The sequence below is a fragment of the Hymenobacter arizonensis genome (genome assembly GCF_900115775.1).
In the GTDB taxonomy this organism is placed as follows: domain Bacteria; phylum Bacteroidota; class Bacteroidia; order Cytophagales; family Hymenobacteraceae; genus Hymenobacter; species Hymenobacter arizonensis.
The window spans coordinates 172,385-230,055 of the sequence record NZ_FOXS01000003.1; the positions used below are offsets into that span (position 1 = coordinate 172,385).

42 protein-coding genes (2 of these 42 running past the window's edge) are annotated in these 57,671 nt (G+C 60.1%); 14 read left to right on the forward strand and 28 right to left on the reverse strand.

The window, feature by feature from the left end:
• From BMZ66_RS12440 to BMZ66_RS12485, 9 genes are all read right to left on the reverse strand, one after another.
• Positions 1-1,710, reverse strand: the 5' portion of a protein-coding gene (locus BMZ66_RS12440; protein ID WP_092673506.1) for a DUF499 family protein. The gene continues 1,677 nt to the left of window position 1, outside the view; only the first 1,710 of its 3,387 coding nucleotides appear in the window; its start codon is at positions 1,708-1,710; its stop codon lies off the left edge, out of view.
• 125 nt (positions 1,711-1,835) lie between these two features.
• Complete coding sequence (locus BMZ66_RS12445) at positions 1,836-4,613, reverse strand: DUF1156 domain-containing protein (RefSeq protein WP_092673509.1); 2,778 nt, start codon at positions 4,611-4,613, stop codon at positions 1,836-1,838.
• A gap of 101 nt (positions 4,614-4,714) precedes the next feature.
• Positions 4,715-8,344, reverse strand: a complete 3,630-nt coding sequence (locus BMZ66_RS12450) for a helicase-related protein (RefSeq protein ID WP_092673512.1) — start codon at positions 8,342-8,344, stop codon at positions 4,715-4,717.
• A 324-nt stretch (positions 8,345-8,668) separates the two neighbouring features.
• A complete protein-coding gene (locus tag BMZ66_RS12455) occupies positions 8,669-9,124 on the reverse strand; it encodes a helix-turn-helix transcriptional regulator (RefSeq protein ID WP_092673515.1) in 456 nt (151 codons plus the stop codon).
• A gap of 55 nt (positions 9,125-9,179) precedes the next feature.
• Positions 9,180-9,533, reverse strand: a complete 354-nt coding sequence (locus tag BMZ66_RS12460) for a hypothetical protein (RefSeq protein WP_092673518.1) — start codon at positions 9,531-9,533, stop codon at positions 9,180-9,182.
• Between the two features lie 844 nt (positions 9,534-10,377).
• Positions 10,378-11,421: a GIY-YIG nuclease family protein gene (locus tag BMZ66_RS12470; protein ID WP_092673525.1), complete on the reverse strand. Its 1,044-nt coding sequence runs from the start codon at positions 11,419-11,421 to the stop codon at positions 10,378-10,380.
• 5 nt (positions 11,422-11,426) lie between these two features.
• The gene (locus BMZ66_RS12475) at positions 11,427-11,780 is read right to left on the reverse strand and encodes a GIY-YIG nuclease family protein (protein WP_092673528.1); all 354 of its coding nucleotides are present in this window, start codon (positions 11,778-11,780) and stop codon (positions 11,427-11,429) included.
• Complete coding sequence (locus BMZ66_RS12480; RefSeq protein ID WP_143080183.1) at positions 11,777-12,145, reverse strand: hypothetical protein; 369 nt, start codon at positions 12,143-12,145, stop codon at positions 11,777-11,779. Before BMZ66_RS12480 ends, BMZ66_RS12475 begins: the two co-directional genes overlap by 4 nt.
• Before the next feature lie 10 nt (positions 12,146-12,155).
• Positions 12,156-12,650: a hypothetical protein gene (locus BMZ66_RS12485; RefSeq protein ID WP_092673534.1), complete on the reverse strand. Its 495-nt coding sequence runs from the start codon at positions 12,648-12,650 to the stop codon at positions 12,156-12,158.
• Positions 12,651-12,851: 201 nt separating this feature from the next.
• On the opposite strand from BMZ66_RS12485, the gene BMZ66_RS12490 reads away from it, so the two are divergent.
• From BMZ66_RS12490 to BMZ66_RS12510, 4 genes are all read left to right on the forward strand, one after another.
• Complete coding sequence (locus BMZ66_RS12490) at positions 12,852-15,413, forward strand: T9SS type B sorting domain-containing protein (protein ID WP_092673537.1); 2,562 nt, start codon at positions 12,852-12,854, stop codon at positions 15,411-15,413.
• A 203-nt stretch (positions 15,414-15,616) separates the two neighbouring features.
• Positions 15,617-19,057, forward strand: coding sequence for an NHL repeat-containing protein (locus BMZ66_RS12495; protein ID WP_092673540.1), 3,441 nt, complete (start codon positions 15,617-15,619; stop codon positions 19,055-19,057).
• Between the two features lie 537 nt (positions 19,058-19,594).
• Positions 19,595-21,577, forward strand: a complete 1,983-nt coding sequence (locus BMZ66_RS12500) for a DUF4394 domain-containing protein (RefSeq protein WP_092673543.1) — start codon at positions 19,595-19,597, stop codon at positions 21,575-21,577.
• A gap of 332 nt (positions 21,578-21,909) precedes the next feature.
• Positions 21,910-22,500, forward strand: a complete 591-nt coding sequence (locus BMZ66_RS12510; protein WP_262507575.1) for a DUF7825 domain-containing protein — start codon at positions 21,910-21,912, stop codon at positions 22,498-22,500.
• Positions 22,501-22,923: 423 nt separating this feature from the next.
• Here BMZ66_RS12510 and BMZ66_RS25545 read toward each other — a convergent pair whose 3' ends face one another.
• From BMZ66_RS25545 to BMZ66_RS12525, 4 genes are all read right to left on the reverse strand, one after another.
• A complete protein-coding gene (locus BMZ66_RS25545; protein WP_177204709.1) occupies positions 22,924-23,073 on the reverse strand; it encodes a hypothetical protein in 150 nt (49 codons plus the stop codon).
• A 99-nt stretch (positions 23,074-23,172) separates the two neighbouring features.
• Positions 23,173-24,897, reverse strand: a complete 1,725-nt coding sequence (locus tag BMZ66_RS12515; protein ID WP_092673553.1) for a hypothetical protein — start codon at positions 24,895-24,897, stop codon at positions 23,173-23,175.
• Positions 24,898-24,966: 69 nt separating this feature from the next.
• Complete coding sequence (locus BMZ66_RS12520; RefSeq protein ID WP_092673556.1) at positions 24,967-27,081, reverse strand: amidohydrolase family protein; 2,115 nt, start codon at positions 27,079-27,081, stop codon at positions 24,967-24,969.
• A gap of 70 nt (positions 27,082-27,151) precedes the next feature.
• On the reverse strand, positions 27,152-28,735 hold the full coding sequence (locus BMZ66_RS12525; protein WP_143080184.1) for a hypothetical protein: 1,584 nt from the start codon (positions 28,733-28,735) through the stop codon (positions 27,152-27,154).
• A 964-nt stretch (positions 28,736-29,699) separates the two neighbouring features.
• On the opposite strand from BMZ66_RS12525, the gene BMZ66_RS12530 reads away from it, so the two are divergent.
• Both BMZ66_RS12530 and BMZ66_RS12535 read left to right on the forward strand, forming a co-directional pair.
• A complete protein-coding gene (locus BMZ66_RS12530; protein ID WP_092673562.1) occupies positions 29,700-30,812 on the forward strand; it encodes an NHL repeat-containing protein in 1,113 nt (370 codons plus the stop codon).
• 184 nt (positions 30,813-30,996) lie between these two features.
• Positions 30,997-32,109 carry a hypothetical protein gene (locus BMZ66_RS12535; RefSeq protein ID WP_092673565.1) on the forward strand — a complete coding sequence of 371 codons (1,113 nt, stop codon included), beginning with the start codon at positions 30,997-30,999 and terminating at the stop codon, positions 32,107-32,109.
• Positions 32,110-32,442: 333 nt separating this feature from the next.
• Here BMZ66_RS12535 and BMZ66_RS26255 read toward each other — a convergent pair whose 3' ends face one another.
• Together BMZ66_RS26255 and BMZ66_RS12545 are read right to left on the reverse strand one after the other, a co-directional pair.
• The gene (locus tag BMZ66_RS26255; protein WP_092673568.1) at positions 32,443-32,886 is read right to left on the reverse strand and encodes an ArsR/SmtB family transcription factor; all 444 of its coding nucleotides are present in this window, start codon (positions 32,884-32,886) and stop codon (positions 32,443-32,445) included.
• A gap of 28 nt (positions 32,887-32,914) precedes the next feature.
• Complete coding sequence (locus BMZ66_RS12545; RefSeq protein ID WP_092673571.1) at positions 32,915-33,175, reverse strand: helix-turn-helix domain-containing protein; 261 nt, start codon at positions 33,173-33,175, stop codon at positions 32,915-32,917.
• A gap of 116 nt (positions 33,176-33,291) precedes the next feature.
• On the opposite strand from BMZ66_RS12545, the gene BMZ66_RS12550 reads away from it, so the two are divergent.
• From BMZ66_RS12550 to BMZ66_RS25550, 3 genes are all read left to right on the forward strand, one after another.
• Positions 33,292-33,636 (forward strand): hypothetical protein, encoded by a 345-nt coding sequence (locus tag BMZ66_RS12550; RefSeq protein WP_143080185.1) that lies wholly within the window; start codon positions 33,292-33,294, stop codon positions 33,634-33,636.
• Between the two features lie 62 nt (positions 33,637-33,698).
• A complete protein-coding gene (locus BMZ66_RS12555; RefSeq protein ID WP_092673577.1) occupies positions 33,699-34,913 on the forward strand; it encodes a hypothetical protein in 1,215 nt (404 codons plus the stop codon).
• A gap of 121 nt (positions 34,914-35,034) precedes the next feature.
• Positions 35,035-36,510, forward strand: a complete 1,476-nt coding sequence (locus BMZ66_RS25550; protein ID WP_177204711.1) for an ADP-ribosylglycohydrolase family protein — start codon at positions 35,035-35,037, stop codon at positions 36,508-36,510.
• A gap of 119 nt (positions 36,511-36,629) precedes the next feature.
• On the opposite strand, the gene dnaB is transcribed toward BMZ66_RS25550, so the two are convergent.
• The 4 genes from dnaB to BMZ66_RS12575 all read right to left on the reverse strand — a co-directional run bounded on the left by dnaB (position 36,630) and on the right by BMZ66_RS12575 (position 40,754).
• Positions 36,630-38,012, reverse strand: a complete 1,383-nt coding sequence (dnaB, locus tag BMZ66_RS12565) for a replicative DNA helicase (RefSeq protein ID WP_092673580.1) — start codon at positions 38,010-38,012, stop codon at positions 36,630-36,632.
• Complete coding sequence (locus tag BMZ66_RS25130; RefSeq protein ID WP_143080186.1) at positions 38,009-38,971, reverse strand: LvrA C-terminal domain-related protein; 963 nt, start codon at positions 38,969-38,971, stop codon at positions 38,009-38,011. Before BMZ66_RS25130 ends, dnaB begins: the two co-directional genes overlap by 4 nt.
• The gene (locus tag BMZ66_RS12570; RefSeq protein WP_092673583.1) at positions 38,958-39,281 is read right to left on the reverse strand and encodes a helix-turn-helix domain-containing protein; all 324 of its coding nucleotides are present in this window, start codon (positions 39,279-39,281) and stop codon (positions 38,958-38,960) included. Before BMZ66_RS12570 ends, BMZ66_RS25130 begins: the two co-directional genes overlap by 14 nt.
• A gap of 240 nt (positions 39,282-39,521) precedes the next feature.
• Positions 39,522-40,754 carry a site-specific integrase gene (locus BMZ66_RS12575; RefSeq protein WP_092673586.1) on the reverse strand — a complete coding sequence of 411 codons (1,233 nt, stop codon included), beginning with the start codon at positions 40,752-40,754 and terminating at the stop codon, positions 39,522-39,524.
• Between the two features lie 495 nt (positions 40,755-41,249).
• Between BMZ66_RS12575 and BMZ66_RS12580 the strand changes: the two genes are divergently transcribed.
• Complete coding sequence (locus tag BMZ66_RS12580) at positions 41,250-41,870, forward strand: DNA-3-methyladenine glycosylase I (RefSeq protein WP_092673589.1); 621 nt, start codon at positions 41,250-41,252, stop codon at positions 41,868-41,870.
• Between the two features lie 17 nt (positions 41,871-41,887).
• On the opposite strand, the gene BMZ66_RS12585 is transcribed toward BMZ66_RS12580, so the two are convergent.
• The 6 genes from BMZ66_RS12585 to BMZ66_RS12610 form a co-directional block, all read right to left on the reverse strand.
• The gene (locus tag BMZ66_RS12585; protein WP_092673592.1) at positions 41,888-43,000 is read right to left on the reverse strand and encodes an efflux RND transporter periplasmic adaptor subunit; all 1,113 of its coding nucleotides are present in this window, start codon (positions 42,998-43,000) and stop codon (positions 41,888-41,890) included.
• Between the two features lie 36 nt (positions 43,001-43,036).
• Entirely contained in the window at positions 43,037-44,278 is a 1,242-nt protein-coding gene (locus BMZ66_RS12590) for an ABC transporter permease (RefSeq protein WP_092673595.1), read from the reverse strand.
• Between the two features lie 25 nt (positions 44,279-44,303).
• Positions 44,304-44,684 (reverse strand): four helix bundle protein, encoded by a 381-nt coding sequence (locus BMZ66_RS12595; RefSeq protein WP_092673598.1) that lies wholly within the window; start codon positions 44,682-44,684, stop codon positions 44,304-44,306.
• A 25-nt stretch (positions 44,685-44,709) separates the two neighbouring features.
• Positions 44,710-45,951, reverse strand: a complete 1,242-nt coding sequence (locus BMZ66_RS12600; protein ID WP_092673601.1) for an ABC transporter permease — start codon at positions 45,949-45,951, stop codon at positions 44,710-44,712.
• Positions 45,952-46,130: 179 nt separating this feature from the next.
• A complete protein-coding gene (locus tag BMZ66_RS12605) occupies positions 46,131-46,625 on the reverse strand; it encodes a hypothetical protein (protein WP_092673604.1) in 495 nt (164 codons plus the stop codon).
• An 11-nt stretch (positions 46,626-46,636) separates the two neighbouring features.
• Positions 46,637-47,305, reverse strand: coding sequence for an ABC transporter ATP-binding protein (locus BMZ66_RS12610; RefSeq protein WP_092673608.1), 669 nt, complete (start codon positions 47,303-47,305; stop codon positions 46,637-46,639).
• A gap of 537 nt (positions 47,306-47,842) precedes the next feature.
• Here BMZ66_RS12610 and BMZ66_RS12615 point away from each other — a divergent pair.
• From BMZ66_RS12615 to BMZ66_RS12625, 3 genes are all read left to right on the forward strand, one after another.
• A complete protein-coding gene (locus tag BMZ66_RS12615; RefSeq protein WP_092673611.1) occupies positions 47,843-49,381 on the forward strand; it encodes a rhamnogalacturonidase in 1,539 nt (512 codons plus the stop codon).
• Between the two features lie 21 nt (positions 49,382-49,402).
• Positions 49,403-50,785 carry a TolB-like translocation protein gene (locus BMZ66_RS12620; RefSeq protein ID WP_214606994.1) on the forward strand — a complete coding sequence of 461 codons (1,383 nt, stop codon included), beginning with the start codon at positions 49,403-49,405 and terminating at the stop codon, positions 50,783-50,785.
• A gap of 253 nt (positions 50,786-51,038) precedes the next feature.
• Positions 51,039-52,094 (forward strand): PKD domain-containing protein, encoded by a 1,056-nt coding sequence (locus tag BMZ66_RS12625; RefSeq protein ID WP_092673614.1) that lies wholly within the window; start codon positions 51,039-51,041, stop codon positions 52,092-52,094.
• A gap of 23 nt (positions 52,095-52,117) precedes the next feature.
• Here the strand turns inward: BMZ66_RS12625 and BMZ66_RS12630 are convergent, their stop codons facing one another.
• Positions 52,118-52,603, reverse strand: a complete 486-nt coding sequence (locus tag BMZ66_RS12630) for a DUF6756 family protein (RefSeq protein ID WP_092673617.1) — start codon at positions 52,601-52,603, stop codon at positions 52,118-52,120.
• A gap of 59 nt (positions 52,604-52,662) precedes the next feature.
• On the reverse strand, positions 52,663-54,027 hold the full coding sequence (locus BMZ66_RS12635) for a glycoside hydrolase family 88/105 protein (protein WP_092673620.1): 1,365 nt from the start codon (positions 54,025-54,027) through the stop codon (positions 52,663-52,665).
• 816 nt (positions 54,028-54,843) lie between these two features.
• Here BMZ66_RS12635 and BMZ66_RS26355 point away from each other — a divergent pair.
• A complete protein-coding gene (locus BMZ66_RS26355) occupies positions 54,844-56,298 on the forward strand; it encodes an OmpA family protein (RefSeq protein ID WP_092673626.1) in 1,455 nt (484 codons plus the stop codon).
• A gap of 140 nt (positions 56,299-56,438) precedes the next feature.
• Here the strand turns inward: BMZ66_RS26355 and BMZ66_RS12650 are convergent, their stop codons facing one another.
• Positions 56,439-57,671: the 3' portion of a cation:proton antiporter gene (locus BMZ66_RS12650; protein WP_177204712.1), read on the reverse strand. Its footprint extends 51 nt past the window's final position; only the last 1,233 of its 1,284 coding nucleotides appear in the window; the start codon falls outside the window, past its right edge; it ends in the stop codon at positions 56,439-56,441.

The following is a 57,671-nucleotide window of genomic DNA, read 5'->3' on the forward strand; positions in this document are numbered from 1 at the left end:
GCCGGCATCATCCATTGGAATATGCCCTGGTAAAATCAGAGGACTAGAATCTTCACTGGCCCAGAGCAAATGAATGATTTTAGCCATCAGCCGCAGAATGCCTCTAGTCTTTTGAAACCTGGGAATGCTGGCCCAGTTGTCATGCAGTAGCGTAAATAGCTCTGGATGAATAGGGTAGTAGTCAGCCAATTGCTGACGGTATTCCACCTGTTGCGTGTCGGCTGGAAACTCGCCTCGGTTTTGTTGGTACAGGTCATAGAAGCCTCGTGCCACCACGTCGCGCTGTGCAAACTGTGACGTCTGTGTTAGCGGTGCAAACAATCGGCGTGTCACAATCTTAAACGATTCCTCTGGTGTGGCTGCGGACCATGGCGACTCAATTCTGCTCACAATGTTGCTCAGTTCAGCCTTAGCCCGCCTTCCCACTTCGCCGCCCAGTTCGATGTCCGACTCGGGTAAGCTTACCACTACCAGTGCCTCGGGTACGGCTGTGGCCGCTTCGCACAAGGCCTGCGCGAAGGACATATGTGCACCGTAGCTACCTCCGGGTAGTACACCCGGCGTTTCAGGTAACTGTCTTACATATGATACCCACTCATCTACCAACACTAAACATGGAGCAGTTTGTCGAAACAACTCGTCTAAAGCATCACCTGGATTAGTGCCAGCCTTGTCGCTTTCTTCCACCAGAGAATAGCCGTGTTTCCCACCCAGCTGCCAAGCTATTTCACCCCAGAGTGTATGCACTACTGTGCCATCGTTTTTACGGTGAGCCACACCTGGTGAAATTCTGTTGCCCACCACAACGGCCTTATTTACACGGGTCGGTGGCATTAGGCCATCTGCCTCAGTGCGAAAGAATTCTTCCAAGTCATGCACTACACTCAGATTTTCACCACTGCATAAGTGGTAAAGCGCTAGCAACGAATGCGTTTTACCGCCCCCAAAGTTGGTTTGTAAGTTGAGTACTGGGTCACCGCCTTTGCCATTGAGACGCCGTAGGGCATTTAGTAACAGTCCTTTGATGCCGCCTGTGAGTAGTGTGCGCTGGAAAAAGTCTATTGGCTTACTATACTCAGCTGCTTTGCTCCCACCTTGGTATACTTGCCACAAGTCGGCCGCAAACTCAGCTTGCTGAAACTTGCCAGAGGCAACGTCTGGATGAGGGGCCAATACTTCTTTCCACGACGGTAGGCCGCCTGCGGCGGCATCGCTCACCGGGGCTGCTGCCTCCAGGCGCCGCACTTTCTTCCGTGCCGATTCCTCGAATCGAATCCGCATCAGCTCGCTCTTTTGCATTTCAGCTTCTGCAGCTTCCTCGCCAGCTGCCACAGCTAGGAGCAGCTGCTCGGCGGCATCCAGGGCCCGGTAGGCTTCATCGGTCGTAAAGCCGTTGCTGCCGGTCTGGTGGGCTGCCCGGTTGCGGGCATCCAGCAGCAGCGACGAATAAGCCCGCTCGCTGTGGCCCAGCGTTTTCTTAAACACAGTCGCCCAATGCGCCTGCATCAGCGTCAGCAGCAAGCCGGTGTCCCATTCGGTTGCCGGCTTGGGGTTGGTGCGGGCGTGGTGGGTAGTTGGGAGGGCCGAGACCGCCGCCACTTCCCAATGGCTTCCCAGCGCCACGGCTAATTCCCGCGCTACAAACGGCCCCAGGCCTTGCCGCAGCGCCTCTAGGCCTTTATTAACTCTATCTAGTCCAGTCAGTGCCATATTCGGGTAGAAACTTCAATTATCAGTGTAAGGAATCAGCCAGGGTTCCGCTCAACGTACTTCGCGAGTAAAGGGCAACCGGGGCCGGGTATGTAGCTGTCAGGTCAGGTGTTCTAAAGTCGAAGCTACAAGTCCAGCCGTCCCTGCTCGCCAGCTTCCGCTTTTGGTAGCTGTTGCGACTGCGCCAATATCCCGTTCCAGGCCAGTACCAGGGAGTTGTAGGCCAAAGCCTCTTGGCTCCAGCCCTTGCGCTCGCACAGCGTAAACAGGCCGTAGGCCAGCTCGCGCGCCGCGCTGGCCCGCCCATCCAGCAAGCGGTAGAGACGGGCTGCACCTTCTTCTCCCTTAGCTTGCAGGCGTTTTATCAGGTGCTGCGTTATTTCCCACACCACCGTGCGCGAATCGTGCGTGGGGTCCCAGTCAGCCGCAAGCTCCTCGCGAGCTAGAAGCTTCACCCGGCCGCCACCACTGCGCACAATTCCGGTCTGCGTTAGCGCATTCACGGCCGTATTCTTGGAGCCCGCGAGTTGATTGGCTTTGCCAAAATCGCCGCTTTCAAACTGATGGTCGGCGTACCAAGCCAGTGCCCAACGCGTTTCAGCGTCGAAGTCACCTTCCTGCTCAACCAGCACCTCAGCCAGCGCCTGGTTCACCAGTGCCAGGGCAGTTTTCATGCGCATCGGTTTGCCGCTCTGTTCCAGCACTTGGGCATAGCGCGAGAAAATGGCAATACCGGGCCCAATAGCGGCTTGCGCCAAGTCCACCGGGGCTAGGTTGCTGGCCTGTAAAATTTCAATAGCGGCTGGCAGCTCGCGCCGCAGCCGTTGGGCAAACTCACGACGGGTGGCCGTAGGCGCATCTTCGGGGCGCGGACGGCAGGCCAATACGATGTAGCTGGTCAAGGCGTTGGTGCCCATCGCCACCATCCGCCATTTTTGGCTGGCCTTCACCGGCCAAGTAGCCGTTATCTGAAATCCCGACGTAACTAGTCCTGCCAGTAAAGTTTCCCAGCCAGTGGTGAGAGTTACAGCTTCCTCCGCAAACAGGTCGTCTCCAATCTTTGGTGAATTGTCGGCATCCGCATCTTCGCTTTGCTTGAAGGCATAGTACACTGTAAGTGGAAAGCGGGGGTCCATGCCTTTGCGAAAAGCGCCAAAGGCCGCTCGGAAACCTGTCTCGAAATGCTCTTTAGCTGCTGCCTTCCCGCCGTAGCGAGCCTCTGCTGCAACAAGTTCTTCCATCTTGGGTACAAGTACCGTGCGTAAGAGGTCAGGGTATTGTTCCTGCAAACCATGGCGTAACCACACGTAAAAGAAATCCGATAAGTCGGAATATCCAATATTGTCGTAATACGGTGGGTCAGTGCTGATTAAATAAGTCGGCTGGGCAAATTCGTGCGTAGCTGCATTCTGTTGTTTAGCATTCTGCGCAGTACTGATGTCTGATAGAACCGTCTCTATTGACTCAGCTGTGATATCAATGGCGTTAAGCCAAGAGATGGCCTTTGGCTCTAAGATGTTTGCTTCTGTATAATCCCAAACCATAGGGATAGCCTGGCGAGTGAACAAGTGCATTTGTTGTTCACCGCTGGACTTCCAACTCGAAAGTGAGCAGTTAAAGTCTGCAAGCCTATTTATAGTTACTGTAAATGCAAAGTGTAATGCTTTACAATATTCTGAGGGAGCCCCGCTATTTTTTAATTCTGTAATTACGGAGGTTATTGCCTCATTGAGGGTGTTTAAAGAAAGAAGCTGTCGTTTTGTAAATAACTGAGCATATGTAGTCAGTCCATAAAGCGGAGGACTAAACCAACGTGGGCTGTCAGGCAAATCAACATCTGGCTCCCATGAGTTTGGTACGCTAGCAGCAATTTGCTCCTGCTCCTTATTTGGACTTAAATATTGTTTGCCGTTACCGGAACCAACGTCTGTTACCAGTGCCAAGAGTTGGCTCTGAAAACCATTGTTATCTAAACCGAATTGGCGAATGTCTTTGAGTGGCATAAACTGCCCACAAGCAATGCAGGTAGCGCCCCTCCGTGCTATTGTGCTTTTTACCGCCGGTTCACCATATTTCACTACGTACCCTGTAATTGTATTCCCATTAGCACTTCGCTCAATAATAGGTTCAGAGTAGGGACGAGGACTCCGCTTGGTGCTCAGTACGAACGAACGGACCAAAGGCATTTGGCAGCTGCAGACCGGGTTAGGGCAACGCACAGTGCGTGCCCACAACCAAGTAATAACATTATATTCTTTGTTGCCTACTCGTGCTTTAGGATAGTGCTGGCCAATTCGTCGCTTCACCTCCTCATTTATTCGGCGGCCATAGTAGCGTAGGTCTTCTGCCATTCCTCGGGCACGGTGCCATTGCTTAGGAGCCCCAGGGCGTTGGGCACTGTCTGGATTCAGTGGGGGCTGGTTGGCCCAACGGGGCAGTATTTCAAGCGCCACTTTATTTATCAGCACTGCCACCGGATTCAGGTCAGTGGCTAGGGCGGGCAGTCCAAGCCGCATGGCTTCCAACGGAATGGAGCCGCCGCCCGCAAAGGGGTCCAGCACGGTAGGTAAGTCATTTCCACACTGCCGTTTGATTTCAGCATTGGCCTCCCGAAATGCCTCTTGGTGCAAGTGTATTTTCTTCTGGCACAGTCGCCGAATTATTCCAAATAGCCGGTCCCGTTCTTCCTGGCAGGCTTCCGGAGTTGGAAATTCATCGGGCCGCGCCGATGGGTCATCTACGATTGAAGCAAATAGTACCGCCCGCGCCGCTGGCAGTGGCAGCCGTGCCCACCAGTGGTGCAGCCCTTTCGGGTGCGCCCCAATGCCCGGCATCTTGTCATAAGCCGATTCGTCGTTAATGATGTCAAGCGGTATCGATGTTTCAATTAGTTTCTTGGTCACGGTAGGGGAGTCGCTCAGCGTAATTTCTTAAATGATGGGTTTCCTTGCTTCTGGAAAGGAGGCCGGCCCTGTGGGGCTTGTGTGGTTATTAAGGGGTCACGTCACGTTTCTGCTTCCGCCCCCAATTCCACCGTTTCCGTGTAGGTGCTCCGTCCCAGCAATTCTGCCAAGTTGTAATTCACAGAAGTCACCGAGAAGTCCGGCTCGAAGCGGAAAGCTTCCTGCACGTAATGCACTTTCACTTGTCGTCCGCGCACCAGTGCCAGCACCAGCCACGACTGCGCTGGCACGTTCAGAGCATGTATGATTTCATTCTTGGTCACTGTCACCGTCAAGGCCTCAGCATGGCGGCCCTTCACTTCCAAAAAGCGCAGCAGGCCCGTTTGCCCGTCGCGACTCTCAATGTCATAACCCACCTTATCGGCACTCCGGTCGCGGGGCTCGTTGCCCAGAGCCCGTTCTATTTTCATCACCGCCTTCATGGCAGCCTGTTCCACGGCCGCCCGGGCCTCCGCGCTCGGGAAGCTTATTGGGCCGGTCTGCTGTTTAGTCCCGGCATCCTCAGTGCCTGCCATAGCGTTGGTTCCACCTGGTTTGTCACCGGTAGCTTCCACATCGGCCAGCCAGCTGGCCGGCAGCACCAAGGCTCCGCCTACCACCACGGGCGGCCGCGAAGAGAGCTGCAATTCCTCATCCAATTCGAGCAGTCGCTTTTGTAAGCGCCCGTGCAAGTCGTCGGCCCGTTTTCGGGCTTCACCGGAGTTGAGGCGGGCGTTAGGTTTGCCAGCTTCCTCTTGTTGACTTAGGTCCCGGGCGCGGGCATCCCAATGGCGAATTTCTGCCGTTAGGCGTTCTTGCACAGCATTACGCGTTTTCTCCACTAGGTAGCGGCGGTGGGTTCGCAGGCGCTCCAGCTGCTCGCGGGCAAGGGAGGTAAGGGCAAAAGACCGTACCCGCTCTTCGCCGCCCGCTCCGCGCAGGCTGGCCGGCAGCGTTTCCCAGCGCGGCCGCAGTTGGACTACTTCCTCAGCTGTGGCCGGGCGGTAGTCCAGGTAAGGGGCGTAGCCTGCCGGGCGGGGCTCCCCATCGGCTCCCAGCTCCAAAAACCGCAGTTCCCGGCTCACCGTCCGCAGCTGCCCGCCGCCCAGCGAATGGGCATCTTGCACAGTGGTTTCCAAGTAAAAAAGTAGGCGTGCTTCGGCATCGGGCCGCTCATCCAGCAGCACCGCGCCTTGCTGCATCGTATCAAGCTCGCGCTCCAACAGTAGGTCAATTACTGCATCAAGCAACGGGTGCCCGGGGCACACGAACGCCGCCAATGGCTTGCCCTGCACCGCCACCAGGTCTTTGTAAAAGGTGATTCGCTCGTAGGAATCCAACACGGGCTCACGCCCGCTACCCAGCTGTTGGCCCCGGTGGCGAATGGCTACCGGCACCCGCAGCACCTGGTAGCGACCCCGCTCTTTTTCTACTACCGTACCACCCAGTCGCCGCAGGGCCGCCAGGAAGAAGTCAGCCACAAAATGCGGCTGCAGCTTGCGGGCTTCCGCCCGCGCCATTTCCTCCCGGATGTGCTGCACGTTGGCTTTCGAAAGGGCTGTGGTATGCAGTGCTCTTTCTTGCAGCAGGCTTTCCAGGTGGGGGCGGTCCAGGGCAGTATCCAGCACCCGGTCCAGATAGGCTTTGCGTTCAGGGTCACTGCCGAAGCGTACAGCTTCCACCAGCAATTCGCGCAGACTCTTATTCTCAAATGTCACGCTACCCAGCACGTCGTACACCTTACCGTCTAGGGCTTCGCGTTCCAGCTCAATCTTGTCCAGCAGGCGTTTCCATACGTCGCCTTCTCTAGTCTGATGGGCCACCAGGCTCCAGAGCCGGCAAACTTCGGTTTGGCCAATGCGGTGAATACGACCAAAGCGCTGTTCCAGGCGGTTAGGGTTCCACGGCAGGTCGTAGTTCACCATCAAATGCGCCCGCTGCAGGTTGATTCCCTCGCCGGCAGCATCAGTGGCCACCAGCACGGCCACCCGTGCGTTTTGCGTAAACAGCTCCTGCACCCGCCGTCGCTCGTCGCGGGCCATGCCCCCGGCTATGCTCACCACCGCCGACGGATTACCTAGAAATGCCCCGATGCGCTGAACTAAGTAGTTTAGCGTGTCGCGGTGTTCCGTAAAAATCACCAGCTTACGCCGGTGGCCCTGGTCATCAAACAGAAACGGCTCATCGGTGAGTATGCGCGACAGCTCCTCCCACTTACGGTCGGTGCCCGAGCGCCGTACTTCCAGCGCCAGCTTTTCCAGCCCCGCCAGACTGGCCAGTTCTGCCTCCAGTTCCCGAATGGTATTAGCAGTCGTCGCCCGGTCCACAAACTCATTCTCCAGCTCCTCCTGTTCGGCTCCGGGCGTGTCATCGAGCATATCCTCCAAATCCTCGTCCGAGTCCAGCGCCCGCGCCCAGGTCACCGGTTCAGTCGGCGTTATCCCCCCAGCCCGCGCAGTCGTCCGGTAATCGTCCAGCCGCTGCGTCAGTTTTTCGCGCCGCCGCCGCAGCGACTCATAGATGGCCAACGGTGAAGAAGCCAGCCGGCGCTGCAGAATAGTCAAGGCAAATCCCACTGACCCGCGCCGACCTGATTCCAGCTCATCGGCCCGGTTGAACTGGTCGCGCACGTAATCAGTCACCTGCCCATACAGCCGGTTTTCAGCATCCGACAGCTCGTAAGCCACCGTTTCGGCAATGCGCTGCGGAAACAGCGGCCGGCCATCAAAGCGCACCAACTGCTCTTTCAACAAGCGTCGCATCATGTCCGATACGTCTACATCCGGGGTGCCGTCGCGGAACCGGCCCTCAAAACGGTCCTGGTCCAACAGGGCCATAAACAGCTGAAAATCCTCGTCCTTGCCGTTATGTGGCGTCGCCGTCATCAGCAGAAAGTGTCTCGTGAGCCGTCCCAGCAGCTGCCCCAGCTGATAGCGCCGGGTATATTTCACTTTGCCTCCGAAAAAGGACGCCGACATTTTGTGTGCCTCGTCCACGATTATCATGTCCCAGCGCGTGGCCTCCAGCTGTGCCTGCAACCCCTCGTCGCGGCTCAGCTTATCCAGTCGTGCCACCACAAAGTTGGTTTCCGCAAACCAGTTGCCCGTGCGCGCCGAGTTCACCTTGTCGTTGGTAAGAATCTCGAATGGCAGTTGAAACTTCAAGTACAGCTCCTCCTGCCACTGCTCAGCCAGCACCCCCGGGCACACTACTAGGCACCGATGCACGTCGCCCCGGATAGCCAGCTCCTTAATCAGCAGCCCTGCCATGATGGTTTTGCCTGCGCCGGGGTCATCGGCAAGCAGAAACTTCAACGGCTGCCGCGGCAGCATGCTGTCGTAAACGGCAGTGATTTGGTGCGGCAGCGCTTCTATCAACGATGTATGCACCGCCATCATGGGGTCAAACACATACGCTAGCCGAATGCGGTAGGCCTCCGACACCAGTTTGAACACCCCAGCATCTGCTCCAAACCCCCAGCGCCCGCCCTCGGCTGACGCTGGTTCTACTACCGCCAGTTCCGCTGCTTCCTCTGCATATAGTATCCGATTACCTACCCCACCCAACCCGTCGCGGTATACGAGTTCCAATGCTGCCGTCCCGTGCCACTGCACTTGCAGAATCATTACGGACTGCCCTGGCAAAATGCCATTTATAGTAGCACCGACGTGCAATTGAGCAAGTTCCGCCATGAAAGAAGAGTATTCGAAGTAACAGTTACCGCTGGCTTGAGCAAAAGCCAGGTAAGCTGCAAGCTACGCTGTTTCAAGCAAATTTTCTTTGCCTGTTTGTATCAAATAACAGCCAATAGAAGCTCATCCCAAGCTCAGCTAATGACAACCAAATTCTTGGCCTCCCAAAACTTGCATCTTTAGTTGAGGAAAAAAGTCTTCGGCTCCTAATCGCTCATCTGATTCAAAGGCTGAACGGTGATGTTTTACCCAACCAGTTACTGAGTAAGCTGCAACATCAGCTGCTCCGTCAGCCTCTTGCTGAAGTTTTACCCCAGCTTTCCCCTATACCAAAAAGCAAACAAGCCCAGCTGCGGCAGCGGGGCTTGGATTTGAATAAGTAGAGAAGAAGAGTAGCGCGAAAACCGCCAACTTTGCCAATTTTGACGGGGGTATAGGCGGAGCTTCAAACTGCAGTTTTACTCCGACACCTAATGCTCGAAATACTTTGAATAGGGTACCAAGCCGAATGTTGCTGGAATCACGTTCCAACTTGGCAATTTGATTTTTCAGAACGCCAAGGCGTTCGCCCAATTCTTCTTGGGTCAAGTCATGCAGCTTGCGGTATTCGCGCAGCTTGGCACTGACAATTTTGCGCTGGAGTAAGTCCTCGTACTCGTTGCGCTGCGGAGTGCCGGGGGCACCGATTAGGGAATCTGTGGTATCCTGGAGCGTGCTACCGAGGTCAGCGAGCTCTGGCTCTCCGTCAAGTGGTCTGCCTTGAACGGGTTTTTTGGCCATTGTTGAAATGGGTTCGTTTTAGATTTTTAGATGGGAAAAGGGTAAGTAGGGGGGCTCAAGCGCCCCCCTGACTTTTGTACCGCTGGTAAAACCGTAGCGCCCGGCCAATCTCGATTTCCGGGATAGAGCCGCTGCCTCTTGCAAAAACGTGCGTGCAGACGAACGATGAACCAGCTTGCTGTGCATCCCAATATGCTAGTAGGCACCAATTGCGCCCATTCGCCGAGATGATAAGCGCCCACAGATGAGGTTCTGTAGGGACCATTTGAAAGTTTGTGCCTGGAATGTGAACTTTCTCAACGAGAGCAAGCTCACTTAAAATCTCAGCCTTGTCTACCGGTGGCAACATTTCGATAAACTGGTGAACGAGCGTCAATACTTTGACCTCTGGAGGTGTTCGGGTGTTCATAAAGTAGGGGGTGTTTAAAAATTTGCTTTGTCATTGTGCATAGGATTTATGGATTGGGTGATTGATGGATGCGTTAGAAATTAGCTCAGCTAACCATAACGACCTTCTTGCAACTTCTTACTTTTCATAGGTTGAAATCCGTATGAGGGTTAAATACATACTAGCATCTTTTGCTGTGCTAGACCTCAGCAAGCCTATGCCCGATGGCTTCAACCACCGGGCTATTATGTGGCTACTACAAACATAACGAAAGTATTCTAAAAAGGATACATTTTAAGTGTGGTCTAAGGCGAAAGTTATGTAAATCAGGCCTGTAATTTTTAGAATGCTTGCTGATACGCTAATCTCTCGTTTTGAACGGAGGTCTATTCCGCGCCATAAACAGCCTCAATGAGGGTTCATGTGCTAAAGCTGCTCAATGGCTAAAATGGCAGACCTTTGCAGCATATTCCCATTCCACGATGCAGAATAAACCACTTTCACTACATCTGGTCACGCTCGCCGCCAGCTTATTGCTCGCATCCTGTCAAAAGGAAGCTGTAACCCTAGCGCCTTCAGCCCAAATCCTCCCTGAGCACCTCACCCTCGGCAACCCCAGCGGCGCCACGGCGGACGCCGCCCAGCCCACCAATTACCTGCTCATCAGGTCTCAGTATGCCCTTAGCTACCACTGCGATCGTGGCATCCTCAATTAAGTTAGCTGGCACCTCAGTACCGGCTGGCGCGACAGCGCCGCCCGCCAGGCCGGTCTCCTTCCCGATGCCACCCTGCTTGCCGGTTAGTACCAGGTACAGGCCACCGGTTGCACCGGCCCGAGCGCAAACCGCAACAGCACCTTAACCGATTATTCGGCTACAAAATTTGACGAGGTTGGCATGACCAAGTCGAGTTGCTGGAAAGAAGAACTAATCATTTCCTTCTTCTCAATCCATTCGCTTTCAACCATTGCATCTTTAGGTAAAAGCTTGAAAATGGGGCCCAGTAATGCGTAGCACTCCATGTGGCCGCCAAATGCCACCTTTGGACGATAGCGAAATTTTACAAGCTGCCGGTGTACGTGCTTTTCGAAGGAGTAAATAAATGTCGCATCATCGCTCGCCAAGCGTGCCACCACTCGCCATGCATAGGGCATGCGGGTGCTGTGAAAGCGTTTACGAAGGTCGAAGGTGATACCCACCTTAAAGAACCGCTCCTGCTCATTGCGTATTTCAATGACGTACAGCAGAGCAGTGCGCCCCTTTTGCACTTCCATCCACCCTGAGCGGCTGGCAGCACGGTGGACGCGGGCGGAGCACTTTTGGCAGCCTTGTCCGCGCAGGTGGGCATTTGGAAGTTTTAGAAAGTCACCGTGTATGGGGCAGATTATGGTAATGGGTTCGGAGAGCTTACACAGCTGCACCTTGCTGTAATCGTACCGGGCTCCAAAAAGCGCCTTCGCTTGGGTTAAAAAGTATTCTAGACCCTTCAACTTTTTGCTAGATGTTACTTTAACCCCGCATTTAGCGCAGCCGTGCCCTTTTAGATGATTGATCGGATATTGTTGAAAGGGTCCGTGTATTGGGCAGGTAATCGTAATTAAATGTTTAGTTTGCCGGTAGTGGGCCTGCTCGTAGCGATACTTATCGAGGTGGACCTCTTTCGCTTTAGCAATGAAGTAGGCCGTGTCATGTGTATTGGCTTTTGAGACACGGACCCAGGAGCAGCGGGCACAACCACTCCCGGTCAAGTGAGAATTGGGCGTTTGTTGAAAAGGACCATGTTCTGGGCAATGAATGGTGACGTTTGTGATGGCACTACGGTACTCCACGGCGTGATACTGGAACCTATCATTTCCGTGTACCACTTTTGCTTTCGCGATGAACTCCGCGGTGTTTGAGAACTTTCCCATAACCGCTAGATGTCTGTGGCAAGCTTGAGAAAGAACGTCTCCCGCGGCAGGGCTTTCAGAATCGGCGCGGCATCGGTGTAGCACTCCGTGTGGCCCGCAAAGGCAGACGAAGGCGTGTAGGAAAGATGGGCAAAGCCGCGGTGCAAACGCTGCTCAAGATCAAACACCGAACCTGCGTCCCACGAACTGTACCGGGCCAAAGTGCGCCATCGGTAGAGGGTTGTGATGCGCGACCAGCGGGCAGAGATGTTGTATGTCACGCCCACCTTATAGAACGCCTCACCCGCCGTGTACACGCGCACCACATACAGCACGGCCTTCCGCCCGCGCTGCTGCGCAATCCAAGCCGCCCGGTTCATGACAAGCCAGCGTTAGCATCCAGCTCGCCAGGGTTGGGGATAGGCCCATCCTTCTGGGCCTCTGCCCGCTTTGCCGCCTGCACCAAGACCTTATCTCTAGCCCTAGACTCCCGACTCTCCCGCCAGTCCAAGCAAAGCAGCTCCTTTTCCGCCTTGAGCTGCTGCAGCCGCTCCCGCAACGCTTCCCGACACGCAGCCGCCGCATGGGAAGAAACGTCCTTGCCAACCCCAATCGTCACACTCCTCGTCAGGGTGTGTAAGGAAAGACCAACCACCCCTTCCAGCTCCAGATCCGCCAGCAACCCCTGCTGCCGCTGCACCACCCGCCGGGCATACTTCACCCGCTTCAGTTGCTTCTTGTACATACGAGAGCCCTTAACCGCGAACCAAGTCCGCATAGGTGAGCGATAAACCCGGACTAAACCCCGCGGCTACCCGCCGGTCCACCACCCCCGCCAGCCCGGGCGGGGCGGAGAGTTGCCGCCGCAGCACGGTAGCCCCCGCGCGGGTGAGCCGGTTAAGCCCCAGCAGCACCCGGGTCCGCTCCGCCCGGCCGATGTGGGGCTGCTGCAACAGGCGGAGCAGAAGCTGCTTTTGCGCCCCCGTCGCGTAGCAGACGGGGCTAGGTTCCGAAAAACAAACCTCTCGCGCCTCCGCCCGCCGGGCGAGCTCCCGCCGGGTGTTGACCAGCCAGCGCGCGAGCCGGTCCGCATCTTCGCATTCGTGAATGGCATGGTTGGCCCGCAGCTGCTCGGCCGCGCTGAGCAAGGGGTTGCCAAAGGTGAGGGCCGTGAGCTGCGCGCGCAGGGCCGCTACGTGGGCAGCGTCCGCGCCAACGGCCGCTTGCCCAGAGGGGTAGGTGGAGTACATTTGTGTTACGTAATGAATTGATGAACATTTCCTCAGTTCGGGAGGGGTCGGCCGCGCCAACGGCCGGCCCCTCTTTTTTGCCCCGAGGCGTTCCCATTTGGAACGGGACAAACGTAAACCACAAAAGGAATTAATCCGAGCAATTATAAAGTATAACCGCAATAATATCAGCCTATTAACAAATACTCTACCCCGTTCTCTATGCTCCGAAACCTCTACCTATTCCTCCTTTTCCTCCCCCTCTTTACCCAAGCCCAAAACACCTGCCCGGACCTGTTCCCCCTCGACGCCCCTGCGCCGGCCACGCGCAGCCTGTACGCCAACCGTACCAGCGTAAGCGAGCGCTTCGCCATCGTCGGGGCCAACTGGGACGTGACGGCCTCCACCGTCGGCCGGGCGCACATCTACGAGTACACGGGCGGGGTGTGGGTGTTCCGGCAAACCCTGATCGGCGACCGCGTGGCGGATTCCTTCGGCAGCCACGTCTTTATCGACGAGAACACGGTCCTGGTGTCGGCCAGTAACTACACCCGCCCCGGCTCGGCGGCCATCGGCGCCGTGTACGCCTACACCCGCCAGGGCAGCGTCTGGGTGCAATCGGCTCTCATTCCCAACCCCAACGCGAGCTACACGGGCGGTTTCGGCTGGTCCCTGGCCAAGAGCGGCCCGGACCTGGTCGTGGGCTGCGGGTACAGCGGCACGCAGAACTACGCCGCCTACGTCTACCGCCAAACGAACACCCAATTCGCCCTCGTGGCCACCTTAACGCCCCCGGCGGGCACGAACATCGGCTACGACTTTGGCTACAGCGTGGCCATCGACGGCGACAACCTGGTGATTGGCGCCTTGGATGCCTTTAGCTTCGGCCAGTCGGCGGCGTATTTCTACCACCGCTCGGCCGCCGGGGCCTGGAGCCAGGCCCAGGTCGAGGTCTACCCCAACGGGAGCCGGGCCGGATTTAGCATCGCCCTGCACGGGCAGCGGGCCGCCGTGGGCTCGGATTCCAACCTGGGGGTGCGGCTCTACGAGCGCACGGCCGGCCGCTGGCAGCTGCGGCAAACGATGTTCAACCCGGACGCCACGCCGGGGCGCTACGGCTACACCGTGGCCATGAACGAGCACGTGCTGCTGGTGAGCAATCCGTTTGACCGCCAATTGACGGGCGTGGTGTACCGCTACGGGCGCCAGAACAACGCGTGGCAGCTCGAGCGGCGCTACTTCGCGCCCCAGCCGCTGATCGCCGACGGGCTGGGCACCTGGGTTGCAGTCGACGCCCACTCGAACAATTTCATACTTAGCGCCCCGGGCCGCACCTCCGGCGGCGCACTCAACGCCGGGCAGGCGTTCGTACAGTGGGCGCCGGCCATCTTACCGGCCGGGCCCTTCTGTGCGAGCGACCCCGCCCTGGCGCTGCAAGCCACGGCCACGGGCGGCACGTGGTCGGGACCCGGGGTTAGCAACAGTGGGGTATTCACCCCGGCTCTGGCCGGGCTCGGCACGCACCGGATTGCCTATGCCCTGAGCGCTGGCCCCACGTGCACGTACCGCGACACGCTAACCATCACGGTCCAGGCCGCCCCGCGCATCACGCGACTGGCCCTGCCGCCGCTCAGCTGCGCCCGCGACACGGCCTTTAACTTGACGGCCACCCTGCCCGGCGGCCTGTGGTCGGGAACGGGCATTGCCAACCCCCAAACCGGCACGTTTCAGTCGGCCACCGCCGGCCCCGGTCGCCACGTCCTCACCTATTCCCTAAACACTGCTTGCGGCTCGCAGGACACGCTGAGCGTGGTGGTACGGCCCGCTCCCGTGCGCATCCTCACCGCGCGCGTGCCCCTGAGCTGCGCCCGCGATACGACCATGGCTCTGGTGGCCAGCCAACCCGGCGGGGCATGGTCCGGAGCGGGCATTGCCGGGGTCACCAGCACGTTTCAATCCGCCCTGGCCGGTCCGGGCCGGCACCTGCTGACCTACCGCGTGCCGGGCCCCTGCGGCGGGCAAGACACGCTGAGCCTAGTCGTGCGGCCCGTGCCGGTGCGCGTGCTCAGCCGGCCCAGCACCTTTTGCCGCACGGATACCGTGTTTAGCTTACAAGCCACCCCGGCCGGCGGACGCTGGCGCGGGCCGGGGGTGACGGACCAGGGCCGGTTTACGCCCCCGGGCCCCGGCCGCTACGTGCTGCGCTACGAGCGGGGCACCGGCGCCTGTCGCGCGGCCGACTCGGTGGCGATGACGATCACGCCGCTGCCGCAACCAGTGGTGAACGCCCTCCCCACCCAGCGCTGCGGGGAGCCGACCGGGGTGCTGCGGCTAAGCAGCCAGACTCCGAGCAATACGACCTACGAGTGGCAGCACCGCGCCACCACCGCCCAGCCGTGGCAAGTGGTCTCCACCCAGCCCACGCATCAGCCTGCCCAGCCCGGCTGGTACCAGCTAAAGCTGAGTCAGGGAACGTGCAGAGCCTATTCGGCCCCGACGGAATTCCGCGCCGAACCCATGCAGGTTCAGCAAATCCCCAACGTGTTTACCCCGAACGGGGACCGGGTTAATGACGTGTTCGAGTTACGGCTCCAGTACCCGCGCACCAGCCAGCTGCAGGTGTTTGACCGCTGGGGGAAAAGTGTATACGCCTCGACTACCTACGGTGCGTTCTGGACGGGCGAGCAAGCCGCGGCGGGCGTGTACTATTACCTGTGGCGCTATTCCACGGACTGCGAGCCGGTGGAGCGCACGGTCAAGGGCTGGGTGGAGCTGCTGCGGTAAAAAGAGAAGGAGGGCATAGGGGCAGGGCTTTGCTTCCCGAAATGGCCCAGGAGCGTGCGCCCCGTTAACGGGGTGCACGCTCCTGTGAAGCGCCCGGTCAAACGCGCTAGCAATAGGTCCAGCCCTAAACGTTTCCTATATAGAAGCTCTACCTTTACTCGGGGCCGTCCGCGCGCCGAACTTATCTCACCCCATCTATTGCTATGCTTCGTCTTTTTACGCTTCTACTCTGCTTCTTATTCCCCCTGCTCACCCGCGCCCAAACGCCCACTTGGCAGGCGGCCCTGGCCAATAACTCCACCACGATCCGTGGGTCGGCCACCGTCCTGGCCACGGCCGTCGGCCCGGCCGGGCAGGTGTACGTGGCCGGCTATTTGAGCGGACAGGTGGGGTTTGGTCCCATCGTGGTCCGGGCCGACGCCACCCAGGACGCGTTCGTGGCGCGCTGGGAACCGAGCACCGGCGCCTGGGCCTGGGCCCTGGGGGCGGGCGGCACCAGCATTGACCAGGCCACGGGCTTGGTGGTGAGCGGCAACCGCATCTACCTCACCGGCAACGTGAACAACTACGCCGTGGCCGGCGACGCCAACGGGGGCAATAACGTGCAGTTCGGCTCCCGCCCCCTGCCCGGCACGGGCCCGAGCGCCAACGGCGACGTGTTCGTCGCGCGCCTCACCGACACGGGGAACCCCACGGATTGGGACTGGGTCCGGCAAGCCGGCGGGATCAACGAGGACCGGGCCCGCGGCCTGGCCCTGAGCGGCGACCGCCTGTACGTGGCCGGGGCCGTGCAAAATGCCGCCGTGGCCGGCGACGCCAACGGCCGCAGCGACGTGCAGTTTGGCTCCCACCCCTTGCCCGGCACCGGCCCAAGCTTGAACTATGACCTCTTCGTGGCCCGAATCACCGACGCCGCATCCCCCACGGACTGGGATTGGGCCCTGGCCGGGGGCGGCACCGACGCCGACGAGATTAATGCGGTGGCCGTGAGCGGGAGCACCGTGTACCTGGCCGGCTACACCACCAACAGGGCCCAGGCCGGCGACGCCAACGGCACGGCCGATGTGCAGCTGGGCAGCTTGCCGCTGCCGGGCTCCGGGGTCGCGTTCAACCCCGATGTGCTGGTGGCCCGCCTCAACGATACGGGTCCCGCCCCAACCTGGGCGTGGGCCGTGCCCGCCGGGGGCGTGGACGACGACGAGGCCACGGCCCTGGCCGTGAGCGGCGGCAACCTCTACGTGGTGGGGGCGAGCGTGGGGTACACCCGGGTGAACGATCCGAACGGGGGGTACGACGTGCAGTTTGGCAGCCACCCGCTGCCCGGCCTCAGCACCAGCCCCAGCGCTGACGTGTTCGCCGCCTGCCTGCGCGACCCGGGAAATGCGCCGCCCGCCGACTGGGCCTGGGTCCGGCAGGCGGGCGGCTTCTACGACGAGCAGGCCAATGGCGTGGCCGTGCGCGGCACGGCCGTGTACGTGGTTGGCTACACCCGCAACTACGCCTTTCTCAACCGCCCCGATGGGGCGAGCGGCGTGCGCTTTGGCGCGACAACATTTCCCGGTAGCGGCAGTGCGGCCAACAACGACTCGTTCGTGGCCCGGCTCACGGACCAGGGCACGACGGCTTCGGACTGGGACTGGGCTTTGTCCGACAGCGGGGTCTTGTCCGGGCAGGCCAACGCGGTGACGGCCACGGCCACGGACCTCTACGTGGGCGGCGCAGGCAGCGCGTATACCACCTACGGCGCGGCCGACGGGTCCCCGATAGCCAGCAATTATTTGACCTTGACCATTGCTAGCGTGACCGATAACGGCAGCAGTGGGGCGTGGCAGCGCGTGCGCACCGCGCGAACCGAAAACGGCTCGGCCAGCGTGACGGCCACCGCCGTGGGCAGCGGCGGCCAGGTCTACGTGGCGGGGTACTTCAGCGGCCAGGTGCGCTTTGGCCCCTGGGAATTGACAACCCAGGGCGGCGAGGACGTGTTCGTGGCGCGCTGGGAGCCGGGGGGCGCGGGCGCCTGGGCCTGGGTGGTGCGGGGCGGCGGCCGATCCGATGACCAAGCCCTGGCCCTGGCCGTGCGCGGTCCGGTCTTGTACGTGGGCGGGAAGGTTAATAACAACGCCGCGCCGGGAGCGGCAGGGGGCACGGCCGACGTGCGCTTCGGGGCCCACCCGTTGCCGGGCATCGGCTCGGGCAACGGCACGGACGCCTTCGTGGCCCGGCTCACCGATGCGGGGACCGCCGCGGCGCCAAGTTGGGACTGGGCCCTGCAGGGCGGGGGCACTTCGCTGGACCAGACCTCGGCGCTGGCCGTGAGCGGCAACAGCGTGTACGTGGCCGGCACTGCCGTCAACGCGGCGGTGGCCGGCGACGCCAACGGCCGCGAGAACGTCCAGTTCGGGGCGCACCCGCTGCCGGGCATCGGCCCCTCCGCCTTGCGCGACGTCTTCCTGGCCCGCATCACGGATGCGGGCACGGCCCCGAGTTGGGACTGGGCCGTGCAGGGCGGGGGCACGTCCGAGGACTTGGTCGCGGCCCTGGCCCTGCGCGGCACCGCCGTCTACGCGGTGGGCTCGGTAACCAACACCCCCGCGGCCGGCGACGCCAACGGCCGCGACGACGTGCAATTTGGCTCTCACCCCCTGCCCGGCATCGGGGGCTTCAACGGAACGGACGTGTTCGTGGCGCGCCTTACCGACCCCGGAACCACGGCCCCCACGGACTGGGATTGGGCGTTGCAGGCCGGGGGCACCGCCAGCGACCAGGCCCATGCCGTGGCCATCAACGGCAATCAACTCTACGTGGCCGGGCAGGTAAGCAACCGCGCCGCGGCCGGCGACGCCAACGGCGGCAATGACGTGCAGTTTGGCACGCGCCCGCTGCCGGGCACGGGCCGGAGCACGGAACCGGATGCCTTCGTGGCCCGCCTCACGGACGCCGGCTCGGCGGCCCCCGCCGATTGGGACTGGGCGCTGGCCGGCGGCGGGTCGTACGCGGACGTGGCCCTGGGCCTGGCCGTGGGCAACGGGGGCGTGTACGTGACCGGGTACACCGTCAACCAGGCCGTGGCGGGGGACGCGAACGGCGCAGCCGACGTGCAGTTTGGCGCCCTGCCCAGCCCCGGGCGGGGCGCGAACTTCAACGGCGACGTGTTCCTGGCCCGGGCCACCGACCCGGCCGCCGGCGCCGCGCCCGCCTGGGAGTGGCTGCTGACCGGCGGGGGCGAGCGGGCCGACCAAGCCAACGCCGTGGCCCTGAGCGGCAACCGCCTCTACGTCGGGGCATTGGCGTGGCCCGCCGCCACCTTCGGGACCACCACCCTGCCCGCCGCCAGCGGGGTGCAAGTAGCCGTGTTGGGGGTGGTCACCGACAATACTGTTCTGGCAACGCGTCCAAGCGTCGAGTCGGGCAAAGGGGCTGTTTTGACGCTCTACCCGAACCCGACGGCGGGCGGGTCCGTGACCGTGGCCGGGGCCGCTCCCCGCATGGCCGGGCAGGTGCTCGATGCCCTGGGCCGGGTGGTGGCCGGGTTTGTGACGGATGCCGCCGGCTCGGCCGTGCTCGCGCTGCCGCGGAGCCTGGCCCGCGGCATCTACGTGGTGCGGGCCGGGGAGCAGCGCCCGGCCCGCTTGGTGGTGGAGTAAGCCGGTAGCAGGCCACTTGACGGGCCGCGCCAACGGCGCGGCCCTGCGAGCCGACCCACCGCTTAGTACTTGGTAGAGCGGAAGCGTTTGCCCGGCCGGGGGCGCGGGCCATGAATTCGGCGGCGCGCCGCGGCCCTTCGAAACCTTCGCTGAGTTCCTGCGCGGCCGTATGGGCCAGGTACATAAGATAAAGCAGAGCACGGGCCCGGGAACGGTCGTTGCATCAGTGGCGCTGCTCTCGTGAAGGACAACCTTGTTTTAAATTTTTCGGCTGCTCCACCGCCCCTGCAGGCAACGCAAAACCCGGGCGCTATCCACTCACACCTCCCCATGGATAAATAATGCCGAAGATATGAGTGATGTACTTCGAGGCATGCCTTACGGTCCAGCCATTCCGGTTCCTGGTCACCCCGGCTGCCTTACCTTCACCCAAACGGGTCAAGCCAGGCCGGCGGCCAGTTATGGCACCATGCGTTATTCATTAGGTCAATACCCATAACTGCTTAATCCTTTTCGTTTCATGCTCTCTTAACTTATATGCCCGCAACCACTACCCCCTTTAACAAACCTATTCGCACCCTAACCCTGGCCGCCCTGCTGGCTGGCGCTAGCACGCTTCCCGCGGCGGCCCAAACCGGGTACGCCTTGTTGGGCGGCCAGGCCTTCACCTACCGCCTGGCCACGTTCCGGCCCACGGTGCCCGGCGCCTTCTCGGCCACCGTGACCATCACGGGCCTGGGCAGCGGGCAGGACCTGGTGGGCCTCGACGTGCGGCCCGCCACCGGGCAGTTGTACGCCCTGGGCTACGTGCCCAGCAGCCAGCAAGGGCAGCTCTACACGCTCAACCCGGCGACGGGCGCTCTCACGGCGGTGGGCAGCGCCCAAACCCTGGCCTTGGGCACCAGCCGCAGCCTCTTTGGCTTCGACTTCAACCCCGTGGCCGACCGGTTGCGCGTGACGGCCGGCAACGGCGCCAACCTTCGCCTGGACCCAAATACCGGCGGCCTGGCGGGTACTGACGGCCCCCTGGCCTACGCCAGCACCGACGCCAATGCCGGACGCACGCCCCGCGTCACGGCTTCGGCCTACACCAATTCTTACGTGGGCAACCCGGTTACGACGCTCTACAACCTCGACCAAGCGGCCAACCGCCTCGTGCTCCAGAACCCGCCCAACGCCGGCACGCTCAACACGGTTGGCACCCTGGGCGTGAACGCCGGCGGCGGGGCGGCCCTCGACATTTACTTTAACCCCACGACCGGGCTTAACGTGGCCTACCTGTCCATTTCCACGTTTTCGCTCGCGACGTTCACCTTCGCCTCCGCCCTGTACACGGTGAACCTGGCCACGGGCGCGACCACTGCCCTGGGGGCGTTGGGTAACAACACGGCCGAGGAAGTTGTCGACATTGCCCTCACCACCCCGGCGCCCGCGCCCGTGACGGGCCAGCTGGCCTACGCGCTGGCGGGCGCCAACCTGATCGAGTTTGACACGGCCCTGCCCGGCACCATCCGCCGCGCGGTGGGCATTACGGGCGTGGACGCGGCGCAAACGCTCGCGGGCCTGGACGTGCGCCCGCTCAACAACGTGCTCTACGCGCTCGGCTACAATGCCGCGGCCGCGGCCGGAGTGGCCAACGCGCAGGTGTATTCGCTCAACGCCGTGACGGGCGTGGCCACCGCCGCGGGGCCCGCCGTGCGCCTGACCTTGGGCACGGGCAGCCTCGGGATGGACTTCAACCCGCTGACCGACCGCATCCGGGTGGTGGGCGCCAACCGCAACAACTACCGCCTCGACCCCGCCACCGGGGCCTTAGTCGCCACCGATGCGACGACGTTCTACGCCAGCAGCGCCACCCCGCCGAGCGTGGGGGCCATCGCCCACAGCAACAGCTTTCCGGGCTCGGCCGCCGGTACCACGCTCTACGCCTACGACGAGGCGCGCAACGTGCTCAACACGCAGGGCATCTCGTTTTCGCCCCTCGTCGACGGGCTCCAGACCACGGTCGGCGCCTCGGGCCTGAGCGTGAACGCCACCGCGCCGACCGTGGACCTGGACATCTACAGCACCGGGACGGGCGTGAACCTGGCCTATCTGGTGGCCAACACCGGCACCTCGGCGGCGACCGCGCTCTACACCGTGAACCTGGGCACCGGCGCGGCCACGCTGGTGGGCCCCATTGGCGCCGGCTTGGCGGCCCGCGACATCGCCCTGGCCGCCGCCACGGGCGTGGTCACCGGCACCCGCCGCGAGCAAGCGCGGGCCGGGGAGGTGGGCCTCTGGCCCAACCCGTTTGCGGACGCGACGCAGCTGCGCTTCGAGCTGCCCCGCGCCGCGCAGGTCGAATTGCTTGTCACCGACGCCCTGGGCCGGCTCGTCGCCCTGGTGAACCCGGGCCGGCTGGGCGCCGGCCCCCACACCCTGCACTGGAACGGCGCCGGCCAGCGCCCCGGACTGTATTTTTTCTGCCTGCGCGTTGATGGTCAGCCCGCCGGTACGCGCCGGGGCCTGCTGCAATAATGCGGAAGGGCCAGTTGAAGCTCCTGATCACGTAAGCGCCCCTAGTTCGGCCTTTTTTGCAAACTGGTAGTAGGGGCGTGGTTTACCTTCAGGGTTTCTTTTCGGCTTTTCCCAAGCTTCCCCTGGTAGCGGCCTGGTCTTTTTCATGACCGTTTTTACCTGCTCCTGCATGCCCCAAACTTTGTCCGGGTGGCGCAGGGGATACCCGGCAAGCCCACGGGCCCGCACCAATACGCCGTGTTGCAATTTCCCAGCAAGTACACGAGCCAGACGCCCCCGTCACCGCTGCTCTACTCCCAGCACGCCCGCTTCCGGGCCATGGGCCACGCCGGGTGGGTGCTACCCCACGACTACCGCTTCGTGGCCAGCGTAATCCCCACAACCCGTCGCCCTTGCACTGGCACGTGGTGCGCCCCGCCGCCTGGGCCGACGGGCTGGAGTCCACCGAGCGGGACGTGGTGCAAGCGGCCCTGCAGGAGCTGCTCGGCCCCGGCCCCGGGTTTCGGGAGCCTACCACCCTGTTGCTAGCCCTGGGTTTGATGCACAAGGTGCCGGCGTGCCGGGCCCTGGCCTTGGAAGTCTTCCTTTTGGCCTGCACCACGGGGCGGCTCGACCCCGCCGCGTTGGGCACGATCCTCGGGCGCTTTCTGGCCCACGAATTCGTGCCGGTGCAGCGCCTGGCTGACAACCTGCAGCAAGCCCGCGCCATCGACGCGACCACGGACGACGCCCTATTGCAAGTATTAAACAACCTGCTACCGGAGTTACCCGCGGCGCCCTTGCGCAACACCAAGAAGCTAGTGGAGCTGTACGCCGAGCTGACCAGTCGTAGCGGCCGGGAGCCGGCGGAGGCGATCAAAACCAATCTGCGCAGTTGGCAAGGCACCTCTGCGCTCAAGCAGGTCGTGGGGGAGTTGGTATAGCAAAAATTTGGGAGCATAATAACCAAGCCCCTAGAAGAGGCCTGGTTGAGTTCGGAATCAATACCCAAGCGCCGGCCCCATCGCCGACCAGTTCCAGGAACACTAGTAGTCCTCCGAGAAATGAGTCCGATCAACGAGTGCGCGTGGTCATTCACGAGTTGATTAGGTATGGTGCGCACGAAGGATTTGCGCGGGCCGCAGCGGGCAAGCTCGAGCGAGTTCTGAACTCCGAGGCCTTCCGGCAAGAGGTGGAAGCCAACGAGTATCGGCACGCTCAGTACCTGCGCCCTGCCCAGATTTATGCCCGAATTATGGCCGCTCACGAAGTGCAGGAGGGCAAGACGGGTAGTGGACCTGCGGCTGCGCACGATTACGCTGGCCGAGGACGGCGCGTTCTGGATGAAGGCCTGCGAACCCGGTTCATTACAGGGAACCATCGGCTTGGACGGCGCGGGTACTGGCGTAGCCGCGGTGTGCCCGCAGTGACTGAGTGTCTACGCGGCGAAGCGGGATACGGCGGCCCTGGCCGCCCACTTCGCGCACGAGTACATGCACATGTTGGGATTTGCCCATCCCGTTTGGAAGCAGAAGTCGGTTCCGTATAAGATTCACACCCTGGTCGAAACCCTGGCCCAGCCCCGGGCTAACGTGCCCGGGCGGTAGGCCGCTGTCTTACTCCGCCTCCCGAAATTTTCGAGTCCAGAAGCGGTGGGGATAAAAAACGTCGCAGTTCTTTTCCGCCAATCGGGGGCTGCCAAAGTCCCCGTGAATCTGAGGGCCTAGCTCGAGCCGCGAACCGGAACCGAAGGCTTTGATCGTTACCCGGCCCCGAATAGAGGCGGGTAGGAACGTGCTGTCGGCCGCCGCCAACACAAAATTATGCCAGCGACCCAGGGTGCGCTCGTTGAGCGTGAGTGGGTCGGTAAAGAGCCGGTCGATCATCACTGGTAGGGAGCCATCGAGGGGAAGCCGCAGCAGGGAGGGAATGGTGTAATCGCCGATCATGTTCTCGGTGATCTCCCGGTAGGGGTGCAAGGTTAGGTTATAAAAGCGGGTCTGGGCGTGCTGCTGCAGGTAAGGAGCCACGGCGTAGCGAAAATCCTGTAGCGAGCACGCCGCAGCCATGAACACGATGTGGTCGCATTGCAACCGTCGCTCCCGGGGCTGCAGCAACGATTCCTGCAAAATGTTTTTCATGACGATGCACCCCATGCTGTGGCCCATAAGGGTCACGGTGGCGCCGGCCCGCGCGGCGGCCGGTTCCTGCCGGGTTCGCCACTTGCGGTAGGCTTCCAGACTGTCGACAAACTGCAATACCACGCCGGGCTGGGATAAATAGCGGGTGTTTCGCTCCCGACGACTCGCCTGGGCGACGAGTCGCTTCGAGGGCTGGGCGGCAAGCGGCACCGCGGAGAATTCATCAGCTACCGGCCGGTGGAACATGGTCTGCGTCCGCCGCAGCATGGACCGCCAGGCGGGCCGACCCACGGCTTCGCCCAGCGCTAGGGTAGCCAGGCGCGATGGAAGCCATAGCACGGGCTGCACCACGTGGTAGTAGAAAGCGCCCTTGCTGCGGTTCTCCCCCATGGAAATTTGCAAGGTAGAGTCAGTCCTGCCGCGGTGGTTTAGGTAATCCTGCCGCAAGCGCTCGCTAATCAGGTTGACCGAATGAACCTGCTTGTTGCGCTGCGTGCCGCCAAATTTGTAAAAGTTTGACGGCCGGTTCAGCCCAATAGAGAACAGGGCCGGCTCGGTAGCGTACTGCAGGGCGTTAAGTGGAAATTTTACGGCGGCCCGGCCCAGGTCGGTGGCTAGGTGTAAGGGCGCTAAAATGCCCAGTCCGTACAGGGCGTAGAGCGGACGACGCAGGGGTTGTACCTGCCCTTGGTTGGTGATCAGGTGTTCACCGTAGGTGGAAAAAAAGCCCGCATTCCAGTTGAGGTACAAAAATGCCGTATCGGCGTTCGGCCGCCAGAGCTTAAGCGTGTTATCTTGCTCGACGCGCACGGCGCGGTTCAAGCCGGCTTTAAACGTGGCCAGGCCCCCGTGGGATAAGACAATGATGTGCCGCGGCTGGCGCTGACGCAATTCAGCGAACATCTCCCGGAGGTAGGCCCCTTCGGTGGTTTCCTTGCTCTCGTATTTCCCAGCGAATCGCCTTTTGCTTTCCCGGGTAAGCCCTTTGAGCTTGGGGAGAATTCGCCCGTCGCCGCTGATTTGCAGCACCCGGTGGGTGAGGATATTAAGGTCAACAGGCGTTTGGGTTCCCGGCTGCAGGGGGCGAGTCACGTCGGTGCAGCGGCAGCTGAGCACCAGCAGGCTGCCCAGTAACGCTAGGCTTATCCGAATCAAAGTAGCCGGAAACAAGGGCGCGGCAAAGGGGCAGGTAGCAGGCACGGGGAGAGTAAAAAAAGTGGAAAATAGGACCCGGGCAAGGAACGGATTTCGGATCCGGACCTTGCTATTTTAGCGAACGGGGTAGTGTTTGGTGATAAAAGCGGTGCCATTTTCCGAAAACAACTGCCGCAGGGCTTGCTGCTTGGAGTAAGGCCGGCCCGAGGGGGTGTTGGCCAGGGCAGCACCGAGGCCGAAGCGGTAGAGCTCGTCGTACAAATCGAAGTGGTCGAACACGAATTGCTCGAGTTCGGGCAGCCGGTCGGAAGTGTGGAAGTAGTCGATGGGGTTGACGATGCCGTCAAAGTCGGTGCCGATGGCGATGTGACGCCAGACGTCGCTCTGGGGCGAGGCCGAGCGCACCAGGTGGGCGAGGTTGCGTACGAATGGGGCCGCCGCCAAAAAGCGGTTAATAAAGCCATTCTGGTCAACGCCCTTGGGCAGGGGCACTCGTTCCGAGGCCAAGCGCGCGCGCAGGGCCTGGTGCACACTGTCTGCTTGAGCTTGCGCCTGAGGCAAGCGGGTACCTAAGCCGCGCTGTTCAACGGTTAAACCAATGATGCCCCCGGAACGGCAGATAATGTCGATTTCATCGTCGGCTAAATTGATACTCGAGGGCTGAAAGAAGCCGGCCCGGCGCTGGCCGATTGTGGGGATTTCTGCAACTCGCAGGTAGGAAAGCGTATCCTGGCGATTGGGTTGGTGCTTGAAAAAATCCCGGTAGTAGTGGGGTTTCCCGTCAATGATAAAGCCTGCTCGCGCTATGCGCAGAAAAGGGGAGCGCTCAAATTTCCAGGGAACGCGCATCCACCCAGGATTGACGCGTTGAGAATTTGAATCAAGGCGAGTGCCCGTTTCATCTGCGTACCATTCTTCAAGCTCTTTATAATACTTCGCTGGGTTCTTGAACTCGGCGTAATCGTCGGCCAACGGCCGCAGGGCCGTGGCCAGGGCGAAGCGCAGGCTCTTGCCGCTCATGGCCGCGTGGGAAACCATAATGGGGATGGTATCGCCCGCGACTCGTCGCTGGGCGACGAGGGCGTAGTATTCGAGGCGGGTTTTAAGGCCGGAGTGGCGCATGTCCAGCAAGATGCGTCGGCCGCCGTGGCGGCTCAGCAGAGAATCGATGACCAGTTTGCCCAGTCCTCGGGGATCATTGTAAATGCTGCCCGTTAAGCCGTTATCGTACGGCACGGCTAGGGGCAGGGGATCATCTTGGGAAAAGCCAGAGATGCCGGTAGTGCCGGTCGCGGGCATGGCGTTCGCTCCGGCGCGGACTTTGCGCGAGCCAAATAAGCTGTGCAGAACGACCCCCAGGCCGCCTTCGATGTCCGTGCCCTTGCCGTGGCCGGCGAGCTTGTTCCAAATCAAGTGCGAAAGCGTCACAAACAGCACGGGGTGCTCCCAACGCTTTAAGGTTGCAATGTTTTGCCGGAGCCCCTCCGCGTCCGCCAGGGTAGTGTTGTGCAGCAGCAGGCGATTTTCCAGGCGCGGGCCATTGCCAAAGAGAGCGTGCCCTCCTTCGATGCTGAAGACGACGCCCGTCTGGCCGGGCTGCAGCTGCTGAATGTCCTTGGCTGCAGTAACGAGCACGATTTTCGGGCCCTGCTCAGGATGCTGGGGATCGGTGCGGGCTTGCCGCTGGGTAAAGGCGTATTCGGCCTGAAGCTCGTCGAAGGCCGTTAGGTACTTGTTTTGGACCAGCCGGGCATGAGGCTTCGGCATGCTAATGCCAAAGTTGCTCGCGGCCTTTTTAAAGACACGGTTCCCCCAGTGCTTATCGTCGACCAGGCCCCGCTCGTACGCGTACAGCGAGGTGCACACCAGGCGATAGGTTCCCAGCGCGCCCCAGTTGGACTGCCGATAACCCGAGAAATCGGAGAAGTCGCCTTCCTTTTTAAAACGGAGCTCGCCCGGGGTGTTGCGCATGGACCAGGCCAGGGTATCGGGGCTTTGCCGGGCGGCCTGCAGCAAGGCGGCCGCGGCGGCTTGCTCGGGAGTCGTTGCAGGAATTTCCACCTTGGTCACGAAAGGTTTCATCGTGATGTGGTTGTGGAAGTCCACGTAGCCTTGACGCGAGGGGTCAACCGGGTAGTGGGTGCGAATGCCCGGAATGCTGCGGGTGCAGCTGACTAATGCCAGGCCCAGGAACAAAGTGTACGCGGGGGTGGTGGTAGAGAAAGCCATGGCAGAAAAAGGCAAAGAGGTAGAATGGCAACGAGTTGTGGAGCGCTAGTCCCCGGTAGATGTCACGACTTTAAAAAGCGTAACCCAGGCGGAAACCCGCCGGCATCCATCGCCGCTGCAGCAAAATCTTATCGCCGTAGGAGTAGCGCAGCAGTTCCACCAGGAACTCGGCGTTGCCCACGGGCAAGGCGATGGCCAGGGTCCCCTGCACGTCTTCCCGCCGATAAATGCGCGGGATGTCCTGGGCCGGGGTGCCCGTGCTCAGGGCCCGCGTATACGTCAGGGGCTCGAGCAGCAAGGGCAGCCCCAAAGGTTTTACGCGCACGGTCGGCCCGATCTGGATAAGGGGAAAAGCGCTATTGTGATAGGCGCGGGCAATGTTTTGCCAGGCAACCTTACCCATTAAGCCGTAGCCCATGCCGGTTCGCTCCCCGGCTCCGTTGCGATCCCAGGCAAGTTCGCCGCCCAAAAAAGGCGAGAAGTTGCCGGCCGTTCCCCGGGCTCCGTAGGCGCCTTGAAAAATCCACCAAATCTTGGTGCTCGTGCGGCCGAGCCGGGCGGTGGTGATGGTTTGCATGCTAGGTACCTGCGGATTGGTGCGGTTCTCCCAGGCATGAATTCGCTTGCGCATGCTCTGAGCGTAGACAGGTACCCCCGTTGACTGCCCAAAATCCCAGCCGACCCCCAAACTCAAGAACTTGCGGTGGTAGCCTTCGGAGTACACGAACCGGGGCAGCTCCAGGCGAAAAAATTGGGGTACGGCCGCGCTTACCGGCTGGCCGTTTTTATGCCGGATGTTGGGATAATATTCCAGTTGGTAACTGGCCTCGGCAATGGGCAGGCGCTCGCCATCGCCTAAGTCTGTGCGCACCACGAATGGATTCACCCGAAAACTGAATCCTTCGGATAGCGGCACCCGGAAGCCCACGCCGTAGTCAATTTCCGCGCCCGGCTGGCCGGCTAAGCGACGTACTCCCAGCACCGGTCCTAAGGCAAAAGCCCGAAACTGTAGCAAATCAATCGAGGCTCCGAGGCCAATACCCAGCGGATAGCTGCCCGAAACGGCGACTTGTATGCCCGGGCGGCGTTCCTGGTAGATCTGCGTGTTCGGCGCTTGGCCGGCAGTGGTGCTAGCGAGAGCCAGTGAGGCTAGGTCGATAGCCGGGTCGACGGAGAAATGGCGCGCCTGAAATTTCTCCCACATCATCTCCGGGTTAACCACGGCGGGGGTCTGTCGGGCTCTTTTTGCTTTCAGTTCGAAGTACGTGGTAACCACGAAATCCTCGACCGCGTCCTGGGCAGCTCGGCCCAAGGGAGACAAGCAGTCGGATGAGTACTGGTAAGGGTTTAAGTTGTTACTGTCCGTGCAGTCAATGATTTGCCGCTTGCTTGCGTCCCGCTGATAAGCTCCTGGGGAATACCATTTCTTTTCTGGATGCAGCAGGGGCCCCAATTGCCGGTCCTTCTTGCCGTTCTTATGCCCTTTTTGCGTATCGTCTACGCCTGGCTTCGGAAGGTTGCCCAACAGGTATTCCCCGTCAAATTCATCAGGAAATTGGTGCTGATATGGCGCAAAAGTGCGGCCAATCCGGCCGGTAACCAGCGTCCAGGGCTTGAGGTATTGAATGTGGCGGGCGTCGGCTGTGCGCTGCACGTGAGCCCGGGAGTATGAATCAACAAGGCTATGAATTAGAGCGTAAAAATCATCGCTAACCAACTGACTATGCTGGACGATGCGCTCGGATTGGGTGCTGTTGGTAACTAGTTTTTTGAAGACGGCTGTCAGCGTATTGCGACACCGATCCAGAGCGCTGAGCAACAAGTGTGGCGGCGCTTTGACTACGGGATGCACTGTTGTATCCCGAGATAAGTCTTCAGGCGTGGCCATGAAATGAAAGGCCTGGCCGTTGTCGCTGAACTGCCGGTTTAACACAAAATCCATGTCCCCGGAGCGGACTTCGGGCAAATTCCCCAGTACCTGCCATTGGTACCTTTTCACCTCCTTGGGCGGGTCCATGGCGTGCCAGGCGATTAAGGAGTCGACGATAGAAACCCCCGAGAGCGCTGATTGGCAGTAGGGTGGCTTTAAATACTTGCTGTGGCCCCGCAGGATGTTCAAGTAGGCCTGGGCTTCGATGATGTCGTGTGCTTTGGAGTCAAAGGCCCCAGCGGCATGTGGCCAAAGCCAGGCGCACCCCAAAAGAAAGGGTAAACAATGCTTCATGCGGTAGATAATAACTTGAGAAGAAATGACCGGAAAGGTATAAATATTATTGATAAAAACAAATTAAAAATGTGCTTTATTTAATTCCTTAATAAAAGCCTTACAAAGGCCGCTCAGCTATCGGTGCCAAGACGTGGGCGGGGCGCAGAGCCTTGGTTGGCTGGTGTCGCTGGGAGGTTGCATAAGGGTAGGGAACTGCCGATACGTGACATTTCGACCCTTTTTTGAATTCGTCGGTCACGGGCTATAGCAGGAAACAGGGTTGGACGCCTGTCTAGGAGACTAAGCTCGTGGCCTTGAGAGGCACGTGCCTAGGCCCGCAACCACCACGACTATTTGGCCGACCGGCACTCGTACCTAGGTCATTCACCTAGATGCCGTTTCTTTGTCCGCCATGATCCGATACAGGACGGCCCCCGCGCCCGCCGAGACGAACATCTTCGCTTACTGCCGATATATAGTCCTCTGGGGCCTGCTCCTCGCCCGGCCCTGGGCAGCGAGTGGCCAGCCCGCAAATTCCGGCACGGTGTCGACCCTGGCCGGCGCCCCCAAGCAAGCCGGCAGCATCGACGGCGTGGGCCCGACAGCCCGGTTTAAGTCCCCCCACGGGGTGGTCGTGGGGGCCGACGGCGCGGTCTACGTTGCCGACACCGAAAACCACGCCATTCGGCGGATCACTGCCGCAGGCGTGGTTACCACCCTGGCCGGCGCGCTCGGGCAGAAGGGCCAGGCGGACGGGCTGGGCGCCACGGCCCGCTTTGCGCATCCCGAGGGCCTGGCCCTGGACGCGCAGGGCAACGTGTACGTCGCCGATGCCGGCAACCACACCCTGCGCAAGGTGACCCCCGCCGGGCTCGTCAGCACCGTGGCGGGCCAAGCCGGTCGGGCCGGACGGGTGGACGGGGCGGCCCCGCAGGCACTGTTCAACGCCCCCCACGGCCTCGCGGTCGGGGCCGACGGCACGGTGTACGTGGCCGATACGTACAACCACACCATTCGACGGATTTCGCCCAGTGGGACGGTAACGACCCTGGCCGGTTCTCCCGGCCAAAAGGGCGCCGGCGAGGGGCCCGGGGCGCAGGCCCGCTTTTTCCACCCGTCCGGCGTGGCCGTGGACGCGGACGGCGCGCTCTACGTGGCCGACAACGGCAACCAGACCGTGCGCAAAATCACGCCGGCGGGGGAGGTGAGCACCCTGGCCGGGGCGGCGCGAAAAAAGGGCTCCGCCGATGGGCTGGGACCGGCCGCGCGCTTTCGGACCCCGAGCGGCGTCGCCGTGGACGGGCAGGGGCACCTGTACGTGGCGGACTACGTGAACTCGACCATTCGGCACCTAACCCCCGACGGGCAGGTGAGCACCCTGGCCGGGCACCCGCTCGGGTGGGGCAGCCAGGACGGAACCGGCGACGCGGCTCGGTTCGCGTTTCCGTTTGGGGTGGCCGTCGACGCCCGCGGGCGGCTGTACGTGGCCGACACCCAAAACATGCTCATTCGCTGCGTTGAGTAAAGAGGTAATCCCTCGTTTCGTAAATCGGATTTGCATCCCGGTCTAGCCCCATAAGGAGCCGAGGCGTACCAGGCGCGCTAGACAATTAATCCGCGGCAGCATTTGCCCCGGACCGTACGGGGACTACCCCAGCTCGGTATCCGCAGCGGCCAAAGGCCACGGGCGTAACTTCGCCCCTTTCGCTATGGTGGCCTCTTATCTTCTCCCGCGCTGCATCCTGGCCGCTAGCCTGCTCTGGGCGGGCACGGCGGCTGCCCCCCCGGCGCCGGCGGCGCTGCCTCGCCCCGGGCAGGAGCAGTACCGCCGGTACCGCGGGCAGGTAGCCGGCCGGCCGGTGCTCGTCGAGCTCTCGTTTCGACGCCTGAGCGGCCTGCCCAAGGGGCACCAGCTCGACTTGTTTGGCCGCAGCTACGACTGGGTCACGGGCGAAGAGCAAACGCTGCGTCCGGTGGGCCTCTTCTTGCCCGCTAGCCCCCTTACGCTCGGAGTAGAAGCAGACCCGGGCCAGTGGCCCCGGTGGCGGGCCACGCAGCCGCTCGGACCGGTGCTGAGCGGCACCTGCAAGGCGAGCCCCCAGGCCCCGTCGCAGCCTTTTGCCCTGCGCGAGGACTACACCGGGGCCGTGCGCTACGAACTCTTGACCGAGACCACCGCCGGCGGCCGCGGCCTGAGCGCGCACGGCGAGCCGGCCCGCGCCTACGTGGAAGTCACCTACCTGCACCTGCTCGGCCCCGACACGCTCCGCCCCGCCCTGGCGCGGCTGCAATGCCCGGGGCCCGCGCGTCGTCGACGCGCGCGGCATCCCCTGGGCCAGGTGGCCAGCCGGCAGGACTTTGCCACGGTCTACAACCAGTCGCTGGCCGTCACGCTCAACGAGCAGGACCTGCTGGCCTACGGCACGTACACGGTCGAGGGCGTCGTCGACTTGCGCCACGCGCAGCACAGCTGGGACAACGTCGTGTACGATCTGCGTACGGGCCAGCCAATTGACTTGCTGGCGTTGCTGCGGCCCGGCGGGCCGGCCACCGTGCAGCGCCTGATCACGCGCGAGCTCCGACGCGGGGACCCCGCTTTCGCGGCCGAGTTAGGCCTGGACGCGGAGCTGCTGCCGCTGCCCGACGAAGGCTTTGCGCTAACGCCCACGGGCTGGCAAGCCACCTACCAGACCGCGCCCGAAGACGAGCCCAACTATGCGTATACCGTCACCCTGACCTGGGCCCAGCTGCGCCCGTTGTTGCGCGCGGGCACGCCGCTCAACCGGCTGCTGGTGGCCCGGGGCCAGCGGCCCGTAGAGTAGCAGCCGGCATCTATAGTATTTCCACGGTCGGGCCGGATGGCGCAAATTCAGCGGGGGGCGGTTGCGTGTTGCAAAACATTGCATGCAAAAGACGCTAATAAGTGCCCCCACGTAGGTGGAAGTTGCAAAGTCGCACCCCAAAACGACGTTACAATCGCACTGGTATTGGGCGCCGAGACGCTAACTAGCATAACGGGTAGATTACAGACTGATAGTCAAGATATAATATAAGAAATTTAGTAAAGATTGGCCCTGTTGCTGTACGCACAGCACAAGGCGCTTTTTTCTGGTAGTTTCGAGTGGGTTGCGGGGAGCAGCTGTACGCGTCCTTTCTCATATTTTAACCCCCAACGGGCCGCAGCCACAGCCCGTTTTACTCCGGCAGAGCGGGCAGAAAGCCAGTTCCGCCAAAAAGCCACCCACTTGGCGCACCAGTTCGCCCATGACCACCGTGTCGAGCCAGTACGTTAAGGTGAGCCCCTGGGCCTGTGCGCGCAACAGCCCAAGTTTGCGCAGCGCCACTAGGTGCTGAGACACGGTGGTTCGGGCCAGAGGCAGAGCCGCGCAGATCTCGCCGGCGAATCGGCGCCGCCGATCGGCGAGCAGCTGTAAAATTGCTAGGCGGGCCGGATGAGTCAGGGCCTGGGCTAGATGGGCCGTCCGTTGCTGGGGGAGGGGAAAGGCTGCAGATTTAGCGTGGGTCATAATAAAAGAGTGCTTGCCGTAAATATACGTCAAGCTTTGCCGTATACATACGGCATGGGCAGAATATGCCATGAAGCACTATTTGTCGACCTCTCGAGCCTTACCCAAGGTCAACTCTACCCTGAATGTTTTGAGCTTCTGCCGCGGGAAAGTCTACCAGCTCCTTAAGAGAAATCCCCAGCGCTTGGGCCAGAGCGGCGAGCACTTCCAGCGTGGCGCTTTGGCTGCCCGCCTCCACGCGCTGCACAGTGGGCCAACTGATGTCGGCTTCATCGGCTAGGGCTTGTTGGCTCAGCCCGCGCAGCTTGCGCAGCGCCCGCAGGTGCTCGCCAAATGCATGCAGGAGGGCCGAGTTTTTCACTGCCCCGAAGGACCGCCGGCCGAAGAGCTTTTATCATATCGTATGCGATATGTTTGCGAGAACGATGGTAACTTTGTGAGGAGCCGCAGCAAGGGCTGGGTTTTACCTTTTTCGCTATGTTTAAACCTGTTTACTGCGTTCTTGTCGTGCTGGTCTTCCTTGCCTTCTGCGGCTGTCAATCCATAATCAAGCACCGCTTGGCCGGCACCTATTACCGCTACAACCCGGGTAGCACGGCGACGCTAGCGGTGCAGAAGTTGCACCTGACGGAAACCAAATTCATCATGACCGTGCCCTTGAACGGAGACATGGCCATGGACTACTCCGTCGAAAACGGCATCATTTACGTTGGCGGCCAGCCCAGCCAAATCTGCTTCACCGTGGACGGCATGGGCGTCATCAGCAACAAAGGGGCAGTGGGCATCGAAGGCACCTACATCAAACAAGTAGACGAGAATTAGCCTGGCGTCACAGGGGATTCTTTGTCACTTTCATTTTCCTATCGGACCACAACCCTTTCTTCATGCAAGAGCCCGTTTTCCTACCCATCGCTCAAGTTCATACTCCCCAGGGTTCTGTCAGGTACGTTGCGCAGGCCCGTTCGCACCAGGGCTTCCTGGTCCAGCGGCGCTACCGGGGCGTGGGCGAACCACACTATAGTACTTCTACCTCCTCCCCATGGAACTTTTGGGTGAGCTACGAATATGTAAAGGCCTGCTTGGAGCCCCTGCTTAACCTCGGCGCAGTGCAGGCCGCGGGATTATCCGCTACCGCCATCCGAGCATGGATAGCCGACCATCCGGGCGAAGTGTTTACTCATCCCGTCTATGCGTCCTTGTGCCTGCGGTGGGGCGAAAACACGTACGGCTACCGGGTAGAGGAACTCGAGGAGCCCGAACTCACGCCCGAGGCGGTGCCATTTACGCCCCACACGTGCTGGGAGTCAGGCACGACCTATTACCAGTGGGCAGCTGCACCCAACGCCGACCAGGACTTATTAGAGCAGATTCGTTTACCGGCCTACTTGCAGAACCATGTGCGTGAGATAGGCCAGGAGGGCGGCTGGTTCGGGTGGTATAGCACCGACTACCGGGCCTTGCATCATGCTCTGGCGGCCCAGGGCCGGCGCCTCGTTCTGGCCCAGCCCCGCATGTGTTACGGCGTCTTTACGCAAGATTGCGGAACGCTAACGGTGCTCATGACTGCGGATGGGGCCGAAGAAGCCTATGCGTATTATGCGGCGTTACCCGAAGCCCCAGAAACGTATCGTGGCCCAACCAGCGAGGGCAACTGTGTAGGCTACGGTTATTTTGTGCAATGGCCCGGTCAAGCTGCTGGAGAGTGGGGTCTTACTTGTGACAAGCGTGTGCTAGAGCCCAATGGCGAGCAACAGTATCTAAACTACACCGCCAATGGTGGATTGGTCATCAATCGGATGCGCGCCAATGATTTGCACGAGCAAGAATTTCCTCAACATGTGCCCTTGGTGACGCTGGCGGCGGTGCTGGCTACCACGGGCCTGGTTCGGTGGCGCCTAGCCGAAGCCTTGGGCTGGACGCTCGAGGAGTTAAGCGAACGAGAAAAGGACCCGGGCAGGGTAACCATCGCCGAGGTTGAGCGCGTGGGCGAGCTCACGCAACGGCCGGTCGAACAATTGCTGCGGGAGTTGCGCGAAGAAATGCGCGCGCGCACTAAGCTGGCCCAGGTGGCCCAGCAAAGATCGCAGCCGATGCCGTAAGGGCTTTTGCATTAGTACCAACCGTGTTACGAGAACCTATACCTTCCCCTAATTTTGGCGGAAGTGAGCTCTTGTGCGCATATAGAGCAATTTTACGTTGCCTTCACTTTTTCCCCTGTTAATGTCCACTATTCCCAAGCTTGAATCAGAGTTTCGCTCGGCCCTGTTGGGCTTAGCCGTGGGCGACGCCCTGGGCGTGCCCGTAGAGTTTACCTCCCGGGCCACCCGCCAGCGCGACCCCGTTACGGGCATGCGCGCCTTTGGTACCCACCACCAGCCGGCCGGCACCTGGTCCGACGATGCTTCTTTAACCTTTTGCTTGGCCGAGGCGCTGGCCGCCGGGTATTCGGTGCAGGGCTTGGCGGCGAACTGCGTGCGCTGGTACGATGAACAGTTATGGACGCCCCACGGCCGGGTATTCGACATTGGCATTACCACCCGCGAGGCGATTTACCGCCTTAAGAAGCAGGATAAAGATGCATCCCCACTGGTCGGCGGGCGCGATGAGATGAGTAACGGCAACGGCGCGCTCATGCGCCTGCTGCCCTTGGCCTTCTACCAGGAGCAAGCCCCCTTGGCTACTCGCTTCCAACTCATTGCGGATGCCTCGGCCGTCACGCACGGCCACGTGCGCTCGGCCGTTGCCTGCTTCTTGTACCTGGAAATGGCGGGATATCTGCGGCAGGGGTTGAACCCAGCGGATGCCTACAACCACCTGTGTCAAACGGCCCCGGCTCAGCTAGCCGAGCTTCACATTACCGATGCGGAAAAGAAGCAGTTTAAGCGCGTGCTGAATGGGGAATTAGTCACTTTGCCCGAATCGGCTATTGCCAGCAGCGGCTACGTAGTGCACACGCTCGAAGCGGCGCTCTGGTGCTTGCTGCAGCACGAGACTTATGCGGCCACTGTGCTCGCCGCTGTGAACCTGGGCGAGGACACGGACACCACTGGGGCCGTGGTCGGAGGCTTGGCCGGGTTGTGCTACGGCGAGGAAGCGATTCCCGCAGCCTGGCTGCAGGTCTTGGCCCGACGTGTGGACATCGAAGACCTGGCTCAGCGAGCAGCGATTAGCTGTATACACCTGCCCCGCCCCCTGCCGAATAGCTACTGGGCCACGCCCCACGTGCTCGGCTGCGAATACCCTGGTGACCTCAATCAGGAAAAAGCCCGGGTCAAGCTTACGGCTTTGCTGCAGGCCGGCATCACCGACTTTGTTGACCTGACGGAAGCCCACGAGTTGGCGCCGTATGAAGACCTTCTGCAAACGGTAGCTGCCGAGCAGGGGGTACAGGTGCGCTACCGCCGTTTCCCTATTAAAGATGTGAGTGTTCCGGAGCCCACCACGCTCGAGGCGGTGTTGGCGGCCTTGACCACCAGCGTGGCCGCCGGCAGAAAGGCCGCTGTGCACTGCTGGGGAGGCGTCGGCAGGACGGGAACAGTCATTGGGTGTTATCTAGTGCGGGCCGAGCGGTTGACTGGGGTGGAGGCCCTGGCCCGCATTGCACAAGAGTGGCAGGGGGTAGAAAAAAGCCACCGGGTACCCCGTTCCCCGGAGACAACCGCGCAGTACCGGATGGTGGAAACGTTTGATAAGTAATGAAGCTAAAAGGTCAGAAGGTTTGAAACGAAGGTGAGCAATGCCTCAAGTCCTCCCACAAGGATTATTGCATTGCTCACTTTATAATTTATCGTTTATACCAAGGTTAAAACCAACTGCTAGGCATAGGTGGAACTGAACTTTTGAGTCCTCACTGGTTCAATATCTTTGAACTTGCCTGTTGTCATGTCTGATTGCACAATGACTGTGGTCAAAGGACCGTTGCGATGCTTGGCGATGATTAACTCGGTAATTCCCTTAACTGAATTGCCAGCCGCGTCTTTTTCAATCTTATAGTATTCAGGTCGATAAGGGAATATTACGACGTCGGCATCTTGTTCAATCGCACCTGATTCACGCATGTCTGACAAGATGGGCTTTTTGTCGCCTCCTCTAGTCTCTGGAGCGCGCGAGAGTTGACAGAGGGCAACGACAGGAATATTCAGCTCTTTAGCGATGATTTTAAGTCCCCGGCTGATGGTGCTTATTTCTTGCTCTCGATTGCCGGATTTTAAACCATTCATGAGTTGCAGGTAGTCGACTACAAGCAATTTAATGCCGTGTTCTTGCTTGGCCTTCGTCGCCTTGGCTTTTAATTCTCCAATGCTGAGAGAGGGACTGTCATCAATGATGAGTGGAATATGACGCAGAGCTCCCGCATCAACGCGAAGTTGTTCTGCCTGAGCTGGAGTCATATCAATTCCGCGACAGAGTTGCGACGAACTGTGACCGGTCTCGGTCCCAATAAGCTTTGTTGCTAATTCAATGTCGCTCATTTCCAATGAAACAAACAAGCAAGGATTCTCATTGCCTGCAGCCATTCGGGCTACAGCTAAAGCCAGACTGCTCTTCCCCATGGAGGGCCGGGCGGCTATAATGATAAGATTCGAGGGCTGAAAACCACCGGTGATTTTATCCAAAGCGTTGATGCCTGTCGGCACACCCGTTACGCCACCAGGGGTTTGCGTTGCTTTCACAATCCGGTCAATGGTTCTATCAAAAAGACTTCCTATAGTTTGAGCGCTGCGGATTTGTAAGCAATCGTGTAAACGGTTTAGCATCACTTGGCCCTCGCTGATCAACTCGTGCGGGTCAGCAGTTGGCTCAGTGGACTTGCTATAGAGCTCATAGGCCATAGCGGCCATTTGACGCTTGGTAAATAGCTCTAAGAGGGTCAAACAATGCGTAGTCAGATGGGCCGCAGTGGGTGGGGCAGTTACTTCCAGATTGCCTAAGTAGTGATGGCCACCAACACGCTTGAGTAGCCCACGCTTTTCTAACCAAGCAGATACAGTAAGAGTATCAACACCATGTCCTTCGGCATGGAGCGTGGTAATCGAACGGTACACGAATCGGTTTGCGCTGGAATGAAATACTTCGTCATTCCCTCGCAGCAAGGTAATGACATGTCCTACTGCTTCACTTGTTTGAAGCATGATGCCCAGTACCGCTGCTTCCAGCTTGTGATTGGTGGGCAGGAGGGGGGATTGGTTGGATTTCATTTGATATGGGTATTAGCTTGTTGCTCAAGTAGGGTTACAAGTGAGTAACTAGTTGTATCAGGCGATGGTGGGGCACAAACGCCTCGAAGAGTCGGTGCGAGGGGCTGGGTCGGTAAATCCTCGTCAAGCCAACTGCGGCCAGTGAGATAGGTAAGTGGGTATTTCCGATATTGTACCTCCGGGGTAGCGGCTACATAACCATCGACGTGAGCTAAGATGGCCGAGCGGTCAAAAGCTGAGAGTTTCGCCCATTTCCTCTGGCAGTTGTATCGGTCATTCTTTTTGCCATACTTATTCCAGAATTCTTCGAAAGAAGCGGCACCATCAGGTTCCGTTGCTACGGATGGCAGGAGAGCAGATTTGATAATTTCATTCCCCGTTTCAGCCGAAAGAGTTTTATTGATTTTTACCCTGCCATTTAAATGAGTATTTATCTTGGCAGAATCTGCTATAGGCTTAGGCAAATGTTGCCACTGCTCTGTAGCAACGTTTACAGTAGGTTCGGGCAAATCCTGCACAAGCCCTTTTTCAGTTTCTGCTGCGTTGTTGCATCTGCCAGAAGGAAGCAAGGGGATGAGCTTACGCTTGGGTTGCGCGTTTTGCCGGGTTATCCGGAGCAATAGTCCCGCTCGTTCCAACTCCTGAAGGGCACTCCCAACGGCTCGCTTGGAAATTCTACATCGGTCCACAAAATGGTGGTCATTCGCCCAAACTTCGCCGCTTACCCGTTCCAGATTAATAGTCTCCGACAGAACTAAGCGGGCTGACCAACCAATAGGCAGAACCATGACTTCTTTAGGAATAAAGAAGTCCCGCGGAGCCGCATTGCGTCGCTTTGGAGATGGGTGAGGAGAAGCTGCGACCGCCATTTTTTCAACGCGCCGATGCTTGCCGACAGGAGCTGTTTCACTCCCAGTAAGTGCCGCTATTATAGCTGCTGTATAGTTAGCGGCGGGCATGACGGCTGGCTTTAGGTGTGCGCTGATAACTCTCGTTTTGGAGAGCTGCCATGATGTCGGCCTTGAAGAAGTAGGAGCGAGCGCCTAGCTTGTGAACGCGGAGCCGCCCAGCTCTGACATATTCATGCACGGTTTGCCTCGTGCAGTTCAAAAATTTCGCCGTCTCTACAACGGTATAAGGATGGGAGTTATCCTCGGCAGGCGCGCTGGATTGCAGCGCCTCACGGACCTCGTCATGCACGACCTTGCGGAACCCATCGAGTAGTTCCTTGTAGGTCACCCCGCATATTCGTATTTCTTGTTCTGGCATGCGTGTGTTGCTTCCCTTAAGTGGGAGAGCGATGCAAACATGCGGTATCCGACAGGTGAAAGGGGCAAGGAATCACAAGTAATCTGCCTTTCTGTAACGTTTGGGCGTTTTTGCAGTGTTTAAGGCCTTGCTACATTTCCCAATAATTTCAGTGTAGGCTCGCCGGATAGTTTGCTCTGCCTGCCTTCTCATGTCGCTTCTTGATTCGTTTCCGGTCGCTTTATGCACTGACACACGTTCTCAGACTTCCTGATCTGCATACGCTCGGGCAAACTCTTTCTCCACGGTCTGCTCCGTAATGTTGACATACCGCTTAAAAGACTTCCAGTCACGATGCCCGGTGACTTTCATTACTACCTCTGGCCGCAGCCCTCGCTCGAGCGAGAGGGTAACGAAGGTCCGCCGACCTGTGTGGACGCCTAGCCGCTCCCACTTGGCGTGGGTAGTGCTGTGGCGCGTGCCAGCGCGGTACTTGATTACTTCAATCGGGGTGGTGATGCCAGCGAGCTGACCGAGCTCCTTTAGGTAATCATTTAATCGCTGGTTGGTAATGGGGTGCACGTCCCCGGCCAGGTACTTCTCGACGATGCGCTGGGCTACCGGTCGCAAGGGCACGGTCACGGCCTCGCGGGTTTTCTGGGTGGTGATGCGCAGGGTGGCACCCCTAAAATGCTCGGGGCGAATGGCCACCAAGTCAGAGTAGCGCAGGCCGGTGTAGCAGGAAAGCAGAAACAAGTTGCGGGCGTTGTCCAGGTAGGGCCGGCCGGCGAGCTCCAATTCTTCCAGGGCCCGCACCTCCTCGGCCGTGAGGGTCATTATTTCGGGCTCCTGCCGTTTCCAGCGCAGTTGCTCGTAGCCGCGGCTGGCGTGAAAGCCGCGGTCCGAAGCGTACTTCATAAACCGCTTGAGCGTGGCCACCTGCTTGGCGATGGTGTTGTCGGTAAGCTTTGCCTTATCGAGCAAAAACAAAGTGAACTTGTCGCCGAAGGCCGGGGTGATGGAGTCGAAGCTGACGCTTGTCTTGGCTTGAGCGGCAAAGGCGCGCAGGTGCCGGGCGGTGGTCTCGTAGACCATGGCGCTGCGGGCCTTGCCGTGGCCTCGGGCCAGGGCCACCCACTCTTCGTAATAGTCCCAGAAGGTCATCTTCTTCGCAGCCCCAGCAGCCGGCTTCTCTTCCACGGTGGGCTGGCTGAGCTTACGCAGCGCTTTGGTCGTGGGCGTGTCCCCAGTGGCCCGGCGCTCGGCGTAGGAATCGAGCAGCTTTTCCTCGAGCAAGTCGAGCGCGTCATTGAGCAGTCCGTTGGCCGGATAGCCACGCAGCTGGGCGCGCTGCTCGGCTTTGACCCATTGCTTGGGGTGAATTTTTAGGCCGCTGTAGACCTTGACGCGCTGGCCGTCAAAAGCCACGTAAGCGAAAATGGAAGTGGGCCGGTCGGCCTTGGATTCCTTGAGCAGGAAGGAGACTTTTGCCATAAGAATGCGAGATTGTGTTTGCCTGCTCCTAAGGTAATCGATCTCTGTTCACCGGGGAACAAAAGGGAGCAATTCCGGGGACAAAAAACGCGACTCCCCCCGACACGGTCCGATTCCTTCCGACAAGCACCTGCGCTGAAAAGCCGCAAACGGCGTTTTAGGCCGAAGATTCGAGTGAATCGTGTCGGTTTTAGTAGGGTAGGGGTAAGTCCCTCGCTCTCTACATAAAAGCCCCGTTTCCGATTTGGAAACGGGGCTTTTTGCTTTTAGGGTAAAGACCTACTGGCCCGTAGCGCGACCGTGCCTGCCTCCTAAAGAGCCTGTTTAGGAAGTAATGAGTGACTGTTCGTCATTCCGAGCGCAGCCGAGGAATCTCGCCCGAGTCGTTGCACGAGGCCCGAACGGTGCGAGCGAGATTCCTCGGCTGCGCTCGGAATGACGGACGGATGAATTCCTAAACAGCTTCAAAGCCAGCCAACTGAATTACCTTGTGCCATGAGCTTACCTTCCGTGCCTGCTGCCGATGGCCAGTGCGCCTGGGCCAACCACAGCGAGCTGCTGCGCGCTTTTCACGACCACGAATGGGGCGAGCCCGTGGCGGAGCCGGCGATATTGTTTGAGTACTTGGTGCTGCACACGTTTCAGCTTGGGTTCGATTTTCCGGTGGTGCTGAAGCGGCGAGAGGGGTTTCGGGAGCTGCTGGAGAACTTCGACCCTGAGCGACTGGCCCGGTGGGGAGAGTCCGAGATAGAGGAGGTAATCGTTAATCCGCGCATACTGCGGAACCGGCGGAAGCTGGAAGCTACGGTGCGCAACGCCCAGGCCTGGCTGCGGCTGCGCGCCGAAGTGGGCGAGGAGGGAATCTTGCCGTTTTTCTACGCCTATGTGGGCGGGCGCACCGTGGACGGGCAGCGGAGCGCGGCCAGTCCCGCGCCGCTCTCGACGCCGGAAAGCACCGCCATGAGCCAGGATTTAAAGCGGCGCGGCTTCGTAATGACCGGGCCCATGACGTGCTACAACATCCTGCAGACGGCCGGCATTGTCAACGACCATTGGGTGACTTGCTCACGGCACGCCGAGTGCGCGATGCTGGCAGCTGAGTGGGGGAGGGACTGAACAGAGGTGCCTGCTGGCTAGCTCTTTTTGTCAGTTCCGGCGGGTGGGCCCAGCACCTTCACCTTGTCGCTCTTGGCCAGGCCCGACGTTATTTCAACATTGACGCCGTCGGAGAGGCCGGTTTTTACCAGGCGTTTCTGAAACTGTTGAGGGCCGGTTTCTACTTCCACAAATACACTGTCTTTGTTCACTTTGCCGAATTGCAACAGGCCCTCCCTGATGGCTAGCACCTGCTGCCGCTTGCCCAGCACAATGTCGCCGTTGGCCGAGTAGTTAGCCCGCAGGAACTGACCGGGCTGGAGCTTGAGCCGGGCCCGCACCTGGAACTTGATGGCGCCTTCCTCGGCCAGGCCTTTGGGAGCGATGTATTCGAGGATGGCGGGGAAGCTTTGATTTTCGAGTGCGCCGATGGTCAGGTTGAGGTCCATGCCTTCGCGCACCTTGCCCACTTCGCTCTCGTCAATCTTGCCTTCGAACACTAGGCTCTGCATGTCGGCCACGGAGGCGATGGTGGTGCCTTCGTTGAAGTTGTTGCGCTCGACCACCGACGAGCCGGCCTTTACGGGCACGTCGAGCAGCATGCCGGTAATGGTGGAGCGCACCAGATTTAGCGAGCCGCCGGTGTTGCGCGAGGCGCCGCGCTGGGCAATCTGCAGGTTGCTTTCGGCCGCGTCGAGGGCTTGTTTTTTGGCCCGGTAGTCGGCTAGGAAGTTGAGGTATTCTTGCTCGGCAATCACCTTTTGGTCGAAGAGGGCTTTCTGTCGGTCGAGGACCACTTTGCTGGTTTCTAGCGCAATGCGCGACGCCTGAATGCCGGTTTGGGCATTGTTGACGCTGGCCGCGTTGGCTACTGTCCGGATGCGGGCCAGCAGCTGCCCTTCCTTCACTGGCTGCCCGGCTTCTACATACAGCTCCTCCACTATGCCCGAAACCTGGGGCTTAATCAGCACTTCGCGCCGCGGCACGATGCTGCCGGTGGCTACAGTTTTCTTAACGATGTCGGCCACGAAGGGTGTCTCGGTCTGGTAGGTAACCGGGTCGGTATGAGCCTGCTTCCAGAAATAGTAGCCCAGCCAGCCAAACCCGGCGAGGAGCAACAGCAGCAAGAGCGAAAGGAAGACGCGTTTCATACGGAGGTGTTTTTGAAGTAATTGTTCGGTTTTGCTTTATTCGTCTTTCAGGGCCACCACTGGCTGCACCCGTGCCGCCTGCAGCGCCGGTACCAGCCCGGCCACGGCCCCGGCCACTACCAGCAGGACAATGGCCGCGCCGGCCACGCCGATGTCGACGCGCGGATTGGCAAAGAAGCCAACGTCCTCGCCCGCAATCAGGGCATCGATGCCAGCCATGAGGGCCGTGCCAACCAACAGGCCAAACAGCCCGGCCACGGCCGTTAGCACTATGCTTTCCTGCACAATGAGGCTCACAATGCTCCAGGGCGTGGCCCCCAGCGCCTTGCGAATCCCTATTTCTTTGGTGCGCTCCTTCACCACGATGAGCATGATGTTGCTGACGCCGATGATGCCGGCCAGAATGGTGCCGACGCTCACGAGCCAGCCAAAGCTCGTGATGCCGGCAAAGAGGCCCTGCACCTTTGCGTATTCTTCTTCCACGTTGGCCGAGCCAAAGGCGCGCTCGTCGGTGGGCGCTACTTTGTGCTGGCGGGCCAGCACCTGCTTGGCCTTGGTTTCGACTACCGCCGCCGGAATGCCGGGTTTGGGGATGAAAGCGAAATAGCCCACGCGGTTCACCTGATTGAAGGTGTGCTGCAGGGCAGTGAGTGGGATGATGATGGTCTGGGCTTCTTCCTGGGCGTTTTCGGGCTTGCCTTCGCCTTTAAACAAGCCCACCACCAGGAAGTAAATGCCTTTGATGCGGATTTGCTGACCCAGTGGGTTTTGGCTGCCAAAAAGCACCTCCGCCACCCGGTTCCCAATGACGGCCACTTTGCGCCGCTCGGTGATATCAGGTTCATTGATAAACCGGCCGCTGGTCATGTTCACCGCCTTCACGGCCGGGTAGTTGGGATATTCGCCATTCACCGAAAAAGAGGAGCTTTTGGTGCCGTACTGCACGGTAAAGGTGCCATCGAGGGAGCCACGCGGCAGGATGGCCGCGGCTTCGGGTATCTCGCGGTTCAGGGCGGCCACATCGTCGTTCGTGAACCGGATGAAGCGGCCCACTTTCAGCCCGGCGTAGGGCTCACTGGTGCGCTGCGACCAGATGAATACCGCGTTTTTGGCCACGTCAAACTCTTTTTCCACGCCGTTCTGGAAGCCCCGGCCCGCACCCAGCAGCACCACCAGCATAAATATGCCCCAGTACACGCCAAACGCAGTGAGGCCCGTGCGCAGCTTGTGTCGCCGCACCGTGCCCCAGATTTCCTGCCACGTATCTACATTGAACATTTAACAATTAACATTTAACACGCGCTTAGCTGATAGCCGCGCGGTTATTGAGGGAACGGGAGGAGCGGATGGTGGTGAAGAGCATTTTGCTTAGTTCGTCGGCCTCGGCTAGGATGCTTTCGAAGTTTTTGCTGGGGATATAATCGGAGTCGTGTAGCAGGTTGAGCCAATACTTGGTTTCCAGGCTTTCCTTGTAAGCAATGGACATTTTTGCTGAAAAATCGGCATTCGAAATAGCGCTGTTGGCCTCGGCGATGTTCGCTCCAATGGATGTGCCGCACCGCAGCAGCTGTTTCGACAAAATATATTCCTTTTGCTCGCCTGTGAGGAAGCGGTAGGCCTTAATAATGCGCAAGGCGAAAGCGTACACCTTATCATAAAGCACATTCTCACGTCCGCCTATCATACTGTTAAATGTTAATTGCTAAATGTCAAATGTCCCGCAGGGCTTCGATGGGTTTCACATTGGCAGCTTTGGTGGCGGGGACCAGGCCAGCGGCTGCGCCGGCCACTACCAGCAGGGCGGTGGCGCTGAGGGCCACGCTCACGTTCACTTGGGGGTTGTCGAAGTAGGAAGTGGTGCCGCCGGACTGCTCCAGGGCGTAGCGCACGGCGTCGAGCAGGGCCACACCGGCCAGCAGGCCCAGGTAGCCTGAGACGCTGGTAATTACGACTGACTCCTGCACTATCATGCTGATGATGCTCCAGGGGGTGGCGCCCAGGGCCTTGCGCACGCCGATTTCGCGGGTGCGTTCCTGCACAATGATGAGCATGATGTTGCTCACGCCCACCACGCCGGCCACCAGCGTGAGCACGCCAATGATGGTCACGAACAGCCGGATGCCGCTGAAGAGCCCTTCGAAGCGCGCTAGTTCTTCTTCGTTGTTGTCGAGGTCCAGGGCCTGCTTGTCGGCGGGGTCGAACTTGTGGCGGGTGGCCAGCAACTGCCGCACCTGCTCTTCGAGCTCTTTCACGGGTGTGCCCTTGCGGCTGCTCACGCCGATGCGCTGCACCTGGTTGTACTGGTTGAACGTGGTTTGGAACGTAGTGAACGGCACAAAGGCCCGCTCTTCGTTGCGGCCGTTGTTGCCGGTGTTGGTGAACGTGCCCACCACCCGGAAAAACACTCCTTTCACCTGCACGAAGCGGCCAATGCAGTTGCTGTCGCCGAAGAGCACCTTGCGTACTTTCTCGCCCAGCAGCATCACCTTGCGCTGTTCAATGCCGTCGAGGGGGTTAAGCAGCCGGCCCTGGGCCAATTTTTCGCCGTTCAGGTCGAAGAACTCGGCATTGGCTCCAAACACCTGATAGGAACCGTTTTTGGTGCCGTTCATGATGGTGTATTCGCCGAATAGCCGGTTGCGGGTGGCCAGCAGCTCTACGCCGTCTACCTGGCGGCGAATGGCTTCAAGGTCGTCGTTGGTGAACTTGATTTGGCGGCCCGGCTGCAGGCCCTGCCAGGGCAACGAGGTTTTGCCGGCGCTCACAAACAAGCTGTTTTTGGCTCCTCCCCCAAACTGTTTCCACACGCCGTTTTCCATGCCTTTGCCCGCACCCAGCAGCAGCACCAGCATGAAAATGCCCCAAAACACGCCAAACGCCGTCAGGAACGTGCGCAGCTTGTTGCGGCGCATCGTGCCCAATATCTCCTGCCATTTATCGAGGTCAAACATTGACAATTAACATTTAACAGTTAGCATTTAACAATTAGCCAAATGTTGAAAGGTAGTAGGAGAGGAGATATGAAGCGTGACAGCACAAATGATTTCTATGAATTCCTGAAGTGCTTCTGCGAAGTGGCTCTAACTGCGAGCTGCTAATTGCTAATTGTTAAATGTTAATTGCTAAATGTTCACTTCTGGCAGCGCTGGCGCACTTTTTCGAGGCGGGCGGTTACGTCTTTTACTACGGCTTCGTCGGTGGTGAAGAGGGGGAGGGAGAAGTTGGTGTTGCTGCCGTTTTTCTGGTTGTTTAGCTTGATATTGAAGTGCTTCTGGCCTTTGTTGTTGGTGGTGGGCTCGTAGGTGAGAGAGGTGACGTTGGCCCACTCGAAGCTCATTTTCATTTCGAAAACGCCGTTGTCCATTTTCATGGCCCAGCCCGAGTCGCCGCGATTGAAGCTCACGGCCAGGGGCTGACTGGTTTGCACGTCGGCGCCCCGGTCACGGATGAGCTGCTCGGCGTGGCAGCCGGCGAGGGTAAGGGTTAGCTCCTGCTTGGGCTTTTGCGGGTCGCGCATCAGCTGGTTGATTTCTCGGGCCAGGGCCTGGGTTTCGGCAGCTGGTGTTGTTTGCGCCTGGGCGGCGAAGCAGACGGACCCATGCAAGGCAAGTAGGAGCGTTTTCATAGGGGTGGAGATTATTCGTTTACAATTAGTCCGTCGCGCACGCGAATCATGCGCTGGGTTTGGGCGGCAATGTCGTTTTCATGGGTCACGATGACGACCGTCATGCCGTCGCGGTGCACCTGCTTGAAAATGTCCATCACTTCTTGGGTGGTGTGGGTGTCGAGGGCACCGGTGGGCTCGTCGGCCAGAATGAGTTTGGGCTGGCTGATGAGGGCGCGGGCAATGGCCACGCGCTGCTTCTGCCCGCCCGAAAGCTCGCTGGGCAGGTGCTCGGCGCGGTCGGCCAGGCCTACCCGGTCGAGGTAGTCGAGGGCCAGGCGGTTGCGCTCGCGGCGGCTGACTTTCTGGTAGTAGAGGGGCAGGGCCACGTTCTCCAGCGCGCTTTTGAAGCTGAGCAGGTTGAAGGATTGGAAGACAAACCCGAGAAACTGGTTGCGGTAGTGGGCCGCTTTGGTCTGCGACAGGTTGCGGTCGATGCGGGTACCGGCCAGGGTGTAGTCGCCTTGGTCGAAATCGTCAAGAATTCCCAGGATGTTGAGCAGCGTGCTCTTGCCCGACCCAGACGACCCCATGATGCTCACCAACTCGCCCGCCCCAATGTGCAAGTCGATGCCCTTGAGCACTTCCAGGCGATGAGTGCCCACTGCGTAGCTCTTGCGGATGTTGCGCAATTCTATCATAATGCCGAACCCGGGTAAATGTGCTTCGCAAATATGCGGCTAGTAGAATATACTATGCTCATCATGGGGAAGGGGCACTCGCGGAGTTTCGGGTCATTGATGCGGCCAGTGCTGGCGAGGTTGCCTGGGGACGAGAAAATTAATGCTAATACGCCGTGGGTAGTAGCGCGAACATTGTAGTTCGCGTCCCCTGCGGACACTCGAACGACGCTAATGGCGCGGGGACGCGAACTACAAAGTTCGCGCTACTGCCCACGGCAGCGAGTTATACAAGGCTTTGGTTAACAGTAGATATTTATTAAAGCAGATACTGAATATGGTTGGGGCTAGGCATTGGAACCAGCTCCTGGGCGGCGCTGCTTGGCGGCCTCAACACGCGGGAGTGAGGCAGGCGCATTTCAGAAGAGTACAGGACAGTTGGCGCAAGCGTGGGGTGGTCCTTGCAACGGTGCGGCGCCTGCTTGTGCTTCTCCCTCGTGCATAGCATTGGTTGGAGGAAGTGGCTGGCAGCCGGTACGGCTTACCCCGAAAACATCCATGCTTCGCCCCGTCGTCCTGATTTTATTGTGCCTGGCTTGTGCCTCCCGGCTGCTGGCCGCCCCACCGACAGCCAGCTTCAACGTGCGCGCTTTTGGGGCCAAGGGCGATAGCACGGCCATCGACAGCGACGCAGTGAACCGAGCCATTGCAGCGGCGGCCAAAGCCGGCGGGGGCACGGTGTACTTTCCGGCCGGCACGTACCTGAGTTACTCCATCAGGCTGCAAAGCCGCATTTCCCTGTACCTAGACCAGGGAGCGACGTTGGTGGCCGCCGCGCCAGTGGGGGAGCGCGGCTACGATGCCCCCGAGCCCGCGGCCAACGACACGTACCAGGATTTTGGGCATAGCCACTGGCACAACAGCCTCATTTGGGGCGAGAACTTAGTAGACATTTCCATTCTGGGGCCCGGCACCATTCACGGGCGGGGGCTGACGCGGGAAGGCCCGCACCGCGCGCCCGTCGGCAACAAAGCCATCGCCCTGAAGCTGTGCCGCAACGTGCAGCTGCGCGATTTTACGGTGCTCTACGGCGGGCATTTCGCGCTTCTGGCCACCGGGGTCGACAACCTCACCATCGACAACCTGACACTGGACACCAACCGCGACGGCCTCGACATCGACGGCTGCAAGAACGTGCGGATTGCCAACTGCACCGTCAACTCGCCCTGGGACGATGCCATTTGCTTGAAAAGCTCCTTCGCCCTGGGCTATGCCCGGCCCACGGAAAACGTGACCATTACCAACTGCCAGGTGAGCGGCTACGACCGCGGCACCCTGCACAACGGCACCTACCTGCGCAACGAGCCGCATCTGGTGCCGGACAAGGAGGGGCCCACCGGTCGCATCAAGTTTGGCACTGAATCGAATGGTGGCTTCAAGAACATTGCCATCAGCAACTGCGTGTTTGAGTACTGCCGGGGGCTGGCGCTTGAAACCGTGGACGGGGGCCTGCTGGAAGACGTGACCATCAGCAACATTACCATGCGGAACGTTACCAATTCGCCGATATTCCTGCGGCTGGGTGGCCGGATGCGGGCGCCGGTCGGCACGGCCATTGGGGCGTTGCGCCGCATCAACATCAGCAACGTGAACGTGTACAACGCCGACTCACGGTTTGCCACGCTCATTGCCGGTTTGCCGGGTCATCCCATTGAGGACGTGCGCCTGAGCAACATCAGCATCTGGTATAAGCCGCTGGATGCCGCGGCCACGGCCGAGATACAGAAAACAGTGCCCGAGCACGAAAAAGACTACCCCGAGCCGCAAAAGTTCGGCGTGCTGCCGGCGTATGGCTTTTTCATCCGGCACGTGAAAAATGTGGTGCTGAGCAACGTCAATATCTACCTGTTAGGGCCGGAAACACGGCCGGCGCTGATGCTGCTCGATGTGCAGGGCGGCAGCCTGCGGCACGTGGTGGCCCCGAAAGCCGGCCCCGCGCCGATGGTGGTGCTGGAAGGCGTGCGCAACCTGGTGGTGCAAAGCAGTGAGCCCTTGAAAAACGGGACGCTGCAGCAGCTCAAATCAAAAGCCTTTTAACCTAATAGCCGCTCGCTGACTATGAAAAATGGGATGATGCTGGCAGCCCTCGGCTGTACTCTTTTGTTGGCCGGCACGGCGGATGCGCAGATTGGCCGCCGGTTTCCCTCGGAGCGGAAAGTGGTGAAAGACCCCGTGACGGGCACCCCGCTCACCTTCCTGACCAGCTCAGCCAGTGGCGATTCTAAGATTTACCAAACCCACAACCAATGGACTTCCGACGGGCAGTGGCTCATTTTCCGGTCGGGTAGGGTGAGGGGGGAGGCCATGGCGGTGCACGAAAAAACCGGCCAGATGGTGCAGGTGACAGAAGGCGGTTTCACGGGCATGCTCAACATTGCGCGCAACTCCATGAAGCTGTATTTCATGCGGCGCCCGCCCGGCGAAACGGCCCAGCAGGCCGGGGCATCGGCTGGCACGGCGGCCTCGGCGGGGCTGCAGATTGTGGAGGTGGATTTGGCCAGGCTGTTTGCCGACAGCAAAGCCGGCCGCATGAAGGCCGCCAGCGAATACCAGCGCGTGTGCGGCACCACGCCGCCCGAACTACAGGCCGGTGGCGACATGGCCCTCGACGGCGACGAGGCCTGGGCCTATTTCCGGGTGGGCCGGGAAGAAGCCGCCCGGCACCTGGCGCCGGGTGCCAGGCTGGAGCAGAATTTCGGCCCGCGCAACATGGGCGCCGGGCCCTCGGGCATTGCCGCGATGAACGTGCGCACGGGCGCCCTGAAGCACGTGGTGTCGGTGCCGTTCCAGATTGGGCACATCCAAACCAACCCCTGGGTGCCCGGCGAGCTGGTGTTTTGCTGGGAAACGGGCGGCAAGTCGCCCCAACGCACCTGGACGGTGCAGGCCGACGGCAGCGGCCTGCGGCCCCTGTACCCGGAGGCAGAATACGAGTGGGTGACGCACGAGGCGGTGATTTCCAAGGATGAAATCGCCATTGCCATCATGGGCCACCGCAAAATCCCCAGCTCGACCAAAGACGTGGCCGCGGGCACCCCCGTGAGCGGCGCCAACCCGGGGCAGGAGGCTGCCTGGGGCCCCTCGGGCACCCGCGAAAAGCCCACGGGGCTGGGCATCATCAACCACCGCACCCGCGAAATGACCATTGTGGGCCAGACGCCCAGCGGCAGCGGCTTGTGGCACGTGAGCGGCTCGCCGGATGGCCGGTGGGCCGTGGGCGACGATTTTGCCCGCAACATCTACCTGATTGACCGGCACACCCGCGAAATGCTGCTGCTCTCGGCGGGCCACAAGCAAACCGCCGCCGACCACCCGCACCCCACCATGAGCCCCGACGGCACCCGGATTCAGATTCAGTCGGCCATGCTCTCGGCCGATGGCCGGAGCATGAACATCTGCATTATTCCGGTGCCACGGGCGTGGCTGAAGCGGAAGTATTGAGATAGGATGGGCAGAGCATGCAGCCGTGGAACCTCACCCCCGGCCCCTCTCCCGCGGAGAGGGGAGCCACGGCGGCGCTAAGCCCTGTTAGTTAAGATTCGCGCCGCTAGCCACTGACTTCGAATACGCTGCAATCGTGAAAATTAGAATAAACACAGTGAGCTATTTTTTTCAATCATTAGGCTCCCCTCTCCGCGGGAGAGGGGCTGGGGGTGAGGTTCCACGGCTGGCAAGATGCTTCGCTGCGCTCTGCATGACGGCCTTATGCATTGCCATTACTCAATCTGCCTACGCTCAGGAAGACCGTGGCTTCAAAGTCTATCAGTTTCCGGCCAATATGATTCCCCGCATCGACGGCAAGGCCGACGACTGGGCCACGTTCCCCAAGGAGTACATCGTGGGCACCGACCAGTTGCGTGACGACTCCGGCCGCTACCCTAAGGCCGATTCCAACAACCTTGATGTGAAGGTGCGGGTGGCCTGGGTAGCGGGCCTCAACCGTCTGTATTTCCTCTACGAAGCTTACGACAACTACTGGGATTTCGCCCTGCCCGGCCTGCACCACGACACCTTCGAAATAGTGGTGGACGGCGACCTCTCCGGTGGCCCGCTCACCGCCGAGCTGCACCCCAACCAGGACCTGCCACTGATGGAGCGTTATTTCTCCTCCCACGGCGTACATGCGCAGAATTACCACATTTTCATGCCCGCCGAGGGCAAGGACTGGGCCCTGGCCTGGGGCAGCCAGCCCTGGATAAAGCGCTTGCCCTACGCCAACATCGCTTACTCCTACGACTTCCGCCCCGGCCAACCCGGCAAGCTCACGGCCGAGTTCTGGATTACGCCCTTCGACTACGCCCGGGCAGAGGGGCCCGCCCGTGCCGTAGAATCGGTGCTGACGGAGGGAAAGAAAATTGGCCTTACCTGGGCCGTGATTGACTACGATGACGAGCGCGACGAAAGCAAAAAAGGCTTCTGGAACTTGTCGAAGAACCACAAGATGTACGGCAATTCCAGCCTGGGTACCGTCTTCACGCTCCTGCCCCTGGCCGAGCGATACCGGCCGAAACTAGCGGCCCAGTGGTCATTCCAGGTGACGGATATGGCTCGCCGCCAGGTCACATTCACCGACGAAAGCCGCGGCCCCATCAAGCGCTGGCACTGGGACTTTGGCGACGGCACCACTTCCACCGAGAAAAGCCCGGTGCACCGCTATAAGGATGCTGGCAAATACATCGTGGTGCTGAACGTGGAGGGCCCGGCCGGCAAGGCTCGCATGGCCAAGGTTTGGGACGTGGCCGTGAGGTAAAAAGTGTGGCCTAAAACACGAGCTTAATTTGACTTGACCACTGGCAGCAAAGCTTCCATTTTCGGAATCATGCTTTTCAAGCCTACCAATAGACTATGGTCAGTTTCGCATACTAACCACTCATACTTTTTCGAGACGGGGTAATATTCAAACGAATGGTGTTCGCGCAACACCGATTGTATAGCTTGAATCTTACCTTGAAATAGCCAAGATTTACTTGGGTCTCGGTCGATGTCGCAAGCGACAAACCAAACCTGCTCCTGTGCATCTATTAGTCGGTGTAAGCACTCATAGGCTTGGCCGTGCTCAAAGAGGATGCTGTAACGCGGACCTTTAAGGCTTTCCCGCCACCGATTGAAGTGGGTATTGGACGATGTTTTAATAACAAAGGCTGCCTCAATTTTTTGAAACACCGCCGGCCACGCGTGAATGCCGACTGCGTCAAACTCCTCAGGAGGAAGTTGCAGCTGTTTTGCCAGTTTGAGGAGGTCATCTTTAAGTGCGGGCATGACTTAGCTGTTTGCATTGGCAAAAAGCAAGTTAGTCAATCACCAACGCAGCGCTCTATTTACTTCAGCGTCTGCACCGAGCTATCATTAATCCCATACGGGTGCTGCTTAAGCAGCTGAATGGTTTCAGCCCCAGCCAGCAGCACCGGGCCGTAGCCGTGCGCGGCGTATAAGTTGATGGGGCGGTAGTAGTAGAAAGCCGGGTCGAAGCCCATGCCGGTGCCCACGCAGGTGCCTGCTACCTGGCCCTGGGCGGTGACTTTGGTGCTCACCGCGTTCCAGGCCAGTAGGGCCATGGGGCCGTAGGCCTTGGCATCGAGCCAGCCCTGGTTCACGGCGTGCGCAATGGCGTAGGCGTAGATGGCCGTGGCCGAAGTTTCGAGGTAGGAGTCGTTGCGGTCGAGCAGCTGGTGCCAGAATCCACTGCCCGACTGCCGGGCCGCCAGCCCGCGGGCGTGGGCGCGCAGCAGCTCCAGCACGGCCGGGCGGCCGGGGTGGTCGGCGGGCAGCACGTCGAGCAGCTCCACTTTGGTGAGCAGGGCCCAGCCGTTGGCCCGGGCCCAATGGAACTCAGGGTGCTCGGCCATGTCTTGCACCCAGCCGTGCATGTAGAGGCCTTTTTGCTGGTTGAACATGCGCGGGGCAAACTGGGTAATCTGCTTCACGGCCTCGTCGTAGTAGCGGCGCTCACCGGTGAGCTTGCCCATTTGGGCCAGGGCCGGAATGCTCATGTACAGGTCGTCGAGCCAGAGCGTGTTGGGCTGCGGACGGTTGCGGGCCAGGGTGCCGTCGGGCAGCCGAAACTCCTTGGTCATGATGTAAGTCATGAAGTTGTCAATCATGGGCCGAAGGTCGGCTTTAGGGTCCAGGCGCTGAGTTTTAATCATGGCCGCGCAAATGGCGCCGGCATCGTCGAGGGCCTTGGGGTGCAGCACCGAGCGCACGGGGGTGGGGGCCTCGGGGTTGGCGGTTTGGTAGGCGCGGAAGTAGAGTAACAACTCGCTCAAAAACTTGAGGCGGCTGGTGGTGTAGGCGGCATACTTGGGGTCGCCGGTGGTTTCGCTGGCCCGCAACATACCGGCGTAGGTCACGCCCCATTCGTAGCTGGTGAGGCGGAAATCGCCGGACCGAATGATGGCGTCGGGCACGAATTTGCGACGGTCGGTGAGGGTGGCGTTGGTTTTCTTGTCGACCAGCTCGGCGGGTGTGGCCGTGTTCAGGTAGCTGTATACCCGGTCGAGCACCTGCTTTACTTCCTCGGCTTTTACCTGGCCGTAGGGCACGGGGTAGTCGGGCTTGAGCAGGTGCAGCGGGGTGGTGGTGTCGTTGGTTTTGGGCGGGGTGGTTTGGGCCAATAGGGGCGTGGCGCTCAGCAGCAGCGCTGGCAGCAATAGTTGTTTGCCAAAGGGGAAAGAGACGTGCATAAAAGAAAGGAAATGGGAAGCAGGAGATTGAAGCGCAACTATTAGCTAGTTGCCTGGCAAGCCTGAACAGCTACCACCACAGAGGGACGCTTAGCAGCCTGCGGGGGGCTAATGGTGCAGGGTGGGGAAGGTAGCAAGCCCTGCCAGGGGCACCTTCATGTACTTTCGGGTGGTGGCCACATTTGGGCTTGGCTAGGGCGGGCCGGCTGTAGGCTTTGGCTCCATAAACCTCGACGCTGGTAAGAGCAGCTGGGTTAGCCGGAAGAATATTATTTGAATATTCTACTCTGATTCAGATGGGGTTGACGCAATTGCGCAGCAACTTGCCCGTGATACATGCCTTCGGGAAGCTGGGTTTGAAGCAAATGCTTTGTGAATGTTTAAGACTCGCTTTATGCTCGGCAGTAGCTGGATTACAGCTTAATAAGCAGCAGGCAACAGCTGAGGGCAAGCAGATGGCAAAAAGTGGCCTCAGTGGGGTGTAAGCGGTTTTCAGTAATGCTCGAGCGCTGGAGATAGCCGGGCTGGGAGTGGCCTTAGGCATGGAAAATGAGAATTTTTTAACCCATTTATTGGGGCACGCGCAAGCACAAGCGTAGGGCCCAAAATTGCCAATAAGCGCCTATCCATCAGGCGAGCTAATCCACTTGACGTTAGAGGTTTCTTCGTGGTAGGTAAGGCCCAGAAAACGCTTAATACCCACGGGCAGCATAACCTTCTGGCACATAAAAAGTATATAACTATGGCCCAAATGGCAGCCAGTGCGCCTCTTGGAGTGCTGCTGTCGGGCTTTTTCATCACCCTAACACCTTTTATATGAGACGTTCTCTAACCTCCCTGCTGGTTTTGCTGGGGCTCACACTGGCAGCTGCCCACGAGGGACATGCGCAAAGTGCCGACCGCAAAACCGCTATCAGCCTCTCTGGTAGTGCTTACCAGTACAAAGGCAACTTCGGTTCGAATTTTTGGAACTGGAGCAACAACAACTACGGCCCCGGGTTCGCCGTGAACCGCTACCTAACCTCCGGCCTCGACGTGGGCCTGCACCTTGGCTACGTAGAGCTCAAGGGCAGCCAGAACACTACCAACTTCTTTAACACCAACGTGGTGCACGGCAACCTGGCGTTCAAGCTGAAGCTGAACAACGGGTGGGCCTTTAAGGAAGACGCTTTCATTCAGCCCTACTTGCTGGTGGCACCAGGCCTGACTTACCTCAGCCGCGAAGGCCAGATTCAGGGCCGCAGCAGCAATGGCAACAGCACGCATTTCGACGCCTTTGGTGCCGCCGGTATCAACTTCCGCATCAGCGATGGGCTGGGCCTGTTCGTTCAAACCGGGCAGCACGTTCCCCTCAGCGCCAACATCGACGGCCAACCCATTCGCGACCAAAACAGCTTCGACGACCGGTTTCTGCAGCACACCGTGGGCCTGAACATTGCCTTCGGTAAGCCCAAGGACACCGACGGCGACGGCGTGCCCGACCGCAAAGACAAGTGCCCCGACACACCCGCTGGCGTGGCCGTGGACCCCAACGGCTGCCCGCTTGACCGCGACGGCGACGGCGTGCCCGACTACCAAGACAAGTGCCCCGACGAGAAGGGCCTGCCCACCCTGGAAGGCTGCCCCGACCGTGACGGCGATGGCGTGCGCGATGGCGACGACCAGTGCCCCGACACCCCCGGCAAAGTTGAGCTGCAAGGTTGCCCCGACGCCGACAACGACGGCGTGCGCGACAGCGATGACAAGTGCCCCGACACCCCCGCCGGCACGCAAGTAGATGCCACGGGCTGCCCGCTGGTGCTCGACCAAGACAACGACGGCGTGCCCGACAACCTTGACAAGTGCCCCGACACCCCCGCCGGTGCCCGCGTCGATGCCAACGGCTGCCCCCGCGTTGTTAACCCCAAAATCAAGGCCCTAGAAAAGCCAGTTCGCTTCAAGACCAACAGCACTGTTATCGACCCGAGCTCGTTCCCGGCCCTTAACAAAATGGTGAAGGCTTTGAAAGACAGCACCGACTATGGCCTGCGCATCATCGGCCACGCCGATAGCCGCGGTACCGATGAGTATAACCAAGGCTTGTCGGAGCGCCGTGCCGAATCGCTGAAGCGCTACTTCACTAGCCGCGGCGTCGACACCAGCCGCGTTATCACGGAAGGCCGTGGCGAATCGGAGCCAGCTGCACCGAACACTTCGCCCGCGAACATGTCACGTAACCGTCGTGCCGAGTTCACGTTCGACTTCTTCACGACACCTGCTCCCCAGCTCTAATTAGGGGCTGGTAGGCTAACCAAAAAGGAGCCTGCTGATTGAGGAAGGGACACGTTCCCTTTCTTAATCAGCAGGCTCCTTTTTTTGTGGGCAGATTGCAGGCGGCTCGGCACTGCGTAGTTGCGGTGCTGGTTTGTTGCTTAGCGGCCAGTAGTGTTGGGGGGCGAGGGAGGCGGAAGCAGGGGTGCCTGTAAGGGGCGCCCTTTGCCAAAAAACAAGGCGTAGAAGCCTGTGATGCGGCGCTTCTCGACCAGGAAAAAGAGCAGCGTGCAAAACACCGTGGTGCCCATGATGACGGCAAACGTCATGGTTTGGATGGCCGCGCCGTTGGGGATGCCCTGCTGCACGGGCAGGGTGGCCAGCACGGCCGCGCCCAGGCCCTTGGGTATCATAATGCTCATAATGGCCATGTCGAGCTGCGGCGTTTTGCGGCCGGCCGTGGCCAGCACCACCGGAATGCGCACCAGAAACAGCACCGCCGCCATGCCCACGCCCAGGGCAATGAGGTAGCCGTTGTCGAGCACGATGGACATGCCCACGTACACGAAGAAAAATGTGCGCAACAGAAAGACAATTTCCGCGAAGAAGTCCTTCTCCGTGGCCGTTAGCTCGACGTGGCGGGAGGGGAAATACTGGCTTAGCCGGCGCGGCCGGAGCAGGGTAACGTTGGCGAGCGTGATGCTGAAAAACAGCACCGCAATGGGCCCGCTGAAGTTCAGCATCTCGACCAGCCCGTAAACGATGAAGACGAAGGCGGGCGTCGAAAAGCGGGTTTTGAGTAGCATCGGCACCTGGTTCAGCAGCACCGACCACAGGTAGCCGCCGCCCACCCCGGCCAGCAGCGCCACCACCAACGATGAGATAATCTGGCTCAGGAGCGTGACGATGTTGAACGACGCGCCGGTGTACACGCTAATGAGGGCAATGGGAATGGCCAGGGTGAAAATGTCGCTCAGGGCCGACTCCATGACCAGTGTGGTGGAGGTCTGCTCCAGGATATTCACCTTGCGCACCAGCGTGGTCACCACCGCCGAAGACGTGCCGCCCAAGATGGTGCCCAGAATCAGGGCACTCAGCAGGTCGAGCCCCCCAAACAGCTGGGCCAGTATGGAGACCACCAGCGTGGTCACTACAAAGTTGAGCGTGGTGAGGCCCATGGTGCCCCGCAAGGCCGAACGCAATTGCTCAAACCGCACTTCCAGGCCGCTCTCGAACAGGATGAACACCAGCACCAAGTTGGAGAACACGCGGCCGGCTCGCCCAAAAGTGGTGGGGTCGATGAGGTGGAACACGGGCCCTAGCAGCATGCCCACCACCAGCAAGCCCACTACATCGGGGATTTTGGTGCGGTCGAAGAGCTGAGCCAGGTAGTG

Coding starts and splice junctions, on each gene's coding strand:
- BMZ66_RS12570 (WP_092673583.1), bottom strand. CDS start 39,281: ATGCCAGAACAAGAAATACGAATATGCGGGGTGACCTACAAGGAACTA.
- BMZ66_RS12615 (WP_092673611.1), top strand. CDS start 47,843: ATGCTTCGCCCCGTCGTCCTGATTTTATTGTGCCTGGCTTGTGCCTCC.
- BMZ66_RS12460 (WP_092673518.1), bottom strand. CDS start 9,533: ATGAACACCCGAACACCTCCAGAGGTCAAAGTATTGACGCTCGTTCAC.
- BMZ66_RS12595 (WP_092673598.1), bottom strand. CDS start 44,684: ATGATAGGCGGACGTGAGAATGTGCTTTATGATAAGGTGTACGCTTTC.
- BMZ66_RS12585 (WP_092673592.1), bottom strand. CDS start 43,000: ATGAAACGCGTCTTCCTTTCGCTCTTGCTGCTGTTGCTCCTCGCCGGG.
- BMZ66_RS12455 (WP_092673515.1), bottom strand. CDS start 9,124: ATGGCCAAAAAACCCGTTCAAGGCAGACCACTTGACGGAGAGCCAGAG.
- BMZ66_RS12535 (WP_092673565.1), top strand. CDS start 30,997: ATGGTGGCCTCTTATCTTCTCCCGCGCTGCATCCTGGCCGCTAGCCTG.
- dnaB (WP_092673580.1), bottom strand. CDS start 38,012: ATGAAATCCAACCAATCCCCCCTCCTGCCCACCAATCACAAGCTGGAA.
- BMZ66_RS12500 (WP_092673543.1), top strand. CDS start 19,595: ATGCCCGCAACCACTACCCCCTTTAACAAACCTATTCGCACCCTAACC.
- BMZ66_RS12550 (WP_143080185.1), top strand. CDS start 33,292: ATGTTTAAACCTGTTTACTGCGTTCTTGTCGTGCTGGTCTTCCTTGCC.
- BMZ66_RS12450 (WP_092673512.1), bottom strand. CDS start 8,344: ATGGCGGAACTTGCTCAATTGCACGTCGGTGCTACTATAAATGGCATT.
- BMZ66_RS12495 (WP_092673540.1), top strand. CDS start 15,617: ATGCTTCGTCTTTTTACGCTTCTACTCTGCTTCTTATTCCCCCTGCTC.
- BMZ66_RS12480 (WP_143080183.1), bottom strand. CDS start 12,145: ATGTACAAGAAGCAACTGAAGCGGGTGAAGTATGCCCGGCGGGTGGTG.
- BMZ66_RS12620 (WP_214606994.1), top strand. CDS start 49,403: ATGAAAAATGGGATGATGCTGGCAGCCCTCGGCTGTACTCTTTTGTTG.
- BMZ66_RS12485 (WP_092673534.1), bottom strand. CDS start 12,650: ATGTACTCCACCTACCCCTCTGGGCAAGCGGCCGTTGGCGCGGACGCT.
- BMZ66_RS12475 (WP_092673528.1), bottom strand. CDS start 11,780: ATGAACCGGGCGGCTTGGATTGCGCAGCAGCGCGGGCGGAAGGCCGTG.
- BMZ66_RS12530 (WP_092673562.1), top strand. CDS start 29,700: ATGATCCGATACAGGACGGCCCCCGCGCCCGCCGAGACGAACATCTTC.
- BMZ66_RS12490 (WP_092673537.1), top strand. CDS start 12,852: ATGCTCCGAAACCTCTACCTATTCCTCCTTTTCCTCCCCCTCTTTACC.
- BMZ66_RS12600 (WP_092673601.1), bottom strand. CDS start 45,951: ATGTTTGACCTCGATAAATGGCAGGAGATATTGGGCACGATGCGCCGC.
- BMZ66_RS26255 (WP_092673568.1), bottom strand. CDS start 32,886: ATGGCATATTCTGCCCATGCCGTATGTATACGGCAAAGCTTGACGTAT.
- BMZ66_RS25130 (WP_143080186.1), bottom strand. CDS start 38,971: ATGCCCGCCGCTAACTATACAGCAGCTATAATAGCGGCACTTACTGGG.
- BMZ66_RS25550 (WP_177204711.1), top strand. CDS start 35,035: ATGTCCACTATTCCCAAGCTTGAATCAGAGTTTCGCTCGGCCCTGTTG.
- BMZ66_RS12625 (WP_092673614.1), top strand. CDS start 51,039: ATGACGGCCTTATGCATTGCCATTACTCAATCTGCCTACGCTCAGGAA.
- BMZ66_RS12630 (WP_092673617.1), bottom strand. CDS start 52,603: ATGCCCGCACTTAAAGATGACCTCCTCAAACTGGCAAAACAGCTGCAA.
- BMZ66_RS25545 (WP_177204709.1), bottom strand. CDS start 23,073: ATGGGCAAATCCCAACATGTGCATGTACTCGTGCGCGAAGTGGGCGGC.
- BMZ66_RS12575 (WP_092673586.1), bottom strand. CDS start 40,754: ATGGCAAAAGTCTCCTTCCTGCTCAAGGAATCCAAGGCCGACCGGCCC.
- BMZ66_RS12605 (WP_092673604.1), bottom strand. CDS start 46,625: ATGAAAACGCTCCTACTTGCCTTGCATGGGTCCGTCTGCTTCGCCGCC.
- BMZ66_RS12610 (WP_092673608.1), bottom strand. CDS start 47,305: ATGATAGAATTGCGCAACATCCGCAAGAGCTACGCAGTGGGCACTCAT.
- BMZ66_RS26355 (WP_092673626.1), top strand. CDS start 54,844: ATGAGACGTTCTCTAACCTCCCTGCTGGTTTTGCTGGGGCTCACACTG.
- BMZ66_RS12635 (WP_092673620.1), bottom strand. CDS start 54,027: ATGCACGTCTCTTTCCCCTTTGGCAAACAACTATTGCTGCCAGCGCTG.
- BMZ66_RS12520 (WP_092673556.1), bottom strand. CDS start 27,081: ATGGCTTTCTCTACCACCACCCCCGCGTACACTTTGTTCCTGGGCCTG.
- BMZ66_RS12470 (WP_092673525.1), bottom strand. CDS start 11,421: ATGGGAAAGTTCTCAAACACCGCGGAGTTCATCGCGAAAGCAAAAGTG.
- BMZ66_RS12555 (WP_092673577.1), top strand. CDS start 33,699: ATGCAAGAGCCCGTTTTCCTACCCATCGCTCAAGTTCATACTCCCCAG.
- BMZ66_RS12580 (WP_092673589.1), top strand. CDS start 41,250: ATGAGCTTACCTTCCGTGCCTGCTGCCGATGGCCAGTGCGCCTGGGCC.
- BMZ66_RS12590 (WP_092673595.1), bottom strand. CDS start 44,278: ATGTTCAATGTAGATACGTGGCAGGAAATCTGGGGCACGGTGCGGCGA.